Consider the following 57,429-nt stretch of genomic DNA (forward strand, 5'->3'; position numbering starts at 1 on the left):
CGCCTCGTGTTGATGAATATGCTCGATCGGGAATACTGGGAAAAGATTGAGCTGGAATACGACGAAGGGGGGACGACGATCCGCCGCAAGTACGGGCCGGAAGAAATCGAGTACAACTTGAAGACGGCGATTGAAGCGGCGATGCTTCTCGATGACGCCGAATTGGCAGAGCTTGTTAAGAAGCTGGAAGACGATCCTTCCGTCCGGGTTCGGACGGCGGCGCGTGCGGCGGCGGCGAAGCGCGGCATGGGACAGCGCGACGAGGAGACGGATCTTCTGGCCGATTGTTCGCGGGTCGAGTCGGCTGGACGAAGGGTTTGAGGACGGATCATGCCCACGAAGGAATTGGTGACAAAAGTCTGGATCGCTCCGGGGTGCATCGTCTGCGATGCCTGTGAGACGACTTGCCCTGAAGTGTTCCAAGTCCTGCACGACGAAGGCACCTGCATTATCCGGCCCGATGCCCTCAACGCGGAATTCACCAAGCCCCTGACCGATGCCATCATTCAGGCCGCGGCCGAGTGCCCGGTGGATGTCATCAAGTTCGACAAGGCGCCGTTTGAGGTTTCCGAAGCAGAGGCCGCCAAGCCTTCCGCGCCCGCGCCGGCTGCCGCGGCGGCCAGCCATGGCGAAGCGGTCCATGCCCCCGCAGCCGAGAAGGCGCCGAGCAAAAAACTGGCCGAGCCGCCGAAGCCCAAGACGGTGGATCCGGCGATTCAGGCCTTGCTGGCCGCGACGATGGTGCGCGGCGGTCATGCGGTGATTGATCGTGGCGTGAAGGGCATGCCCGAGCCGGTGAAACAGGCGTCGAAGATGTCGCCCGATGAATTGCCGCCCGACGGCAAGTACCAGCGCGTGCTGGAAAAGACCAAGCCCTCCAAATCCGAGGAACCGACCCGTCGAAACGTGCTGCTTTGGACGGCGTGGGGCACGTTTGGTCTGGCGGCCGGCGGCTTGCCGGCACTGGCATTCAATCGGTTCATGGCGCCGAACGTGCTGGAGCAGGAGGATCCGAAGGTCCGATGCGGGTCGCTTAGCAAGTATCTGTCGATGGCACCGGGCGACGTGAACGAAGACTACAAGCCGGTCAAGCCCAGCGGTTTCTGGATCATTCGCGAGGAAGATCGCATATCGGCGTTGTCAATCATCTGCACGCACCTGGGTTGCATCCCGTCGTGGCTGCCGAACGATCGGAAGTTCAAATGCCCGTGTCACGGGAGCGGGTTCAAGCCGAACGGCACGAACTTCGAAGGCCCGGCGCCGCGCCCGCTGGAGCGTTTCAAGATTTACCTTGACGGGGATGAAGTGATCGTGGATCGTTCCCGCAAGTTTTTGGCGATGGGGCCCAATGACACCGGCCCGTGGAACGATCCGGATGCGTCGATTCCGGTGTAACGTGAGGACCGGCGCGGGTGTGTCCGTGCCGGCGCAGCGAGTGGAACGGTAGGGTCGATGAGTTTATTCAACGCAGTCGGCGATTACATCCGCGGAAGCCAGATCTGGGGTTCGATTTTCCGCCACGGCGTGCCGAAGGATCGTCGCACGCGCGCCATGGCGATCCTTAGCAACGTCTTCCTCCACCTGCACCCGGTTGCGGTGCGCAAGAGCGGCATCCGTCTTTCGTTCACCTGGTGCATGGGCGGATTGACGTTCTTTTTGTTCCTCGCCGAGACGATCACCGGCATCCTGCTCATGTTCTACTACCGCCCGGTGGTGGAATATGCGTACGTCGATATTCAAGGCCTGCGGGCGCACGTCACGCTCGGCCTGCTTCGCGAGATTCACCGCTGGGGAGCGCACGCCATGGTCATCGCGATCTGGCTGCACATGCTTCGCGTCTTTCTGACCGGCAGCTACAAGCCGCCGCGTGAGTTCAACTGGGGCGTCGGCGTTGTGCTGCTCACGCTGACCCTGTTGTTGTCGTTCACCGGCTACCTGCTTCCGTGGGATCAACTGGCGATCTGGGCCATCACCGTCGGGTCGAACATGGCCCGCGCGACGCCGATCGCAGGGCATGAGGGGCCTGGCGCGGCGTTGCTCCAGATCGCCGGTGTGCCGTTCATTCACAGCGGATCCGATGCGCGCTTTCTTCTGCTGGGCGGCACGGTTGTCGGCCCCAACGCGCTGCTGCGGTTTTACATCCTGCACTGCATCTTCATCCCGTTCGTGGTGACGATCCTGATCGCCGTGCACTTCTGGCGCGTCCGCAAGGACGGCGGAATCTCGGGGCCGCTTTAATCTCTAACCAAGGATGACACGCGACGTGCTTAACGGGCTATTGAATACAGGTTGGGCGTTGATCGCCACCGGCGGGGCGGGCGGACTTCATGCTCCCAGCGCGATCGACCGCGTCAAGGGGATCATCGACGGGCTGTGCGATCCCAAGTATTTCGTGACGCTGACGACGCTCGCCCTGATCGTCGCCCTTCTGACGTATCGAATATGGACCAAGCCGCGCATCGCGCTGCTCTTGGCGGTTGGGTTTACGGCCTTTTACGGCGCCAGCGCGCTGGATCCTGACTTTTTCAGCATCATCAAGAAGCCGGACAACGTCCCGATCACGATGATGCTTTATTTCACAGGCTTCTGTACCTGGCTGGGGTTCCGTCAGGCCGCGTTGAACGACGAGCGCATGGAGCGAGGCCAGCCGCTGATCGAGAGCGGGGCCGATGACAAGGTGCTCGTCTGGCCCGATCTGGTTTACACCGAGCTGGTCTGCCTCATTCTATGCTCGGTGTTTTTGATCGTCTGGGCCATTGTCTTGAAGGCGCCGCTGGAGCCGCCCGCCAACCCGACGAACATTCCCAATCCATCCAAAGCGCCGTGGTATTTCCTGGGTCTCCAGGAATTGCTCGTTTACTTCGACCCGTGGATCGCCGGCGTGTTGCTGCCGGGCCTGATCATCGTCGGTCTGATCGCGCTGCCGTACATCGATAAGAACCCGCGCGGCAACGGGTACTACACCTTCAAAGAGCGGCGCTTCGTCATCTCGGTCTTCATGTTCGGCTTCATCATCATGTGGATCGTGCTGATCGTGCTGGGTACGTTCCTCCGGGGGCCGAACTGGAACCTGTTCGGACCTTACGAGACGTGGGATCCGCACCGCCCGGCCGCGTTGCTGAACGTCAACGTGTCGGACATCTTCTGGGTGGTCATACCCGAGAAGACCGGCTGGTGGACGCCGGGGCTGCCGACGAAGGGTCTGTTGTTCATTCCGGCCTACCTGATTCGGGAGGCGCCGGGGCTGATTCTGCTGGGGGGTTATTTCTGTGTGTTGCCGGTGTTGCTTGCCAAGACGGTCTGGAAGCGGTTGTACGCCCAGATCGGACTGATGCGATACGTGGTGTTCTGGGTGCTGATGAGTTGGATGTTCATCGTGCCCATCAAGATGCTTCTGCGATGGGCAATGAACATGAAGTACTTTGTTGCCATCACGGAATGGTTCCTGAACGTTTGATTTCCCGCGTTCCAACCGGAGTCGATAGTCGCTCATGCCTGTACCGACGGAAACACTTTACAACACGAAACGGATGAACGTGCTGTTCGCCGTTGTGTCGTTTGTCGCCCTGGTGACGACCGGCTGGATGCTGTGGCACGATTTCAATCGGCCCTGGCGACACATCCAGAAGGACTATTTCAATCTCCGTTCGGCCCTGGCGCACTTTGAAGCGTTGAAATACGAAAATCCCGAAGAACAGGAAAGGCACCGCGCGCTGGTTGAGGCGGTCCGCGCCGCCGAGGCTTCGCTGGCCACGCCGGAGAACCAAGCGCGCGAGCGCGACTTGACTTCCAGGGAAACGACGCTGGCGGGGCGGTTGCAGGCTGCGGCCCTGGAGTATGGCAACCTGAATGCCGAGTTGCAGGTCATGCTCTTCAACGTCGAGGAGCACAAGACGCTTCACGGACCGGAGTCGCCCAAGACCCTCTCTGCGATCAGGGCCTACGAGGCGCGCAAGATCCGCACCGCCGAGATCAAGGCCGAGCAGGAGAAGATCGAGGACGAGCTTCGTGCGATCCGCGATGAATTGAAGGCCTTCTACAAGTCGCGCACCGAGGCCCGGAAGGCCTTGGCGGCCTACGAGAAGGGCCGCGACGATGCGGAGCGGTTGGACCGCCTGTACGGCCCCGGCGTTGTCCGATTCGCCCTGAATATCCCCGGACTGGATTCCTTCCCCGCGAAGGACACGCCGGGCCGTCAGGAAGTGCGACAGGTTTTCAGCAAGGGCGTTCGATTTAATTATAACTTTGTCGATTCTTACGTGACCGACCGGTGCATCACCTGTCACGTCGGGATCGACGATCCCACCTTGACGCCCGAAGGCTACGTGAAGCGCACCGAAGCGGCGCTGGCGGCAACGCGCGTGCAGGCGATCCTAAGGGAGGAAAACGAAAAACTTGCTCGGGAGCTTGTGCGTCGTTTGGCCGACGTGGATGTCAGTGAATACGCCGCGGGTGACCGGCCGAAGGATGCCGAGAGCGTCCGCCGATACGTCAGTCGCTTTGTGGATGCAGCCAATATTTATCTTGAAGAGCTTCAACGTCCGTCGTTGAAACTCGATGCGCTCCTTGCCGGTCTGGGCGAGGCCGCCGAATTGACGCGCGGCCGCGTGCAGGACGCGGTGGAAGCCCAGTTCCGTGCGATCCTCGCCGTCGTGCCGCCGACCGGCGCCGACGGCAAGACGCGAATCGCGTTTGAAGCCATGAGTCCCGAGCAGAAGACTGCGTATTTCAGCAGCCTGACGGCGGCAATGAACCTGTATCTGCAACACGAAGGCCGTCCAGCGGTGGATTTGAAAAGCGAGCTGCGCGCGCACCCGCGGCTGGATTTGTACCTGTCACCGGACTCGCCACACCCGATGAAGACCATGGGTTGCACGGTCTGTCACGAAGGCAGCGGGCAGGAGACGGATTTTGTATTCGCGGCTCACACGCCGACCAGCAAGAAGCAGAAGGAAGAGTGGGCGAAGAAATACTACGTCAAGGAACTCGGCGTACCGCTGGCCACGTTTCACCTCGTGGAGGAATTCTGGGAGCGCCCGATGCTGCTGCCGGATCAGTATTCCGCCAGTTGCCGCAAGTGCCATGACCAGACGTTTGATCTCGAACGCAGCAAGACGTTCAAGGTCGAGGCGGCCGAGCGCGTCGTCGAAGGTCGCGAGATGTTCACGGCCGTCGGCTGCATCAACTGTCACAACGTCGAGGGGCTGACGGACAGCCGCAAGGTCGGACCGGACCTGGCGCACGTGGGTGAGAAGTTGACGCCCGGCTTCATGGAGAAGTGGATCGCGTACCCGGCCGACTTCCGCCCGTCCACGCGCATGCCGCACTTCTTTCGGCAGGAGAACAATCTTCCCTCCAGCGCCAACGAGTTCGACCCGGATCCGGTGTTGCGGTCCGAGGTCGAGATACAGGCGATGGTGCATTACTTGAATGTGTTCTCGCGACCGTACGACGCATTGCCGACCCCCGCGGGCATGACGGGCAACGCCGCGCGAGGCGAGGAATTGTTTACATCCATCGGTTGCCTGGCGTGTCACGTGAACCTGGCGGCAAAGAACCCTCTGGATGAGGCCGGGCGCACCTTCGCCGAGAGTTGGATCGTCACCGATCTGAAGATGGCGCAGGGCTTGAGTGACGAAGAGGCCAAGAAGCGGTTCGATGCGATGTCGCCGAACGATCGCGCGCGTTATGCGTCGGACACCTTCACACGACAACGGCGCGAAGCGGCCCGGCATGCGGCACAAGCGGAAGAACTGGCAGCGGATAGAGAAGGCCGCGACCCCGACCCGCGTCGCATGTACATCCCGCCGGAGTTCACGCGTCTTGCGCCGGAGCTTTCGGGCTTCGGCACGAAGATGATCCCCGTGGCCGGCGATGCCGCCCAGACGCAGCGTGCGGTGCAGTGGCTTTACAATTGGTTGCGCGAACCGCGTCACTATTCGTCCTACACGAAAATGCCGCGGCTGTTCCGAGAGAACATTTACTGGGCCGACCATCCGGAGGAGCAGAAGAATAAGACCAACCAGGACATTCTGGACGTTGCCGCCTATTTGCTTAGTCTGCGCAACGACGAGTTCAAGCCCGACGCCTTCCCGGAGACCTCGCGCCATGCCGAATTGCGGAATGAACTCATACTGTCGCTCCTGACGGGGCAGAACACCGAGAGCGTGTCGCGGCAGATACTCTCCGACGAGCCGGTCACGCCGTCCGATCCCTATGGTCGACTGACGGCCGCAATCGTCTCTCAAACGGCCGTATCGTTTGGTGGGGGCGATACCGGCAAGCAGGTCGCCGTTGAGATGATTGCGTCGCGCTCGCCGACGCTCGCCGATCGCCAAAAGCTGTACCTCGGCATGAAGATGATCAGCCATTACGGTTGTTATTCGTGTCACAACATCGTGGGCTTCGAAGACGCGACGCGTCCCGGCACGGACCTGACGCTTTGGGCGCAGAAATTCATGAGCCAATTGGATTTTGCGTTCTTCAGTCCGCCGTTTGAGCATGAGATCGAGAAGCAGCCGGAAGTTTTCGGCAAGCTTTATCGGGAGGACAAAGAGTTCGAGCACCTTTCGCGCGATGGCGGCAACGAGGACCTGCACATCCTGCACAATCACGGCTCGTTCGCCTATCACAAGATGCGCAACCCGCGTATCTGGGACCGCGAGAAGATCAAGAAGCCCTACGAGAAGCTGAAGATGCCGAACTTCTTCTTCTCCCCGGATGAAGCGAAGAACCTCGTGGCGTTTCTGTTGAGCATGAAAGATCGCAACGTCGCGCCGGAGCTTCGTATTCCGTACGACCAATCTCCCGCCGGGCGCATTGCGCGCGGCCGCGCGCTGGTGCGCGAGTTGAATTGCATCGGCTGCCACACGATTGAGAGCAACGTGGAAGCAACGATTCACCAGTATTACTCCAGCGACACGTCGCTTTCCGACACCGACCCGCGCGGGATGCGCTTCCAGCCGCCGCTGCTCTGGGGCGAAGGGGCCAAGGTGCAGTTCGACTGGCTGTTCGGTTTTTTGAACAACGTGGAGATGCTTCGCCCGTGGCTCAAGGTGCGCATGCCCAGCTTCCATCTGACGAAGGAGCAGGCGACGATCCTCGTGGAGTATTTCGCTGCCCTGTCACAGTACGAGTCCGCCGTGCTGAAGCGCGAGCTGGACAAGGTGGTGCGCCATTTGCAAACCGTTCACAACAGCGGCGGCGGATCCTCGAGCGGCGCGACCAATGCCTGGTTCATGGATCCCAAGTTTGCCGACCAGGCGGCCTTTCTTTCGAAGTACGGGGTCAATCAAAAGCAGGTGCGTGCCAATCAGTTGACACCACCGGATTCAAACGATGCGAACGAGATCGCTGATTCACTTTCTCCGGCGTTTGAGCGCCTGGTGGCGCGCGGTCAGTTCCTTGCGGGCTTGTTCGACGTGAAGTACCCCTTTGCTGATCCGGAGACGCACCACGTCGACGACAAGCGGTTCAAGGATGGCGAGGAGTTCCTTTATAACCAGAAATGCCTGGCTTGCCATGTGGCGGGGGATCCGTCCGTGCCCGGCACGACGCTGGACATCAAAGCGCCGAACTTCGCGCTGACCTACAAGCGGCTTCGATATGACTGGGTCATCAAGTGGCTTCAGGATCCGCAGGCGATTCAGCCCGGCGCGAACATGCCGCAGATCTTCCAGGGCGGCAGCGCCTTCGCCGGTTTACCGGATGATCAGCGTACAGAGAGCGAAAGAACGTACGGCAAGACCGTCGAGGAACAATCGACTTTGCTGGTCGATTTCCTGTTTAACCTCGGCGCGCGTGGTTATACCGCCGTCCAGCCGGGAGGCACCACGCCGCCCGCGCCGGCCGAGCAGCCAAGCGGTGAGTTTGATTTTGACGGCGGCGGCGAGACGACGAGCAAGCCTGCCGAAGAAGGATTTGACTTTTAATGGATTTCGTCGGTGCGCAGTTTCCCACACGGATGGCCGAGAACGTGTGGCCGGGAAGGGGTCGCATTGGAGTAGTTGGATCTCGTCAAACAGGGGCTATCATTGCGGAAAAACGCCTGTCTACTACAATGCCGGACGGAGCGTAACTTCACCGTTGCGATGGGGATACGTAGGTTTCCCGCGGCGGTGGGCCGTGCCGTGCATGAGGAGTTGCAACCATGAAAAAGTATATGCTGCTGGGGCTGGTGTGTGGCGTCGCGGTCGCGTTGACGACTGTCCGCGCGCAGGCGGACAACGAGAAAGGGACGGCCGTCATCAAGGGCAAGGTCGTGTATGACGGGGCGGCACCGGCGACGAAGGGACTGCCACCGATGAGCGCGGATCCGGTTTGCGCCAAGGCGCATACCAAGCCGCAGCCCGACCAGGGCACAATTGTTTACGCAAAGCAGGGCAATACGATCCCGTATGCGTTTGTCTATGTGAAGAGCGGGCTGAAGGGCAAGTACGACGCGCCGAAGGATCCGGTCGTGCTGGATCAGAAGGGCTGCATGTATCACCCGCACGTGTTCGGCATGGTCGCCGGCCAGCCGATTGAGATCAAGAACAGCGATCCGACGAACCACAACATCCACTCGCAGCCGAAGAAGAACACCGAGTTCAACTTTGCACAGGCCAATGCCGGCATGGTGAAGAAGCTCGAGGGCAAGGACACGTTCACGAAGCCGGAGATCATGATCAAAATCAAGTGCGACGTGCACGCGTGGATGTCGAGCTATTGCGGCGTCGTCTCGAATCCGTTTTTCGCGGTGACCAAGTCGCACGAAGACACCCAGACCGAATCGGAGCGCGGCACGTTCGAGATTAAGGAACTGCCGGCCGGCGATTACGAACTGGAAGCCTGGCATGAGAACTTTGGCAGCACGACCGTCAAGGTCAGTGTCAAAGACGGCGAGACCAAGGAGGTCGAGATCAAGTTGAGCGGCAAGCGCGGCGAGGTGCCGGCCGCCCGCGAAGTGATTCTCTCCTCGGCTGCCGACAAGGTTGAGAAGCTGTAAGACAGGTTTGTGGATGAACGGACCGTGGCGGGGTTGATGTCCAGCCTCGCCACGAATTCATCGGGTGGAGGCGTGCATCCGGCATTCGCACCGAGCGCGAACGGAGTCGCCCAGTCCATCCCCGCAGGGAGACGCGATGTACGGATTGCTTGCGCAGGTGAATTACGGCAACTGGCTTCCCCCGCAGTTGACCCATCACGGCGGCGGGGTCGATGTCCTGATTGACACGCTGCACGTGTTCATGCTTCTGATCTTCGTTCCGTGGGCGCTTTTCTTTGCCTACTGCCTGCTGAAGTACCGCTCGCGCAGCGGGCACTCCGCCACGTATACGCCGATCAAGGCCAAGCTGTCTAAATACGCCGAGATTGCGGTAGCAGGTTTCGAAGTGGTCCTGCTCGTGGGCTTCTCCTACCCCGTCTGGGCGGAGTACAAAAACGCGCCGCCCGCGCCCGACAAACGAACGGAAATCCGCGTGATCGGTGAGCAGTTCCAGTGGGACTTCCATTACCCCGGACCCGACGGCAAGTTCGGCCGCACCAACGCGAAGCTCATTTCGGCAAGCAACACGATCGGCCTGGATGACAGCGACCCTGCCGCCGCAGACGACATCGTTCGCGTCAATGAGTTTTACCTTCCCACTGGTCGAGACATTTATCTACGTCTGACGTCCAAGGATGTGATTCACAGTTTCGACATCCCGACGATGCGGGTGAAGCAGGACGTGATCCCCGGCATGGAGATTCCCATCTGGTTCAAGGTGAACGAGGGCGTCACGTCCGACAAGCTCCGCGAACAGATGACGCGCCGCGTGCCGATCACCGCGGCCAACTGGTACAAACTGCGGCACCTCGTCGCATCGGAAGATCACAAGAGCAAGTCCGGCGAGGTCGTCCTCGCGAAGGGCGCCGACCTGGGCCTGACGCATCAGGCAGGAACCGAGACCATCGAAAAACTGGCCAAGGCCGGCGTTACCGAACTGGTGCTTCAGCCGCGTGAGCCGCTCGAGGTGATTTGTGCGCAGCTCTGCGGCAACAGCCATTTCAAGATGAAGGCCATGATCAAGGCACAAACATCCGACGAGTTCGACGCCTGGGTCGCCGAGGCCTCCAAGAAGGTCGAATTCACAACTGATTTTTAGCCAATCAAGGACTTGCAGACCATGGCAACTAGCGCTCACGCATCCGCCCCGGCCCGTCCGCACGGCAAGCCGCATGTCCCGGGCGAGCCGCACGGCGGCCACCATCACGGTCACCACGAACACGACCTGCCCTTCTGGCGGAAGTACATCTTCTCCGTGGACCACAAGGTCATCGGCGTGCAGTACGCCGTCACCGCGCTCGTGTTTCTCTTTTTCGGCTTCAGCCTCATGATGGCGATGCGCTGGCAGCTCGCCTATCCCGGCCAGCCGATCCCGATCATCGGCAAGTTTCTTAGCAGCGCGATCGCTGACAACGGCGTTCTTTCCGGCGACGGCTACAACGCCTTCGGTGCCATGCACGGCACGATCATGGTGTTTCTCGCCATCGTGCCACTGGGCGTCGGCGGGTTCGGAAACTACGTGCTGCCGCTGCAAATCGGCGCGCCCGACATGGCCTTCCCTCGGCTGAACATGGCCAGCTACTGGGTCTATCTTCCCGGCGGCATCATCATGCTCGCCAGCTTTTTCATGAAGGGGGGCGCCGCCGCCAACGGCTGGACGTCCTACGCGCCGCTCTCGGTCATCGCCATCAACGGGCAGACGGTCTGGCTGCTCGGCATGGTGTTCCTCATCACGTCCTCGCTGCTCGGCTCGGTGAACTTCATCGTGACGACGGTCCAGTTGCGGGCGAAGGGCTTGAGTTTCATGCGCCTGCCGTTCTTTGTCTGGGCGCAGCTGGTCACGTCGTTCCTGCTGCTGCTCGCTTTTCCGCCGCTGGAAGCCGCAGCCGTCCTGCAACTGATGGATCGCGTGGCCGGCACGAGCTTTTTCATGCCCGAGGGCCTGGTCGTCAGCGGCGTCGTGCAGAACCAGATCGCCGGCGGCGGCAGCCCGCTGCTTTGGCAGCACCTGTTCTGGTTCCTGGCGCACCCGGAGGTGTACGTGCTGATCCTCCCCGCGCTGGGTATCGTCTCCGAAGTCATAGCCAACAACACGCGCAAGCCGCTCTGGGGCTATCGGTCGCTTGTCTATTCGGCCATGTTCCTGGGCTTCATGTCGTTCATCGTGTGGGCGCACCACATGTTCATGACCGGCATGGGCACGACCTTGAGCACGTTCTTCCAGGCGACGACGATGATCATCTCCGTGCCGTCCGTCGTCATTTTGACTTGTCTGATATTGAGTTTGTACGGTGCGGCGATTCGCTTCACGGTGCCGATGCTCTTTGCGCTGGCCTTCCTGCCGATGTTCGCCATTGGCGGATTGACCGGCCTGCCGCTGGGATTGACCGCGTCGGACATTCACCTGCATGACACGTATTACGTCATTGGACACTTCCATTACGTCGTCGCGCCGGGAACGATCTTTGCCATGTTCGCCGGCATTTACTACTGGTTCCCGAAGGTGACCGGTCGACGGATGAACGATTTCCTCGGCAAGCTGCACTTCTGGCCCAGCTTCCTTTTTATGAACGTGGTCTTCATGCCCATGTTCTTCCAGGGCATGGCCGGCCTGCTTCGCCGGCAATACGACCAGACGGAGCAATTACACGGCTCGCTGGCACACGGCCTGACGACGATGTCATCGTGGGGCGCGTGGATGCTGGGGCTGGCGCAATTGCCGTTCATCATTAATTTCTTCTGGAGCATGGTCGCCGGGAAGAAGGTGGGGGCGAATCCGTGGGAGGCGACCACGCTCGAGTGGGCTGCGCCTTCGCCGCCGCCGCACGGCAATTTCGAATCGGTGCCGGTCGTTCACTGCGGCCCGTATGAGTACAGCGTTCCCGGCAAGAAAAACGACTACTGTCCACAACACGTGGCGCTGGAGGCTTGAACTTGTCCGCAGTCGCGATTCCTCATGACATGGATGCCCATCCCGTTACCGGGATGTACAACGGCAAGTTCGGCCTGTGGCTGTTTCTCGCCAGCGAAGTGATGCTGTTCGGAGCGTTGTTCAGCAGCTACGTCCTGCTGCGTGTCGGCGCGCCCGAGGGCACGTGGCCGCACCGGGGCGATGAGATCCTCAACGTCTGGCTGGCGTGTTTTAACACGGTCGTGCTGATTACGTCTTCGGTAACGATGGTGCTTTCGTGGGCGCAGCTCAAGATGCACAATCTGTCCAAAGGCCTGACGTGGCTGACGGTGACGTTCCTGCTGGCGGGCACGTTTCTCGTCGTGAAGTACTTTGAATACAAGGACAAGTTCCACCATCACATGGTCGTGACGGTGGAGCCGGTGGAGGTTCACGGTGAGGGCATCACGCGCGTCACCGGCCACATCACCGAAGAGACCGAAGACCACGTGAAGATTTCACCCGACGCCAAGAAGGGCGAACACGGCGTGGCTGCGGCGCACGCCGAGGCGATCACCATTCCGCGATCCAACATCGTGCGCGTGACGAACTTCGGCCCTCGGCACAGCAACTTCCTCGGCATTTACTTCACCCTGACCGGCCTGCACGGGTTGCACATTGTCGGCGGCATGGTGGTGATTCTGTATTTCATTGTCCGCGGAAAGAGCCAATGGCAGTGGAACGCCGAGAAATTCACCAACCGAATTGAATGCACCGGTCTGTATTGGCACTTTGTCGACTTGGTCTGGATCTTCCTCTTCCCGGTTCTATACCTGCTTTAGGAGTGCCCCATGAGCGGCTCGTCCGTAGAAGAAATCCAAAAACACGTTCGCGTGTACCTCGGCGTGTTCCTCGCGCTGCTGGTGCTGACGGGCGTGACCGTCGGGGTGGCCGAGCTTCACTTTCTGACGACGACGCAGGCGATCATCGTCGCGCTGGTCGTCGCTTCGGTGAAGGCGTCGCTCGTGGCGTGCTATTTCATGCACCTGATCTCCGAGCGCGGCATGATCTTCTGGATTATTGGCATCTGCGCGCTGTTTTTTGTGGCGCTGCTGTTGCTGCCCGTGATTACCGAGGCCGGCAACGTGAGGGTGAGGTAGCCATGTCGCTGACGGCGTTTCATGTGTTTTTCATCATCGCATGCCTCGTGCTCGGCCTGGGCGTCGGCGTGTGGGGCGTGCGCGATTACTCGTCGACCGGTGAGCAAACCTCGTTGTATCTCGCTGCCGGCTCGTTTTGCGGCGCAGTGCTTCTGGCGGTGTACGGAAGCTGGTTCCTGCGAAAGATCCGCCGAATGACAACGGCGTGAGGCATTGGGTGGGTGCGTTCGATGAAGCGTTTCACGGCCATGCTTAGCGGCATCCTGATCGCCTGCTCGGCGAATGAGGCGATGGCCTGCGCCGTCTGCCAGGGCAATCGCGATTCGCAACTGGTCAAGGGCGCCGAGTCCGGTGTGTTGACACTTGTCTTTGTGACCTACGGGCTGCTCATCGGCATGGCCGGCATCTGCACGATGTGGGCCTTGCGCGCTCGCCGGCTTCGTATACAGGAGTTGTCACAGAACGATCACGCGGGGGGCGCCGCATCATGACGCACGCCCCGGCTCAAACAGCCTCTCCATCCGCCGCGACGTTTCGCCGCGGCCTGCATCGCTATTGCGTCCTGCTCGCGCTGTGCGTCCTCGGCCTGATCGCCGCAGGCGGCATGGTCACCAGCACCGGCAGCGGCCTGTCCGTGCCCGATTGGCCGACCAGCTACGGTTACAACATGTTCACCTTTCCGCCCTCGAAGTGGACCGGCGGGATTTTCTACGAACACACGCACCGCCTGATTGCTTCGACGGTCGGCCTGCTCACGATCGGGCTGGCGATCTGGATGCACCGGTGTGAAGCGCGTCGCTGGGTTCGGCGGCTGTCGTATTTCGCGCTCGCGCTGGTCATCGTGCAGGGCATCCTCGGCGGCCTCACGGTGAAGTTCCTCCTGCCGACGCCGATCTCGGTGTTTCATGGCTGCCTCGCGCAAGCGTTTCTGTGCGTCATCACGGCACTGTCGGTATTCACCTCGCGCCGATGGCTTGAGGACGATGCGAGCAAGGTGACGACGGGTCGTTTGGTCCGGGTGAACACGTCGCCCTCCTGGCCGCTTCCGCGATTGACTGTCGTGTGCGTCGCGGTGGTGTTCTTTCAGCTTGTGATCGGGGCGATCATGCGCCATACACAGAGCGGGCTGGCTGTTCCCGACTTTCCGCTCGCCTACGGTCGCGTGCTGCCCTCACTGGATGACGCCAGCATCGCTGCTTACAACGAAACGCGCATCTGGAATTACCAGTTACCGGCCGTTACGAAATCACAGATCGTTTGGAACCTGTCTCATCGGGTCGGCGCGTTGCTTGTGACGTTGCTGCTGACTGCGGCCTCCGTCATCGCTTGGCGCCGCCACCGTGGCGTTGTTCCGCTCGTTCGGCCGGCAATCGCGATGCCCCTATTGTTGTTGGTTCAAGTTGCGCTGGGCGCGATGACGATCTGGTCAGGCCGCCATCCACTGCTGGCCACGGCACATGTGGCGGTTGGTGCCGCGACGCTGGCGACGACTTTGATCCTGATGCTATGGAGCCGCCGATTGCTGCAAGTTGTGCCGCATTGCATCGCGCGGCGCAATGAACCATTGCGCACGTCGGTTGCCGTCGCAGGGGTGCGTTCATGAAAAAGGTGCTCAAGCATCCCGACCATTCCGGCGGGGGGTCGGCGGCGGCCGTGCCGGTGGATGCGTCGCTGGGCTCGCTGCTTCGCCGGCGCGCGGCGGACTTCTGCGAATTGGCGAAGCTTCGCATCAGCATCCTGGTGCTGCTGGTGACGGCAATCGGTTACTGCGTGGCGGGGGACTCACCGATTGACTCGGTCCGCCTGCTTCACACGCTGCTCGGCACCGGCTTGGTCGCGATCGCCGCGAACACTTTGAACCAGGTCTGGGAGCGGCGTTACGACGCGATGATGCATCGCACGCGCAATCGGCCGATCCCCAGCGGACGACTCTCGGCGTTGGAAGGATTCATCTTCGGCGTGTGGTGCTGCGTTGCAGGGACGGTCTATCTCTGGCTCCTTGCATCGCCGCTCGCGGCCGCACTGGCCGCGGTCACGTTTTTATTATATGTCTTTGTCTACACACCGCTCAAGCGCCGTACCGTGCACAACACGCTAATTGGTGCGGTGCCGGGCGCTTTGCCTCCGGTCATTGGTTACGCCGCCGCGACCGGGCGCATTGATGCACTGGCCGTGATGCTGTTCGGCATCGTGTTCGTCTGGCAGTTGCCGCATTTCTTCGCCATTGCCTGGATGTATCGTGAGGATTACGCAAGGGGCGGATTCCGCATGTTGTCCGTGGTCGATCCGACCGGTCGCGCCACGCGCCGTCAGACCCTTGCTTACACGGTGTTGTTGATCGCCGTCAGCCTTGCGCCCGCGCTGGCCGGGTTCGCCGGCTCGGCGTTTTCAATCGGCGCTGCCGCGCTGGGCGCGGCGCTGCTGGCCGTGGCGAAGCAAATGGCCGATCAATTGTCAGCCGTTACCGCGCGGCGGATGTTGTTGGCGACAGTAGTCTATCTCCCGGCAGTCATGCTGCTGCTCCTGATGTACCGAACGACGTGATTCCGGCTGTTCAGGTTGAAAACCTGTCCTTTCGATACGGCGAGCGCGAGGCGCTGGCCGGCGTGTCGCTGACGGTTCAACCCGGTGAATGCTTCGGATTGCTCGGCCCCAACGGCAGCGGAAAAAGCACGCTTTTTCGAATCCTCTCGACGCTGCTGCCCCCTCGGAGCGGCCGTGCATCGGTCTGCGGACACGATGTCGCAACCGATCGAGCCCTCGTTCGCAGACAGATCGGCGTCGTCTTCCAGTCGCCGAGCCTGGATTTGCATTTGACGGGTCGTGAGAATCTTCGCTGTGCGGGCCGATTGTATGGAATGAGCAGATCGCAACTGGAATCTCGCATCGACGCGTGCATGGAGTGGTTCGGTGTGCGCGATCGTGCCGGCGATCTCGTCAAATCGCTCTCGGGCGGACTTCGGCGGCGCGTGGAAATCGCGAAGTGCCTCCTGCATGCGCCGGCCGTCTTGCTGCTCGATGAACCCAGCACGGGTCTGGATCCATCGGCGCGGCGCGAGATGTGGCCTTACCTCGATCGGGTTCGAGAGCAAAGCGGGACAGCGGTGGTGCTGACGACGCACCATCTTGATGAAGGTGATCGGTGCGACCGTCTCGCGATTCTCGATCGCGGTCGAATCGTGGCGCTGGGATCGCCGCGTGAGCTGAAGCAGCGCGTCGGCAACGTCTGCATCACCATCGATGCCGACGACGCGGCGCAGCTGGGAAGTGCTCTTCGCGAGCGGCTCCAGATCAAGCCGATCATCATCGGTCATTGTCTCCGGATCGAGTGTGCCGATGGAGCTGCGATCCTCGGCGAGATTGCGCGGGTCTGCGGCGGCAGCGCGCGCTCGATCACCCTTGGTCCGGCGACGTTGGAGGATGTGTTCATTCACGAAACCGGTCGTCCGTTTCAGCGAGAAGCGACCGAGCCGGAGTTGGCACATGGTTGACGCAACGGCGATGCACAGAGAGTCGTTTCTGCTCGCCTGGGTCGCGCTGTGGCGGCGGGAAGTAATTCGATTTCTGCGCCAGCGCAGCCGTGTGATCGGCGCACTGGGGACGCCGCTGGTCTTCTGGATTATCCTCGGTGCGGGCCTGGGCCGGAGCCTGTCCGTCCCGGGTGTCGATTCGATGACGTATCTGGAGTTTTCGTTTCCTGCGGCCTTGCTGACGATTCTCATGTTCACGGCAATCTTTTCGACTTTCTCCATCATTGAGGATCGCCAGGCGGGCTTCATGCAGGGGGTCATCGTGTCGCCTGCGCCCCGCCATGCCATCGCACTTGGCAAAGTTTCCGGCGGCGTCACGCTGGCGGTGGGGCAGGCTGCCCTGTTTCTCGCGCTGGCTCCGATGGCTGGGATCGCGCTCAATGCGCCGCGCGTCGTCCTGACGCTGGCAGCGTTGACGCTCGTGGCGTTCGCGCTGACGAGCTTCGGCGCGTGGCTGGCTTGGCGCATGGAATCGACGCAAGGCTTCCATGCCGTGATGAATCTGTTGCTCATGCCCATGCTCGTGCTGTCGGGCGGATTCTTCCCCGCCGGCGGTTCAGCGACCTGGCTGCGCGCGACCATGGCGGCCAATCCGTTGAGTTATTGCGTCGGATTGTTACGAGCGAGTCTGTATCTGGGCAGCGACGCACCGCACGCCGCGCCGCCCGGCGGTATCAGCATGTCCCTGGCGATTTGCGCTGCTTTTGCGGCTATCATGTTTCACCTGTTTACGCGGGCCGTGTCCCGCGATTCCGCCGCGGCCGTGACTTGACGAGCAACTTGGCCATGAACTCCGATACGACAACGCCGACGCCGATGCAATCCGTCCACGACACGCCGCCCTCGCGTCGGTTCTGGCTGTTGATGGCGATTTCATTGATTGGCGTCGGGGCCGTGGCGTATCTCCAGTTCACACGCGTCGATCGCGCCCGGCGCGGCATGGGGTTGGCGCTGGGCGAGCCGTCGCGCCTGCCGATCCTGGCCGAACTGCCCGAATTCACACTGATTGAACGGAGCGGTCATCCGCTTTCGCTGAAGGATCTTCGCGGCAAGGTCTGGGTGGCTGATTTCATCTTCACCTATTGCGGCGGGCCGTGCCCGATCATGACCCATCGCATGCGCCAATTGCAGGATATCCTTCTGCGCGATCGCATGGAAAAAGTGATGTGCGTCTCCATCAGCGTCGATCCGCAACGCGACACGCCGGCCGTGCTTCGCGACTACGCCGCCAAACACAGCGCTTCCCCGACGCGATGGCAATTCCTCACCGGTGATGAGAAAGCCATACGCAGCCTTGCGCTGGATGGCTTCAAGCTGGCCGTCGAAGAAGGGACGTCGGGCGAAGGTCCGTTGCATTCCTCACGATTCGTGTTGATCGATCGAGCCGGTCGCATTCGCGGTTATTATCGCGCGCTGTCGGCCGAAGAGGAGGATGATCTGGTGCACGTCGATCCCGATGCTGGGATGCCGAAGGATGAATTGAATCGCCTGCTTGCCGACATTCAATCGTTGATTCGTGAGGGGGGCCGGTGAGCATTCATGTCTTGCCGCATGTCAACGCGTCGTTGAACGCGCTGGCGACGATTCTGCTGATCACCGGGTTCGTGTTGATTCGCCGCAAGCGCATCGCCGCCCATAGCGTCTGCATGATCGCGACGTTTTGCACGAGCGTGCTCTTTCTCGTCTGCTATCTGACGTATCACACCGCGCGGCAGGCGAAGGAGGGCGTCGGGCATACGAAGTTCGCAGGGGAGGGCGCGGCCGCGACGGTCTATTACGGGATGCTCATATCGCACGTCGTGCTGGCGGCCGCGGTGCCCGTCCTGGCGATCATCACGCTGCGACGTGGATTGCGCGGCGATGTGGAGCGGCATCGTCGCATCGCGCGCTGGACTTTTCCGATCTGGCTCTACGTGTCGATTACCGGCGTGCTTGTTTACCTGATGCTTTACCACTGGTACGCGCCCGGAGCGGCTTCCGTGTGACGTTCGCGGCACGTTTCCTGGAGACGCCGCGTTGACTCGCGGGCTTTCCCGTTTTCGTTCGAGAGGTCTTGTCGCGCGCGCGGGCGTCGAATGAAAAGGCTGACGGACAGACATCGGCCAGGGTGCATTGCTCGCAGTCCGGTTTGCGGGCGGCGCACACCTTGCGGCCGTGCCAGATCAGTGCGTGGCCGACAAAGGTCCACTCCTTGCGCGGCAGAACCTCCATCAAGTCCTGCTCGATTTTCACGGCGTCCTTGTCATCGCGCGATCGCCAGGAGAGGCCAAGCCGGTGAGCCAATCGTCCGATGTGCGTATCGACGACGACGCCTTCGTTTTTCTTGAACCACGTGCCGAGAAGGACGTTGGCGGTTTTTCGCGCGACGCCCGGCAGCGTCAGCAACTCGTCCATCGTTGCCGGCACTTCCCCTGCGAATCGCTCGCAGATCACGCGGGCCGCGCCGATGATGTTCTTCGCTTTGTTGCGGAAGAATCCTGTCGAGCGAATAATCGCTTCGACATCGGCCTGGTTCGCGGCGGCCAGGTCACGCGCCGTCGGATAGCGCGCAAACAGCACCGGTGTCACCATGTTGACACGTTCATCGGTGCATTGCGCGGAGAGGATCGTTGCAATGAGGAGTTTCAGCGCGCTGTCATGCTCCAGCGCGCAGTCCGCTTCGGGGTACAACTTGTGCAGGCGGTGGGTGATTTCCGTCGCGCGCTTCTTTCGGGCCTGCGGCGATTCCTTGATTCTGGGCGATTTCATGTTTGTGGTTCCCGGCCGCCCCGGAACGCGGCGATTTCCAGTGTTAGCGCGAGCACGAGCATCAGGTTCGCCTGTGCCAGCCGCACCGCCGTTGCGTGGTAGGAATCAAACGCAGCTTTGACCCTTGCATCCGCATCGGCGCCGGCCACGTCGCCCTGCATGGATTCAATGCGTGGCGTCATGACGCCGGCGTTGTACGCCAGAATTCCACACGCTGCGATCACCAGCCCCGCCCGGATTCCATCGCGCCGCCGTCGCGTTCGACGCAATAACCGGCTCATCGCCCACGCGGCTACGGTTGCGGCGCACACGATCTGCACGACGTCGAACCGCTTGAAGTTCGTCGCCATCACGCGCCCGGCGACCGCGTTGGGCCGTTCAACGTCCGTCGTGCGAATCACCGAAAACGTTGTTTGGGCCACGATGGCCATCAGGATCATGCCACCCAGCCAGATTCCCGCCGCCGCACACGCCAATGCCTGGAACCACCGATTCATGCCTGCGGCTCCACCCACGACGCCGATCCATCGCCCCAGAGGTCTTTCTTCCAGATGGGCACATCCACTTTGACTGCGTCGACGATCCAACGGCAGCCCTCGAAGGACTCCGGGCGATGCACCGACCACGTCGCCACGAGAATCGACGCTTCGCCCAGCTCGACACGCCCAAGCCGGTGGACCATCACAGCCTCGATCAGCTCAAACTTTGCGATCGCACGCTGGCGCACGGCTTTCATCTGTTCGATGGCCATTTCCTCGTACGCCGAGTATTCCAGCGCCGCGAGCGATTGACCTTCGCGCTCCTCGGGCCGCACGATTCCGACGAACAGGCACGCCGCGCCGGCACCGCCGGGTGCGTGGTCCGAAAGAATCGCCGCACCATCCAGCGGCCCATGAACCAAGCGCACTGGCTCGCGCGGAGCGCCGCCCGAGACGGGTGGAATGACCGCGATTTCATCGCCGTCTTTCAGGATGTGATCCAATGCAACGTATTGACGATTCACGGCGAGGCGCAGGCCGACCGCCTGCCCAAGCATGGGGAACTGCGCCGCAAGTCTGCCGGCAAGCGAGCCGACGGTTTCGCCAGGGGTCAGGACCATGGACTCGGCGTCCCGGTCGGTCAGGGTGCGTGCCGGTCCAAAGAATCGAACGGTGACGGTAGCCATGCCGGATGTTTACCATGCGCGGCGAGCGGCGTCCAGTTTCGGACCGCGTTGTACCTCGCGCCAATGCTAGGTCGCGGACGAGTCGAGCGCAATGCGATCCGCATGAGACCGAAGCCATCGCACCTTGCGCAACATGACCCCCAGAAATGCAAAAGCATCCAGCCCGGCGAACGTTCCGGTCTTCAAGATCGGCGGAATCGCTTGCGCGATCAGCGCTTCCTGCATGAGGTAGGGGGTGGCTTTCAATTCGGCTTGCGACAGGACGTTGATCTCGTCGTACCCCGAGAGAAACCGCCGCGCTCGATCGTCATCCGCGCGATCCACCCAGGTCGTTAAATCCCGACCGCCAGTAATCAGCGAAAACTGAAGGCAGCCGTTCGCCACGTCGGTGACGCGCGGCCGAATCCGCGCCGCGTCGTAATCGATCACCGCCACCACATGTCCATCGCGAAAGATCATGTTCCCGGGATGCCAATCGGAATGGACGATCTGCAATTCCCACTGGTTCAGTCCCAGATCGTTTACAAATTGCGCCGCCGAGGCGTAGGCCTGGCTCAACTCCAGAATCGTGCGCGTGACTTCCGGCCCGCGGCCTTTTGCCGTGGGTGACTTCATCACAATTTCTTCGACACGGCTGAACGCGTCATAGACCGTCTTCGCATCGTGGTAATGCCCGCGCGGCGGCTCGTACTGCGATTCGAATTCGTGAACCAGCTTGTGATACAGGCCCAGGATTTTTCCGGCTTCGTAGGTCGAGCCGGGCTGGCCGTCATAGGGTCCGCCCTCGATGAATTCGAAAACCTCATAAATGGACTCGCCCACCTTCAGCATCGACACGTTATCCTTGCGCGTGCCGATGAGATGCGGCAGGGGGAAGTTCTTGCTCGCCAGGTAGGCCTGCAATTCGTGCGAAAAGGCAACACGGTACAGGTCCTTTTCTGCCCGCGGGCGGCGTTTGAGCAGGTATCGCCCGCGATCGGTGTGCACCACGGCCTTGGCCGCCGCGTGCGAACCGCGCGGAAAATCCGTCACGTTCAGCACGATGCCCAGATCGTAATTGCTAAGGACGACGGCCAATTCCTGCGAACTGAACGTCTCGCGTGGATGCGCCATCACCGCTCCAACCCGGTTGCACCGCCCACAGTCAACCCCGCACTAGTTTACGCTGAATCGCGGCGCGGCGTCAGCATCGGCCCGCGGATTTGACGCCGCGCGCCACACCCCGGATATTGACATGGTTGCGGATGCGATGTCCGCTGCTCGATGCCAGGATACGGGTGCGCATGATGTCAAAACCGATTATCGGCCTGATTGGGGGTACGGGGCTGGGCAAAGCGCTGGAGGCCGACGTGCGTGGCGAGGCGATTCACCTGGAAACTCCTTTCGGCAAGCCGAGCGGACCGATTGTTCGGGGGCAGTGGGAGGGAGCCGAGATCGCCTTCCTCGCGCGACACGGCCCCGGGCATGTTTTTTCGCCGACGGCAGTTCCCTATCGCGCCAATCTTTACGCGCTCAAGTCCGTCGGCGTTACGCACATCATCGCGAGCGGGGCGACTGGCAGCCTGCGCGAGGAAATCCGCCCGCGCGATCTGGTCGTCGTCGATCAGGTCATCGACCGCACGAGTCGCCGCGCGTCGACATTTTTCGATCAACCGGGACTTGTGTCGCACGTCGATTTCTCCGAACCGTTCTGCCCGCGGCTGCGCAAGGTGATTCTTGAATCCGCCAACGACGCCGATGTCACGGTGCATGACGGCGGCACGTATGTCTGCATGGAGGGGCCGGCGTTCTCGACCGTCGCCGAAAGCCGCATGCACCGGTCGTGGGGCGGCGACCTCATCGGCATGACCTGCATGCCCGAGGCGAAGCTCGCGCGCGAAGCGGAGATGTGCTACGCCCTGATCGCGCTGCCGACCGACTACGACTGCTGGCGGCCGCACGATCCGAACGTGAGCAAGACGGCGCTGATCCAGGAGATACTGCACAATGTCGAAGAAGCGACGGCGCGATGCATCGCATTGATCCGATCCGCACTCGGCGCGATGGCGCACCGCAGCGTGCCGCCGTGCGAATGCCACAACGCGCTGGAATCCTCCATCTGGACTCACCGCGAAAGCATTCCCAAGGCCACGCGAGACCGATTGGGAATCCTTATCAGCAAGTACATCAAGTAATCTAATGGGCGAACCATCCCCATCACCGTCGCGCAGCGAAGCGATCTCCCCATCCGGCAATTCGCAGCCGCGTACGACCGCGCAGCGGTTGCTGCTTTTCGTCGGCTCACTGGCGTATGTGGGATTCGTGCCGATTGCTTCGGGCACGGTTGCCGTTGCCGTCGTGGGGATTCCGCTCTATCTGCTGCTGGTTGGCGCACTGAAACTCGCGTGGGCGCCGTATGTGGGTTTCGTGGGGGTGTTCACGCTCGTGTCCGTCTGGGTGGCCGGCGCGACGGACCGCATCCTGAACGAACAGGACAGCAAGCGAAACGTGATTGATGAATTGCCGGGTTACCTGATCGCGCTGGTCGGTCTGCCTGTGTCGTGGCAGCTCATCGTCGCGGCGTTCCTTCTCGAACGAGCGATCGACATCGCCAAGGTCTGGCCGGCGAGCTGGGTTGAGCGGCGCGTGCCGGGCGGCTGGGGCGTGGTGCTGGACGACGTGGTGGCGGGTCTTTATACGCTGGCGATTCTCCACGCGGGAGCGCGGTGGGCGCCCGGCTGGCTGGGCCTGGCATGAAAAAACCCGTGCCGCACCAATGGCACGACACGGGTCATTTCAAAAGCTGGCGTGCTCCGTCGCAATGCCGTTCGAAGGCGTTGTCTCTTGAACCCCTTGCAAAAGGGGGGAGTCTTGCGGGCCGCCCAGGCCGCTTCGTCAAATACGATGCAGCGAAGTTCGCCCGGTGCAGGCCAAGGTCGCGCGACCCCCAGTGTTCAAGCATATCGGTTCAAGGAAACGGTGCCTCCGTTCTCGAACATGACAGAAACACAAACCATGCTGATACACTCATAGCACAGTCACGGAGGAAATGCAACTGCGTCGTGACGATTCGCGCAAAAATTCGCGCCGCGCAAATCGGTCACAAACAAGAATTCGCGCCGACCTCGCTTGAGGTATTAACAACACGAGTTTGGGGATCGCCCGATCAGCCGCCCTTCTTCGCGCTGGGGCCGGTCTCGAAGATCGACTGCGTGCGAAGAATGCGCCACTCGCCGGGGAAGGCGTGATACGCGTGAATGTGCAGCTCGGTCGCGCGCGTCTCGTAATCAATGAAGCTGAACGGCTCGAGGCCATTGCTCGCCCATTGCTCGTACGGGACGTACAGCCCCTTCTGCTTGGCGTAGCGAACCAGATCGCGGTACGTTGTGCGGAAGATGTGTTCCGTCATCTCTTCGACCTGGCTGCTGAAAATGTACCGCATGTTGTCGTTGAAGCGGTACTGAAAATCGCGCTCGCCGCGGAAGCGGAACTGCGTGACGAGATTGCGCTCGGTCAGCAGATCATTGGGCGGGGAGGTCAACTCCGTCACCATCGTGCCGTTGCTCTGCAACGTGACGAGGTGGCTCAAGCCGACGATCCAGATGTCCGCCTGGAAGTTCCCGTACTTGATGTGCTTGTCCAGGTAAATGTGGAAAAGCTCGGGATGGAGCGCCCGGCGATACAGGTAGAAGTTCAGATCGGTGCTGCGTTGTTTCGTGAGGCCAAGTTCCAAGGGCGTCTCCCTAGGGCTATGTGTGGGCGATCCATGATGTTAGCAACCAGACGAATCATGGTTGACACCATTATATCCGTGTGAAATACGCTTTCGCAACGAAAATGTTCGACGAAATGAGCCTCTCTAACCTTCGCTCAAGAATGGATTTGCCTTGCCATGCATTCCGGAGCCGATGCCGAAGTTAAAGCAACTGCCCGCTGGACGAATTGAACGATTTTTTTGAGCAGGCGAAGCCGGATTCCCGATCTCTGCATGAACCGTAGAACAAACCGCCAAACCCGCTTACAACGTCGTTTCGATGGCGTTGCCGCTACCCTAGAATGCCCCTGAAGGGGCCAGAATCAATCCATGCTCTACCAGCCACCACTGCCGCCGCGATACGCCGCTTATTCGCAGGACGAACTGCGACGTCGCATTGCCGAACGCAAGGCGGAATTTGGGCGTCGGATCGTGATTCTCGGGCATCATTATCAACAAGATGATGTGATTGAGTTCGCCGACTTCACTGGCGACAGTTTCAAGCTTTCGCAACTGGCTGCCGCGCAGAAGGATGCGGAGTTTGTCATCTTCTGCGGCGTGCATTTCATGGCCGAATCGGCTGACATCCTGACTGACGAGCGGGTGAAGGTGATCCTGCCCGATCTGTCTGCCGGATGCAGCATGGCGGACATGGCAGGTATTGAACAGGTCGAGGAGGCGTGGGATTGGCTTACCGGCGTGGCTGACGCCACGATCATCCCCATCACATATGTCAATTCTTCGGCCGCCGTGAAGGGTTTCGTCGGCGGCCACGGGGGGGCCTGCTGCACGAGTTCGAACGCGCGGGCCGTGCTCGAATGGGCGTTGGCGGGATCGACGCCGTCTGCACCGAACGTGAATCGAAAAGTGATTTTCCTGCCGGATCAGCATCTGGGTCGGAACACAGCCTATGACATGGGCTGGCCGCTCGAGAGCATGGTGGTGTATGACCCGAAGCAGGCGCAGGGGGGGCTGACGGCCGAGCAGGTTCGCGCGGCGACGTTCCTTCTATGGAAGGGCCATTGCAGCGTGCATCAGTTGTTCACGGCGAAACAGGTGGAGGATATCCGCGCTGCGGATCCTGCATACAACGTGATCGTGCATCCGGAGTGCGATTGGTCGGTGGTGCAGAAGGCCGACATGGCGGGCAGCACAGAGTTCATTCTGAAGACGATCGACGCCGCGCCGGCCGGCAGCAAGTGGGCCGTGGGGACGGAGGTGCATCTGGTGCATCGACTGGCGAAGCGCTATGAAGGCGTGAAGACGGTGCGACTGCTGGCGGGAATTCAATGCCTGTGTACGACGATGTATCGGATTGACTTGAAGCATTTGTTGTTCGCGCTGGATGAGCTGGCGGTTGGGCGGGTGACGAATCAGATCCGCGTTGATTCGGAGACCCGCACGCTGGCGCGGCTGGCGCTGGATCGGATGCTGTCGCTGGTGGGCACGGGCAACGCGAAGGCAGCGGCAACGGTGGATTAGGAATGGGTCGCGCGGTTCGAGCCGTGCCAGTCATGGACCGGGAATCCCGTTCCATAATGAACGCAGTAATTCGGCAGTTGTCGAGGTGCGCCGCAATCCGCCGCATGATTGGGCCGGATTGGAAAATCGGAGAACCCACTCCCTGACGGTCGCGGCTCGGCCATGCGCGGCACTACGCCGGCGACTCTCTCCAATTTCGAATCTTCACGGCCGGGACGCCGGACCAGTATTCGTTCGGCCCGATGATGGTGTAGGGGGCGACGATGGAGCCGGCGGCGACGATGGCGCCTTTCTTGATGTGCGCGCCGCCGAAGACGATGGAGTTCGCGCCGACCAGCACGTCATCCTCAATGACGGTCTTGCGGATCGCGACCATGTCGGGCACCTGGATGTGACCGGCGAGTGTGGCGTTGGAACCGATGACCACGTTCTTGCCAATTTCGACGAAGGACGGATCGAGGCAGAGTGGATCGGTCACGTTCGTCGATTTTGTCTTCGGCCCGAACAGCGGGATGAAGATCCATCGCAAGGGCGGAATCGCCGAGAAGTGATACACGAGAAACGCGGGGAAGGGGGCTTCGTACCGCGCTTTAGTCAGGACACCGAGGAAGCAGGCATAGATCAGTTGCCGCGCACGGGGGTCGGTCATTTTCAGGGGGCGATTGGTGGGATAGACGCCGGTGCGCGGCGTGGGGACCAGCACGCGCAGGAGGATCAACTCCGCCACGTAGATCATGTTGAACAGCACGATCCAGTTGGAGAGCGTCATGGCCCATTGCCAGGCTTCGCCCAGGGGCGCACCGATGATCGGGAACGACCGCCACAGCCCGAATCGCGAGAAGATCGCACAAGTAAAGGCCAGCGAGGTGGACCAGATCAACAGGCGGATCATCATGTCGAGAATCAGGAAGAACTGAAGTCCGACGTTCATGTTCATGGGCGGCGACTGGTCGGCGACGGCCGACGGTGCGGATGGGGCGGCACTCACAGGCAAATCTCCCGGTGATAGGCAAAGAAACGTAACCGGCCGCGCGTGCGGCCGATGAGCGGGAGCATGATGATCGACGCGGCGGGGCGTTGGCAAGCGAGTGACCAAACGTCAGGAATCGCAAGGAAGAGTGCGTATCAGGCCGATCCGGCGCGGCGGGCGATCCGGCGCAGGAGGGCGGTGGCTTCGCGCTGGGGCCGCTGGGAGTTGGCCTGTAGCCAGCGGACGGCGTGATCGGCGATGTCGGGGTCGAACTGCTCGCCGCGGCCGTCGAGGAGTTGGGCGATGGTGCGTTCGACGGGGAAGGCGGCCTTGTAGGTGCGCGGTGAAGCCATGGCGTCGATGGCGTCGGCGACGTGGAGGATGCGTGCGCCCAAAGGAATCTCAAGACCGCGAAGCCCGGCGGGATACCCGCGACCGTTGTACCACTCGTGGTGATGCAGGACGAGCGGCCGGACGCGGTTCAGGAAGCTGACCGGTTTGAGGATGGCAGCGCCGATGGCGGCATGCTCTTTCATGAGGCTGTACTCGACATCGGTGAGCGGGCCGGGCTTGGTGAGGATGGAGTCGGGCAGACCGATTTTGCCAACATCATGAAGCATGGCGGCGATCTTGACGAGTTCGCGGTCCTTGTCGGAGAGGCCGATCGCCACGGCCAGCGCCTCGGCATAACTTGAGACGTTCAGCGAGTGATGGCGCGTATAGGGATCTTTGGCCTCGACGGCGCTGACCAGCGCCATGATACTGTCCACATGAGCGTGTTGGAGGCGTCGTTGGAGGCGCGTCACGCGGCGCGTGAGAAGGCGAATGACCTGGGAGGCGTCCTCGGTGCCGGTCTGATTGATTTCGGTGGCGAGGCGCGGTGATCCTGGCAGGATGGCTGGGCGCCTCCGGCGAGAGGGGGCAACAAGAGCGGAGTCAGCACCCAGTAAGGTCATCGGTTATCCTGTCGCACGTTAGCGGCTTCCCACGGGCGCGTCGCACAGGGCGACGGCGAGTCCCAGATCGGATTGAGCGCAGTATGGCCTTTAGCAAGCGAATGGGGCGAACGTCCGGTGCGATAAGCGGGTCGGACCGCCCCGAAACGCGGCAAAATAAATACTTTTGTATATATATTGGTTTGGGGTCGGCCAGCGCGGCCGAAAAGCGGGGATAAACCGGCTTGGGCAGGCGAAGGCGACGGATTCTCGGTCTGAACAGCGGCACCAGCGCCGACGGCGTGGACGCGGTGGTCTGCGAAGTATCGGGCCGCGGCGCCGGGATGAAGGTCCGACTTCTGGGGCATCTTCATCGGGCGTACCGGCCCATGCTGCGTCAGCGGTTGCTGGCCGCGATGGCTCCAGCGGGCACGCAAACAGAGGAATTGTGCCTGCTGCATCGCGAAATCGGACTTGCATTTGGGGAGGCGGCGCGGGCGCTGTTGCGGCGGATGGGGCTTCGCCAGATCGATCTGGTCGGCTCACACGGTCAGACGATTTGCCATCTGCCGTCGGGAAGCGCTGTTGCACGTGGCGGGCCGAGCGCAACGCTTCAGATCGGCGATGCCGCGACGATTGCGCAAGAGTTGGGCGCGCCGGTGGTGAGCGACTTTCGTTCGGCGGACATCGCGGCAGGAGGGCAGGGGGCGCCGCTGGTGCCGTGGACCGACTGGGTGCTTTTTCATGATCCGCGGCGCACGCGCCTTGTTCAGAACATCGGCGGCATTGCAAATCTGACGTACTTGCCGGCGGGGCGCGGGCCGGATCACGTGGTCGCCTTCGACACCGGGCCGGGCATGATGGTCATCGACGCGCTGGTGCGGCATTTTTCTCGCGATCGCAAGTCGTTCGACGCCGGCGGCCGCATGGCAGCAACCGGCCGAATAGACGCAAAGCTGGCACTCGAGATGACGCCGCACAAGGAGTTGATTCGCATTCCGCCTCGTAGTTTCGGTCGCGAGGAGTTCGGCGAAGCTTACGTTGAACAGCTCTTGAAAAAGAATGCGCGGCGGCGGCTGCGCCCGGCTGATTGGATCGCCACGGCCACGGATGCCACCGCCGCGACCATCTGGTTGAGCTGCATCCTGCACCTGCCATTCAAGCGGCATGGGCCGCGTGTGGATGAAATCATCCTGTGCGGCGGCGGAGCGCGTAACGCGACACTGGTCAATATGCTGAAGCGCTATCTTTCGCTGGATGACCGGCTGGCCGGCGCACGGGTCTGCGATATCTCGGAATATGGCATCTCCGACGCGGCCAAGGAGAGCGTATCGTTCGCCATGCTGGCAGCCGCGCGGGTGGACGGCGTTCCCGCGAACCTGCGGCGCGTGACCGGGGCAAGTCGGCGCGTGCTGCTGGGGCAGGTGTATGAACCGGGGGCCGTACGATGAAGCGCAGCGATCGTACTCGTCGCGCGAAGCCGATTCGACGTGGAACGAGGGGCCTTGGCGCCGCGAAGCATCAGCGCCGCGGCCACCTGCTGACCGAACAGCGCAACAGACGATCGATGAATCTTGACGCGTTAACCCTCTCCGATGCATTCGAGGTGATGAACGCCGAAGACGCGCAAGTTCCGCGTGCCGTCGCGAAAGCGAAGCGCGAAATTGTCCGTGCAATTGAGATGGTGTCCGCCGCCTGGCAGCACGGCGGCCGGCTGATTTACATCGGCGCGGGAACAAGCGGGCGGCTGGGCGTTCTGGATGCGTCGGAGTGTCCGCCAACGTTTCGCAGCGATCCGCGAATGGTTCGCGGCATCATCGCCGGCGGAAAGAAGGCGCTCTGGCGAAGCGTGGAGGGCGCCGAAGACGAGGCGAGTGCAGCGGTTGCGGCGATTCGAGACATGAAACTGACCCGGCACGACGTGCTGATGGGCATCGCGACCGGGGGCACGACGCCGTATGTGCATGCGGCGCTGGCCGAGGCGCGGCGGCGCGGCGCGAAGACGATTTTCTTCGCCTGCGTGCCGCGGCAACAGGTTCGCGCGACGTGCGACGTGGACATCCGCGTGCTTGTCGGTCCGGAAGTGCTGACTGGCTCGACGCGTTTGAAGGCCGGGACGGCGACCAAGCTGGTGTTGAACATGATCACGACGCTGTCGATGGTTCGGCTCGGCAAGACGTTCGGCAACCTGATGGTCGATTTGAACAGCTATGCGTGTCGCAAACTGGTGGATCGCGCGACACGCGTCGTCAGCGAAGTGACGGGGCATTCATACTCCTCGTCAGGCCGGCTGCTTCGCGCGGCGCGCGGAAGCGCGAAGACGGCGATCGTGATGGGCCTGTGCGGCCTGCCCCGCGACGCGGCGGAACAATTGCTGCGACGGCACGGCGGCCGGGTACGAGGGGTCATCCAGTCGGCGGGCACAGGATCGCGCCGTGCGCGAACTGCGAGGGCGCGATCGCGCGCTTGAAAGTGCCGCCGGTTCATCGACAATGGCGGCCATGCAAGAGAAGCCACCTACGACCTGCGATCTGACGATCCGCGTGCGCTACGCCGAGAGCGATCCGATGGGCTACCTTCATCACTCGAAGTACTTCGAGTATTTCGAGATGGGGCGGACGGAGTTGCTGCGGCAGGCGGGTTTTCGCTATCGCGATCTGGAGTCGGCGGGGGTGTTGTTCGCGGTCGCGCGGATCGAGTGCCGTTTCAAGGCCCCGGCGTACTACGATGACGAGCTGACGCTGACGACGAAGATTGAGCGGATGACGCGAGCGCGGATCGATCACTCCTACTTGTTGAAGCGCGATGGCGTGGTGCTCTGTGAGGCCAATTCGGTGCTTGCATGCATCGATCGATCGGGCAAATTGATCCCGATCCCCGACGAAATCTTCATTCACTCCGAACCTTGAATCGAACGGCGGTCTCTGCGTGATCTGGGTTTTTGTCACGATCGGCATGCTCGCGTTCGCCAGTGCGATTCACGGTGCGATGACTGCCGCCACGGAAGACGGACGCGATTCCGTCGGACGGCTGATGCACAGTATTGCGGCGCTGTTGCTGATCGGCGCGTGGGCAACAGGACACGCGACGAGCATCGGCTGGGGCTGCCTGGCGGTGGCTGCGGCGATGGAGATCGGCCTGCGTGCCCGCGCGCGCGAGATCGAGCGCAGGATCGCGTCGCAACAGGCCGCGCGCGGTGCGAATCCGGCGATTCAAGACGGATCCGACCCCATGCCGGGCGATGAGGGGGCGATCCGATCTGCAACCGTGAAGGAGCGCCGCGCAACATCGATCGCCGAGGACGGCTCCGAGTTCAGCGAGAATTCATCCGAGCGCGAAATACCCGGGGCGGTCTCGGCGTCTGCGCCGCCGTTTGTGACGGTCGCACTCCTTCGCGAGGCGCATCAGGTGACGGGTGACATTTTCGTGGCATCGGTGCGCCGATCGGGCCGGCGCGATGCGCAGCTCACATCCGCGGGAACCACAGCGACGTGGCAAGCCCGAATCGGGGAATTCACGATCGAGGGGATGAGTCAGCGGTCGGCATGGGACGGCGCCGCGCTGGCCGAGGCAGCCGCGCAGACCTTCGACTGGCCTGATGCATTGCAGGCGTGCCGCGAACACGCCGGTCATGTTCGACTCGTGACCCGCGCTCCGGCGGGCGCTTCGCGAACCGAACTGGTAGCGGTACACCGTCTGGCTCACGCGGCTATCGCCGAGTTCGCTCCGGTCTGTGGGGTGTTGTGGGAGGGGGCGCGGCTGTTGCGACCGGTCGCAAGAGGGACTGCGCAAGGGGCAAGCCGCGAGGACACCGTGCGGCACATGCCCAGGGGCCAGGAGTCGGCGCGAGAGGCCGTACACGATGCCATGGAGACCTGCATCAACTTTCGCGTGACGCCGCTAGAGGGCAGCGAGCCGCAGGCCGTCGCTTCCGACACCGTCGGCCTGCACGCCTTCGGCCTGCCGGACCTCGAGATCGTCACGCCGGGTGAGCCGGATGAGCGCATCGCACGGGTGCTCTATCACCTCGCGGAGGAGTTTTTTGCTCGCGGTTGTGACTGGCAGGACGGTGACGAGCGCACGATCGGTTCGTACGGCCGATGGCGGTGTGAACGAAGGCGGAGCACGCTTGCTCCGGGGCGAGAGATTCTGGCGCTAAGTCCGAAGGAATGCTGACTGGGCCTGCTCGGACTCGAACCGAGAACCCGGAGATTATGAGTCCCCTGCTCTAACCATTGAGCTACAGGCCCGACCGCGCTACGGCTTGGTCCGCGGCGACCCGGCGGATGATAAGGGCTGGTCAGCCCGCGGACCAAACAGGAAAGCAGAACTCTCCTGCTGTAACAGTTTCGTAAGCCCGCCCGGTGTTCGGGCATAGGCTGACAGGGGCCGCGCCGACGGATCGTCGTAGTTGGGATACGATGCACTCCCTGCCGAGTAATTAAACGGCAACGCGACATTCCCCAACAGGAGGCAGGCGTGACCCAACTGGACATCAAGCACATCGGACCCATGATCAAGGCGGCCAGCGAACCCTTCGCACGGCTGCGCGCGGCCATGCATCAGGTGATCGTCGGGCAGGAATCGCTGATCGACCATCTCCTGGTCGGGCTGCTCGCCAACGGCCACATGCTGCTCGAAGGCGTGCCCGGCTTGGCGAAGACGCTCTCGGTGACATGCCTCGCGCGGGGCATCCAGACGGGATTTTCGCGTATTCAATTCACGCCCGATCTGCTCCCGGCTGACGTGATCGGTACGCTGATTTACCAGCCGCAGCAGGGGACGTTTACGGTCAAGAAGGGGCCGATCTTCTCGAACATCATCCTCGCGGATGAGATCAATCGCGCGCCCGCAAAGGTGCAAAGCGCGCTGCTGGAGGCAATGCAGGAGCGTCAGGTCACAATCGGAGACGAGACGTTCGCGTTGCCGGAGCCGTTTCTCGTGCTGGCGACGCAGAATCCGATCGAACAGGAAGGGACCTACCCGCTGCCCGAGGCGCAGGTCGACCGGTTCATGTTCAAGGTGACGGTGACGTATCCCAGTCGCGAACAGGAGCGGCAGATTCTGGATCGCATGGCGACAACCTCGCCGGACTGGTCGATCGAGCCGGTCATGCAGCCGGGTGACATCATCAAGGCGCGCCAGGCGGTGGACGAAATTTACATTGATGACAAAATCAAGGATTACGTGGTGAGCCTCGTGATCGCGACGCGCGATCCCTCGTCGTATGGGTTGAACATCAAGCACCTGATCCAATACGGTGCATCGCCGCGCGCGACGATCATGCTGACGCTGGGGGCCAAGGCGCGGGCGTTCCTGGCGGGGCGGGGCTTCGTCACGCCGCAGGATGTGAAAGACGTCGCTCCGGGAATCCTCCGCCATCGCGTCATCATTACGTATGAAGCGGAGGCGGAAGAGATGACCAGCGACGCGATCATCAAGCAGATCCTGGATCACGTTCCTGTTCCATGACGCCCAACGAACTATTGAAGAAGATCCGCCGGATTCACATCCGGACGATGCACATGGCCGACGACGTGTTCGCCGGGCAGTACCACAGCGCCTTCAAGGGTCAGGGCATGGAGTTCGAGGAGGTGCGCGAATACCAGCCCGGCGACGAGATACGAAGCATCGACTGGAACGTCACGGCGCGGCAGGGGCGACCCTTCATCAAGCGGTTTCGTGAAGAACGCGAGCTGACGGTGATGCTGCTGGTCGATGTGAGCGCATCGCAGGAGTTCGGCAGCCGCGATCAGCTTAAGCGTGAACTGGCGGCGGAGATCGGGGCAACGCTGGCGTTCAGCGCGATCAAGAACAACGACAAAGTCGGGCTGATTGGTTTTTCGGATCGCATCGAGCGTTACATCAAGCCGGACAAGGGCACGCGGCATGTGCTGTGGGTCATCCGCGAATTGCTGGCGCTGGAGCCGCAAGGCCGCGGGACGGACCTCGCGGGAGCGCTGGATTACATGAATCGCGTGTTGCGCCGGCGAAGCGTCGTGTTCGTGGTAAGCGACTTTCTTGCAGGGCCGTTTGAGAAGCCCTTGCGTGCGGCGCGGCGGCGTCACGATGTCATCTCCATCGCCGTCAGCGATGAGCGCGAGCGCGAATGGCCCAAGACGCGATTCGTGGAGCTGGTCGACAGCGAGACGGGACAGTGGGTCACAGTGGACGCGTCGAGCCGGTCGTTTCGCGAAGAGATTCGACGACGCGCCGAAACGGCCATTGCGGCACGACGAGAGTTGTTCAAGCGGATGCGCGCCGACTGCATCGAATTACAGACCGGCCAGTCCATCGCCGAACCGTTGACGCGATTCTTTCGAGCACGGGAGGCGCGGCTGTGAAGAGACGGCGACGCGAATTCGTTCTTGCGATGGTGGCCGCCGTCGTGCTGGAGTTTGTCGGCGATGCGGCGATGCTGCGCGGCGTTTCTTCGTCCCATGCCAACGAGCCGGTTTCGTCCCAACCCGCCCCGCAGCCGATTCGGCGCGAGAAGAGGGAAGGCCCTGTGCTGTTGCGCGTCGAACTGGATCGAGACCGGACGGATCTTCTGACTTCGATTCGGCTCACCATAAGCGTAGATGCCGAGCGCGGCGTGAAGATCTCCATGCCCGAGGCGAAGGGCGTGCTGGGCGACTTCGTGGTGAAGCAGTCGGGGGACATCCAGCGAACTGAAACGGCCGACGGCGTGCGCGCGGTTGTGGAGCAAGTGCTGGAACCGGTCGTGCCGGGCACCGCCGTCACGGGACCGATCTCGGTTGAATACGAGGATGCCCGCGAACGGCTGGACGGCTCGACGGGCAAGTCGCGCGGCACGGCAACGATAGACCCGATCGCAGTGATTGTCGAAGGGCAATTGGCCGACGCGAAGGGGCCGGTGTCGTTGGCGTGGGCGGGGTTGCCACCGATCTGGTGGTGGGTCATCGGTGTGATTGTGGGGACAGCGGCCGTGGCGCTGGCGGCGCGGCGTTTTGCGCGACGGCGCGGTCCGCAAGCGATTGTCACCGAGCGCGAGGAGCGAATCGTGCCCGCGCATATCTGGGCACTGGGTGAGTTGGATCGCCTGATCGCGGAGCGGCTGGTGCCGCGTGGCTTGGTGCAGGAGTTTTACTACCGAATCAACGCGCTGCTGCGGGAGTACATTGAGCGTCGCTTCGGCATCACGGCGGGCGAGCAGACCAGCGAGGAGTTCATCCGCTCGCTGCGTGATTCGAAATATCTCCAGGCCGTTCACAAGACCGTGCTTCAGCAATTCGTGGACGCGTGCGACCCGGTGAAATACGCGCGGCACACGCCCGGTGACGCCGACGTGAAATGGGTGGAAGACACGGCACGACGGGTTATTGTCGAAACGGCCGATGTGGGCGGGAACGGCGAGCTACTCAAAGCCCCCGTGGCGGCGCAGGCTGCTATCCCTCGGCATGGATCACGGAGGGCCGGGCCGTGATTCAACTGGCAAACTCGTGGCTCTTGGGCCTGGCGCTGTTCGTGCCGGTGGTCTGGTGGGCGTACCGTCGGCGCCGGGGTCGCGCGATGGTGCAATTCTCCGACGTGTCGGTGCTCGTGCAGGCGGGGGCTGCGCGGCGCGCACGCTGGCGCGCGACGTTGCCGTTGCTTCGCACGCTGACGGTGCTGTTGCTGGTGTTGTCGGTGGCACGACCGCAAAAAGCGGATGAGCAAACGCGCGTTCAGACGGAAGGCATCGCGATCCAACTGGTGGTTGATCGGTCGGGAAGCATGCGCGAGCCGTTTGGTGAGCGAAACGGACGGCGCATCTCGCGTTTAGAGGTCGTGAAGGACGTGGTGCGGGAGTTCGTTGAGGGAAACAAGACGGGACTGGCCGGTCGGCGCGATGATCTGATCGGCCTGATTGTTTTTGCGCGCTATCCTGACACGGAATGCCCGCTGACGCGCGATCATCAGCATGTCATTCGGGCCTTGGGCGAAGTGCAGCCGCCCGCCACGCGCGACGAGGACGGCACGGCCATCGGCGACGCGCTGCTGCTGGCGGTCGAGCGGATCCGCAACATAGAGCGGCGGTTTCAGAAATCGGACGATTACAAAGTCAAGAGCCGGGTGATTGTGCTGCTGACCGACGGCGAACAGAACGCCGGCAAATATGAGCCGGAAAAGGCGGCGCAAGCGGCGGCGGCGCTCGGCGTAAAGGTGTACACGATCGGCGCCATGGCCGATTACGTCGAACAACAAAGCCTGTTCGGGCAGACGATGCGGATTCCGGTCCAGATCAACGACGAGCCTCTGAAGAAGGTGGCGGAGCTGACCGGTGGCCGGTATTTCCGTGCTCGAGATGAACAAGCCCTGGCGCAGGTGTATGCCGAGATAGACAAATTGGAGCGTAGCGCGATCGACGAGACCCGGTATTACCTGATGACGGAACTGTCGTACAACTGGCTGACGTGGGGCACCTTGCAGTTGCCGCCGCCGCTGTTGCTGGCGATGGTGTTGCTGGCTCTGGAAGTCGTTCTGGCGCAGACACGCCTGCGCACGATCCCCTGAATCGCGAATCACTCGACATGGATGATTTCAAACTGGACAACGTCAGGCAATTGCAGTGGCTGCTGCTCGTTGGCGTCTGCGCCGCGGTGTTCGCGTATGGCATTGCGATGAAAACGGCATCGCTGCGGGCGTTTGTCTCCGCGCGGCTCGCGCCGGTGCTGGCGCCGCACGTAAGCCAATCGCGGCAGATCGTTCGCGCGGGGATGGTGCTTGGAGCGATGATTCTAATGATCGTGGGGCTGACGGGCCCGCGCTGGGGAACTTACTATGACGACGTTCAGCAGCGCCGGCTGGATCTGGTGATTTGTCTTGATGTGTCGCGCAGCATGTTGGCCGAAGACGCCGGCATGTCGCGATTGGATCGAGCCAAGGACGACATTCGCCGGTTGATGGATCAGATCGGCGGCGGGATGGTCGGCCTCGTCGCGTTCGCCGGCCGTGCGGAGCTGGTCTGTCCGTTGACGGACGATTACGAATACTACCGTTTGGCGCTGGACGACGTGGGGATCCACAGCGTCTCCGTCGGCGGGACGAACATCGGCGAGGCGATTCGCGCGGCGGTTAAGACATTCGGAGATTCGTCGCCGCGGCAGCGCGCGATCATCTTGATGACCGACGGCGAAGATCACGGCGAACTGGCCGTCGTCGAGGCGAAGCGCGCGCGCGAGGCGGGTATCGCGGTCCATGCCGTGGGAATCGGCGACGACGACAAGGGGGCCTTGATCCCCATCGACCGCAACGGTCAGCGGACCTATCTCAAGTATGAAGACGAGCAGGTTTGGTCGAAGCTGAATCCGGTGCGGTTGAAGGAGATCGTCGCGGCGGGCGGCGGCGAATATCAGCCAAGCCGTCAGGTAACACCTCGCCAGCGCACGCTGGAATGGCTTTACACGGAGCGGCTCGCGCCGAAAGAGGAACGAACGAACGAAGACCGCAAAGTGGCCCGTCAATATGCACGATCGCACTGGTTCTCGGCGCTGGCGCTGGCGCTGTTGCTGATGGAGTGCGTGGTGTCCGAGCGGCGAGGCGGAGCGAGCCGGCGTAACGCGAAAGCCGAAGGGGCACGGGAATGACTCATCAACGATCGGTTGTTCGAAATCGCCGTTGCATCGCATGCCGCGCTGCCGTGCTGGTCGTGATGGTGCTGGCCGGATTCCAATCCAGCGTCGAAGCAGACGAAGCCGCGCGGAAGGCGTACGACGCCGTGAAAGAGGGGAACCAGCTGCTCGCCGAGGAGAAATTTGTTGAGGCGTTGAAGGCATACGACAGGGCAGCCGCGCTCTCGCCGGATTCGCCGCAGGTGGCCTACAACCGCGGATTGGCGCTGTATCGCCTCGGCAAATTCGAAGCCGCGCGCAAGGCGTTTCAGGATGCAATCAAGCCGAGCCACCCCGAGATCGAGGCGCGAGCCAAATACAACCTCGGGCGCACGGCCCATGCCGAAGCGATGGAACATGCGAGCGAGCCGAAGCAGGCGATTGAGGATCTCTCGCGCGCGATCAATTTCTATCAGGACGCCCTGCGACTTGATCCCAAACAAACCGATCCCGACGCCCAGAAAAACCTTTCGCTGGCCGAGCGCCTCCGCGCGTACTTCCAGAAACGCCTCGAGCAGCAGCAGCCTCCGCAACCGCAGCCATCGTCCCAACCTTCCAGCCAGCCGCAGGATCCGCAACCGCAGCCGACAACGTCGCGTTCGCAGACCAGCCAGCCCGCATCGCAGCCGACGTCGGGAAAGTCAGAATCAGCGGACGAACCTGAAAAAAACGAGCAGGAATCGCAGGAAGGAAGCGAGGGGCAGGAGCAGAATCAGGATGGGGAGCAGGACGATTCAGAGTCGCAGAAGGGTAGCGATCAGAAAGAATCAGAGTCCCAGAAGCAGCCTAGCGCGGATAGGCAAGACGGTTCCGATCAGGCATCGGGTCAGCAGGACGAAACGCAGAAGGAGCAGAAGTCGTCGGCCAATCCGGAGCAGAAGACGGACCGCGACGATAGACTACGCGAGGAAGAGATTCAGCCGATGCTTCAAGAGGCGCGCGACGCGGAAAAGGCACGACGCGAGGCGCGGCGGATGAAGATGATGCGCCAGCGCGGGCGCACGGCGGTTCCCAAGGATTGGTGATGCGGCGATCAGCTTTCTTCATCAGAATGTTCGCGCTGATCACAGCGATTCCCGCCGCGTGGGGGACGACGCCGGTCCGCGCGCAGGAAATCAGCGCGAGCATCAACACGACGCAGGCGCTGATGGGGGAGACGCTGATTGTTCAGGTGCAGGTCAAGAACCCCAAGCAGGCCTCCGCTCCCGAAGCGCCGAAGACGGACGACTTCGAAATTCAAATGTCCGGCGCCGGGCCGCAGCAATCCAGCTCCACTTATATCATCAACAACAAACGATGGACCGATGTGACGTACACCTACACCTTCACCGCACGGCCAAAACGGGCGGGCCGGCTGGTGTTGCCGCCGTTTCGCTTTCGCGAGGGTGGGGCGGTCTTCGCGACCGAACCGATCACGGTACAGGTCAGCCGGCACATCGGCGGTGAGTTGTTGCTGGCGGAAGTGCAGTCGCGTCTGACGCGTGCCTACGTCGGCCAGCCGGTCGACCTGACGCTGGAGGTGTGGGTCAAGCAATACGAGCGGGACGGATTTCGCCTCGACGTGAGCGACATGTGGACGCTGCTGATGCGCAATCAGCAGCTCAACTCGCTCGGCGTGTTCGAGAAAGTAGCAACGCCCAAATGGAAGCCCGGCCAGCGCACCGACGAAGCCGGCAAGACGCACGAGTACTTCGTGTACCTGCTGGAGACAACGGTCTACCCAGAGCGGCCCGGGCCGTTCGACTTCGGCAGCATCGCGCTGGGGATGAATTATCCCATCACATTGCGGCGCGATGTCTTCGGGCGAATCTCCATCGATCGCGATCGCGTGGTGCAGGTGACGGCAAAGACGCCGAGCCTGGAAATCCTCCCGGTCCCAACTCAAGGTCGGCCCGCGGACTTCAACGGGGCCATCGGCCGATTCACCGTCACGGCGACGGCCAAACCAACGGAAGTAGCCGTCGGCGATCCGATCACGTTGACCTTGGCAATCCGCGGCAGCGGCACGCCATTGGAACGACTGAGTGCGCCAAAATTGGCAAACGTCAGTGAATTGACGAAGGACTTCGACGTGCCCCTGGAGTCCCCCGCTGGTGAAGTCGAAGGCGATCGCAAGCTGTTCTCCGTCACCCTTCGCCCGCTGCGCGAAGACGTGACGCAGATTCCGTCGCTCCCGTTGAGCTACTTCGACCCGGACACCGAGAAGTTCGCCACGGCAAGAACCAAGGCACTCCCCATCCGCGTCAAGCCCGCCGAAAAGCTCGCGCTGCCGACGCAGCTCGGCTCACCCGGCGACGCGCGCCCCATGATCGCCCAGCCGACCGAGGCCACCGAAGGTCTGATCGCCAATTTCACCAATCCAGCCGATGTCCTTGTAAACCAGAGCCTCTCCGTCGGACCGGCAGGATGGAGTCTTCTAACGGCATGTCCTCTTGCATACGTGGCGGCATGGCTGGCGACGCGCCGCTTACGGCGTCTGGCGAGCGACGACAAAGTTCGGCGCTCATCCCAAGCGTATGGTACGGCCAAACGCAGACTGGCGTCAGGTGCGAACGACGACCCGGCCTCGCTGCGAACGGCTTTGTCGGCTTACATTGCCGACAAGTTCAGAAGCGATGGCACGGGCCTGACCCGCGCCGAGGCGGTGGCGTTGCTTCGGGCGCGCGGCGTCAAAGACGAGCTTGTCTCGGAGGTGGATCGACTGTTGGAAGCCCTCGAAACGGCGGAGTACGGCGGTGGACTGGCGGCACAGGACGCCAAGGACATCGGGCCCATGCGGGTTCGCGCGATCATTGATACGTTGGAAACGGTACGCGTGCGATGAAGCGATTGAGCTTGGTAATTGTGGCCGTTCTGATGAGCGTGTTGCCCGCGCGGGCGCCGGCGCAAGCACGGACGTCGCCGCCGGAGACTCCCGTTGAACGCGCCGCCCTGACCAACGAGAGCCTTTTCGAAGCAGCCCTGCGAAGCTACGAACAGGGCATCGCGCAAGGCGGCGGCACCAATCCGCAATCGCGCCGGCTTCTCGAAGAGGCTCTCGAAGGATTCGTGGAGTTGACGCGCCGCGGCATTCGCAACGGCCGGCTCTACTTCAACATCGGCAACGCGCACATGCAGTTGGGCGAGCTGGGCGAGGCGATTCTCAACTACCGAATTGCGCTGCAATTGGCCCGCGGCGAACCGGCGATCCTTCACAACCTCGATGCCGCTCGCAAACTGCGCCGCATGACGTTTGCCCGGCCGACCGTCAGCGTCGTGCGCGACACGCTTTTCGCCTGGCACGATCACACGTCTCCCGCTTCACGCCTGCGCGTCGCCCTGGGAGCCTACGGCTGCTTCTGGCTGTTGCTGCTGATTGGTTTGCGCACAGGGCGGCGACCTGCGCTGGTCTGGTCCTGCCTCTTCACGGGCCTCATCGCGCTGGCCGCCGGCGGCAGCGTGGCCTACGAACAGATCACCACCGCGCAAGGCCGCGAAGGCGTCATCATGCAATCGGAAGTCGTGCTGCGCAAGGGAAACGGCCAGTACTACGATCCCGCGCTCATCCAGCCGCTTCCGGAGGGCGTGGAATTTCGCGTGTTAGCGTCGCGTGAAGATGTATCCGGCGCGACGTGGTACCAGATTGAACTGCCGGACGGCAAGGAGGGCTGGCTCCCGGCCGATGCGGTTCGCCTGATTGGACTCGATTCACCGAGCGGGTAGGATGTATCGGAGACGCACGCGAACGCGCGTGTTCCGCATTCGCCGTGCCCGGCACGGAAGCGGTGGGGCGATTGATTTGAGGATTTCCCATGGCCACGCAGCCAGCAAGCAAACCATCCGGGCCGCTTTCCGGTGTGCTGGGGTTGATTGTCTTCATCGTACTTCTCGGGACGGCCGGATTCTTGAGCTATCGCACGCTGACCTCGGCCGAGCCGGCCGCGCCCCGATCCATCGACCGCGATTTTGTCTGCTCCGAGACAGGCAAACATTTTCGATATGCCTTGCAGATAGGGGAGTCGTGGCCGATCCCGTCGCCTTTTTCAAAAAAGCAAACAGGCTATCCCGCCGAACGCTGCTACTGGACGCGCGAGGGAAAGCGCAAGTCCGAACCCACCTACATCATTCTCAACGAGATGTTGAACAAACCCGGCGACACCATCTGTCCCGACTGTGGCCGAATCGTGATTGGCCACAACCCCGAGCCGCCCATGAGCGTGCCGCTCGCCGATGCGCCAACGTCGCAGTCAGCGCCCCCAACCGCCGCGTCGCCGGCGTCGCAAACGGCCCCGGTCGGTTCCCAACCCGCCAAGCCTTGACTCAAGACCGGGCTTATGCATCGCAATACATGGTGAATTGCACGGCGCACCGCCTGTGCTCGACGCCGATGGGGGATTGTCCCTACACTTTCCCTCCGCGCGGTGTGTTGATCGCAGCATGATGAATCGCCGAAGGCGGGAGGAGTGGCTCGGCGGGGAGCGCGGCGATTACCACGAAGGAGCTTGCAGCACCAATGGAATTCTGGCTGTGGGGTGGATTTGTCGCGTTCGTACTCATTATGCTCGCCCTGGACTTGGGTGTGCTGAATCGCAAGGCCCATGTTGTCAACACGCGGGAGGCGCTGATCTGGGCGGGGTTCTGTGTCTTTCTCGCGCTGATGTTCAATGTCTTTCTGTACTTCGCCTACGACCGCAACTGGTTCGACATCGCCACGCGCGGCGGCACGCTCTCGGGCAAGGCGGCCGCGATGCAGTTCTTCACCGGATGGCTGATCGAACAATCGTTGAGCCTCGACAACATTTTTGTCATCGCGCTGATTTTTCAATACTTCTCGGTGCCGCGCATTCACCAGCACCGCACGCTCTTCTGGGGCATCATCGGCGCGCTCGCCATGCGCATGGCGATGATCCTCGCCGGGGCGGCGCTCATCCAGCGATTCACCTGGACCATCTATGTGTTCGGGGTTCTGCTATTATATACAGCTGTAAAGATGTACCGCTCGCAGGACGAGGCCGTCGAGCCGAATCGCAACCCGCTGGTGAAGCTGGCGCGAAAGCTGTACCCCGTCACGGACGAATTCCACGGCGAGAAGTTCTTCGTACGCGTGGATGGCCGCCGGGCGATCACGCCGCTCTTTCTCGTCCTGCTGGTGATTGAGAGCACCGACCTGCTGTTCGCGGTGGATTCCATCCCGGCGATCTTCGCGATCACCAAGGACCCCTTCATTGTGTTCACGTCCAATGTTTTCGCGATTCTGAACCTGCGGTCGCTCTATTTCGTATTAGCCAGTATGCTGGAGAAGTTCAAGTATCTCAAGCCGAGTCTTGTCTTCGTGCTGGCATACGTCGGCGTCAAGATGCTGGTGTCGCATCACTATCACATTCCGACGGCGTTCTCGCTGGCCGTCATCATCGGCATCCTCGCGGTCGGCATCCTCGCGTCGGTGATCAGCAGCCAGCGCGAGAAGAGCCGGAGCGCCTGATATGCTATTCAAGACCGCCAGACGACTGGTCATCATCATCGTCGGCTTCACGGTCGTGTTGATCGGCATAGCGCTGATCGTCCTGCCGGGGCCGGCGTTCCTGGTGATTCCCGCGGGCCTGGCGATTCTGGGTACGGAGTTTCTCTGGGCGAAACGGTTGATGAACCGCATCAAGCGCAAGACCGGGGCCGTGCTGGGGAAGTTCGAGACCGTTGTCTTCTGCCCGAACTGCGAGGCCGATCTGGTTGGCAAGCAACTCAAACCCGGCCATGTCTGCCCGGAATGCGACGCGCCGATATCGTCCGATACGGCTGACCGGGCCAATGCCGAGCAGGCCCGTCGAACGTCAAAGAACTGAATCGTCTTCTCGCTTCTGCGCGGCCGGGGCGGCGGCGGGGGAGGGGCGCCAGGCTCGCAATACTTCGTCCGGAATAGGAAATCGGTAGGCTTCGGGCTGCTCCACCCAGGGCGGCAGGGCGGGGCGGGGCAGGGGGTGATCTTCCAGCCGATGCTTCAACGTGCTGGCGCGGCGTCGGCCGGGGTAGGACTTGTGCGCCCAAAGCCTCCAGCACATGTCGATGACTTCATCGCGCAGCCTGACGACATCACGATTGCGACAGCAGTCAAAATAAACCCTCCCCGATCCGCATGGACACGGCGCTTCCGGTGCGATCCGCCCCAGGCGGAGATAGTGCTCGGCCAGAATCCGGTCGCGCTGCCGGACCCGCGCGGCCCGATTGACCAGCATGAGGCCAACCATCGCCGCTGTGCCGAACGCAACAAGCATCAGAACCAGGAACAGCGCTGGCATTGCATCGTCTGATGCCACGAATCATTCTCCTGCCGAGCGCCACGCCGCTCCGCGTCACTCTCGCGCGGGCCACGGGTACGCGACGACGCTGCGATGGCCGTCGCGATCCACGGCGCGAATGCCGAAGACGTAGTGGTCTTTGGATAGTTCGTGTGTGTAGCTTGAAACCAGACCGACCGGTCGAGACGCCTCCCACGTCGGAGCGCTGGTTCTGCGCCAGACCACTTCGTATCCGGCCAGGTCCGGCTCTTTGCCGAGATCCCATGCGAGCGTCGTCGTGTTTTCGAGTTTGGCCGTGATGACCCGCGCATTGGCGGGCGGCGCCGGCGCGAGGGCCAGCGATGCCAGCGCTGCGGCGTTTACACGAGCGACGCGCGTCAGGTAGGCGAAGTCCACGTGTTCCACGACATCGCCATACGAGCGGCCGCCCTCGGTGCGCACGTTCTGATGCTGCCGGTCGTAGTTTTCCTGCATCTCGGTGATGCGGATCGCCGGGTATCCCTGTTCGCTGAAGGCCGTGTGATCGCCGCCGCGAAGGAAGCGATCTTTGCGATACACCAGCATCGTCTCGAATGCGGGCATGTAACGGCACGCGGTCTCTTCGAAATATCGCGCCAGCTGTCGCGCGGGGGAATCGCTTTCCGCACCGATGGCGATGCGAATCTTGCGGTCTTCCTCCGATTCCTGCGCCGGTATGCCCTCGCTGAAGACCCGCACACGCCGATCATCCCGAACGCCCAGCGTGTTGATCGAGTTGCCGACGATGTCGTTCGTGATCATGCCCGCGATGTTCGCATTCCGCAGGCGGTACTGCTTCGCCAGAAACCGTGAACCGACGAGGCCTTGTTCCTCGCCGGCAACGCAGGCAAATACGAGCGTCGCGTCGAACGCATGACGCGACATGACCCGCGCCAGCTCCATCACCACCGCGACGCCGCTGGCATCGTCGTTCGCTCCCGGCGCGTCGGACGCGGCGTCCTTCGGGTCGCTGGGGATCGAGTCGTAGTGTCCGCTGATCAGATAGATGCGGTCTTTCGAAGCAGGATCCGCACCCGGCAGCGTCGCCAGAATGTTCACGACTTCCACGTCTCGAAAGACGCGGTTGCCGTCGGCCTTGGCGGTGAAGGATTGGGCCTCGACGCTTAATCGCCCGCCGGACTGGGCGGCGATCTTGTCCATTTCGGCTTTGATCCAGCGCCGCGCCGCGCCGATGCCACGGAATTCACTTTGGGTCTCGCTCAACGTGTGCCGCGTGCCAAAGGACGCGAGCTTCTCCACGGTCGCGCGGAGGCGGTCCTGCGATATTTCAGCGACGATCTGTCGCACCTGCGGATGGCCGCCCGGCGCGCAGCCGACGACAACCAATAGCGGCGCGCACAAGAACGGCAACAATGCTCCGGATATACGATTACGTTTCCTTGCCAAGCAGTTCGAGCGCATAGCGGTGTGCGGATTCCCGGGTGGACAGCTCGCCGTTGAGTTGAGCATAGTACACTTGATCAAGCACTTTCTTGTAAATGGGGCCGCGCGGCACGTTCAGCCGCGCCAGGTCGTCGCCGGTCAGCAGAGGTCTGGGCGCGACATCCTGCTGGGGAATGGCGCGGATGCGAGCCCGAATTCGCCGGTACGGTGCCAACGATTGCTCCGTGGCTCGGAGCCGTGCTGCGAACATCGAAACAAGATCGCCGAATGCTTCGTGCGCCATGAGCAGCTTCAAGTCCGCCAGCGTCAGCCGGCCAGGTTCATTCAGCGCATTCTGCTTTTCGTGCACCCACGTGACCGTTCGCCGCGTTTGATTGCTGCATCGAAGCGCATCGCAAGACTCGCCGACCTTCGCGCGCGACATGGCGTGGAGTACGACTGCGAGACAGAGATCGGCGCTGCTTCGTACCGGCAATTCGCCCAGCCAATCTTCGATCAGGTTTTCGTGACCGCGCAGGGCCTGCGCTTGCGGCCACAGATGAAACAAGACCCCGCTGCGATGAAGCAACGAGAACGCCTTCGCCCGGCGGGGATGCTCGAACATGGCGATCAGCTCGGTCCAGATGCGTTCGGGGCTGATTCGCGCGATCGCCGGAGCATGTTCGCGCATCGCTGCCCACGTCCCACGCTCGATCTCAAAATCAAGCCGGGCCGCGAATCGTATCGCGCGGAGCAAACGAAGATGGTCCTCGGCAAACCGGCGATCCGGTGATCCAATCGCACGAATCACGCGACGCTTCAGGTCGTTCTGCCCGTCGACGTGGTCGATGACGCATCGCGCGATCGGATCATAAAACATGCCGTTGATCGTGAAATCGCGCCGCGCCGCATCGTGCCGCGCGTCGGTGAATCGCACGGCGGCAGGGCGGCGGCCGTCGGCGTAGTCCCCGTCGGTGCGAAAGGTCGCCGTCTCGATGGCGTACGGCCCGATTCGAACCAGGACGACGCCGAACTTCGCGCCGACTTGCTGCGTCCGCCGGAACAGACGGATGACCTCGCGCGGCTCTGCCGAGGTGGCCACGTCGTAGTCGTCGGGCCGTTTGCCCAGCAGCATGTCGCGCACGCAGCCGCCGGCGAAGTAGGCGACATGGCCCGCCGTTTGCAAGGCGCGGACGACCCGCAGCGCCGCGCCGCGGGGCGTGAGCGTCTGTCGTTCGGCAGGTGAAAGTGGCCGAGCAGGGCGGGAGGACATGGCATCAATGCGGGCGGCTTACGCTCCCTCAACAGCAAATGGTCGGTACAAGGTGATGGTCATCGTACCGTAAGAGCGAGCTTCGTGGGCATGCCAACGGCCGGCCATTCGCGGCGGTGCGGAAAAGCGAATATCGTGCCGCCAGACCAGGGTCGAATCGGCTTCGATCGGCACCTGGTCTCCAAGCCGCTCGAACACTCGGACAATCGGCGCGCCGGCCTCGACTTTCTCACTCAACGGATAGGGCGGATCAACGAAGATGAGACCATACGCGCTGTTTGGCTGCGGCGGTCGGGCCAGGAGCGTCTCGGCAGCCGTGGGGACAACGGTCGCGCCGTTGATTTTCAGCGCCTGGAGATTTTCACGCAGGCATTGAAGCGCAGCCGGATCGCGTTCTACGAATGTCACCGAAGCGGCTCCGCGCGAAACCGCTTCGATTCCCAGCGACCCTGCGCCGCTATACAGGTCAAGCACGTGCAATGCCGGCAACTGCCCGGGCATCGCCAACCGCGCCCCCAGCCAGTCGAACAACGCGACTTTGACCCGATCAAGGATCGGCCTCGTCGCCAGTCCCGGCGGCGCAACAAGCGGCCGGCCACGATGTATCCCAGCGATGACGCGCATGCTCGGAGAGTATATCGCCTTGGCTGCGGCGGAGGCACGGCGCGAGTCGGTTTGACCCGTGCCCGAAGCGTTCATAGAATCGAGCCGTAGCGTGGCGTTGATCCAGTATTCATTATCCAACCGGCTCCCCGCATGGCCATTCAATCCGTCAAGGGCACGCGCGATCTTTATCCCGAACTGCTCGCGCCGATTCGCCGCATCTTTGATGTCTGGCGAAGCGTTTCGATCCGGCACGGCTTCCTCGAGTATGAGGGGCCGACGCTGGAGATGCTCGAGCTTTATCGGGAAAAGAGCGGCGACGAACTGGTCGGGCAGCTCTTTCGACTGACCGATGCCGGCGGGCGCGAGTTGGCGCTGCGACCCGAAATGACGCCGACGCTGGCGCGAATGGTCGCCGCGCGGATCAACGCACTGCCCAAGCCGATCAAGTGGTTCAGTATTCCCACGCTCTTTCGCGGCGAGAATGTGCAGCGCGGGCGGCTGCGAGAATTCTACCAGTGGAACATCGACGTGATCGGCGCGGCGGAACCAGCGGCCGATGCCGAATGCATCCTCGTTGGCATCGAAGCGCTGCGCGAACTGGGCCTGACCGCCAGTGATTTCTGCGTCCACATCAGCAATCGGCGATTAGTCTCCGCGATGCTGGAAGCCGTGAAGATTCCGAAGGAGGTCCACGGCCGCGCTTTCGCCCTGATGGACAAGGCGTCCTCCATGCCGGAGGCGGATTTCGCAAAAGTTTGGGACGCGGCCTTTTCGGAGCAATTGGCGGCGGACCGACTGCGCGCGGTGATGAGCGTGCCAGATCCGGTGCTGCTTAAGAGCGAACTCGGCCCGGCGGTGGGGGGAGGCGAGCTGGAAGACGCGATCCTGCAAACGGCCACGGTGCTATCCAACCTCAACGACTTCGGTGTCGGGGAGTATTGCCGGTTCGATATGCACATTGTTCGCGGGCTGGCGTATTACACCGGGCCGGTTTTTGAATTCTACGATCGTTCGCAGAACGAGCGGGCCATCTGCGGCGGGGGGCGCTACGATGATTTGCTCGGTAAGCTCGGCAAGTCGTGCGAGCCGGCGGTCGGCTTCGGCATGGGTGACGTCGTTCTGTCACTCCTGCTGGAGGAGCGCGGTTTGTCGAAGCCGCAACGCGCCGAGCAGGTTGTGTTTGTGGCCGATGCCGACCCCGCTTGCCGCGCGCACGTTTATCACATCGTGGCGGCGATCCGCCGGTGCGGCATTCCCGCGGATTTCGTTTACACGCACCAGCCCCTGCACAAACAAATGAAGACCGCCGACAAACGCGGCGCGACCACGGCGATCATCCTGGGCGATGAAAGCGGCGATGGGGGGGCGACGGTGCAGATCAAGGATATGAAGAAGGGGACGCAGCGCTCCGTCTCGATGGAAGCCCTCTTGCAGGACCCGCGCCGCGCACTGGAGGGCGCCCCGTGACCCCGCGTCGTAGCCATTACGAAATGGCGTTCGAGAGTTACCTCAATCAGCGCGGCACGGCGTACGTCGCGGTGGAGGATGTCAAGCATCTCGCCGGGAAAGGGCGGACCGGGGCGAAGGCGTTTGATTACATCATTTATCCGCCGGGCAGCGGGCCTTGCCTCGTCGATGTCAAAGGCCGCAAGATCGCCTCGCGCAAGGCCGCCGAGGATTGCCGCACCAACAACTGGGTCACGCGCGGCGACCTGGACGGCCTGGCCCTCTGGCAGGAGGCGTTTGGGCCCGATTGCAAAGCGATGTTCGTCTTCGCCTTCTGGCTGGCGGGACTGCCGCAGGAGACGCAACTGGTCATCAACGGATCGCCGCTGTTCAACTTCGCGGGACGTCGCTACAGCTTCTGGCTCGCGCCGCTGACGGAATACGCGGCGCAGGTGAAGGTACGTTCCATGCGATGGGATACCGTCAGCGTGCCGCGTGAACAGTTCGCGACGTTGAGCAAGCCCCTTGAGAAATGCTGGCTGGCCGCGCCATGTTGAAACCCGATGTTGCGGGGCAGGCTCATGGCGATACAATTCCAGCATGGCGCAACGGCGAATCAGCAAGACGGCGAGGCGGTGGCATCTGTTAGCTTGGACGATGGTCCTTTTGCTGGCGGTCACGACGGCATTCGCGCAGACCGATGATCCGGCAATCAAACCGATCAACGTGGACAAGCTCCCCGCGTCTCGACCGCTCGTCGAGTATGCACTGGCGGGAGCGTTCCTGATCGGCGCGCTGGCCATCGCCTTCAAGCCGAGCAAGCGAACGCCGCAGGAACAATAGACCCGAACAACAACCGGCCCTCAATCTGAACGGGGTGACATAAATGACAAAACGCGCGATCATCGTGCTGCTGGTGGGGGTCAACCTGCTGCTGTTGGCAACGCTGATTTTGTCTACGCCGCCAGGCTCACAGGCGTACGCCCAGGCCGCACCGCTGGCACAGAACTACCTCATGGTGGCAGGGCAGATTCGCCGCGGCCAGGACGCTCTGTACGTCATCGATCTCGCCTCGCGGCGGCTGCATGTGTTTGTTACCAGTCGTGCACAGAATGACCGCAAGGTGTTCCACGCCGGCGTGCGGGATCTTCAGCGCGAATTTCGCGGGGCGGTTGGCAAATAAACGAATTGTGTTCCATTGGCAGCGCGCCGACGACGCCGCCTAAGTTTGAATTCAGAGGATTGAACTCCATGAACGACAGCAAGAACCTTGCGATTGGCGTCTTGTCGATCACCGGCGTCGTCCTGCTGGCGGCCGTGATCCTTGCCACATCGGGCGTACAGAATCCGGTCCAAGCCGTCGGCATGCTCGACCGCGGCGGGGATTACATCATGGTCACCGCACAGTTCAGCGAGAACGACGAGATCGTGTACATCACCGACGCCGCCGCCCAAATCACCAACGTGTACAACTACGACACGACCCGACGGGAACTGATTCTCTGGGATCAGATCGACCTCAAGCGAGTGCTGGGCGCAGCTCGGCCGTAGGCGAAGCCACTCGATCAGACGAGTACGTCAAGAATCTTTCGCATACAACTGCTCATTTGCCCCCCCTGTTTGACGTCCCATAATGACTGTTATGTTGCGTTCAATGGTGGGGCGGCTAGTGTACTGACACAGCGATGAATCCAGCTTCAAACCTGCCATTTTCCTCCAGGCCGAACCGCCCAAGTGCCACATCCGGCCTTGATGGAACGGATGCCGAATATCGCGTGTTACCCGCCGAGGCGGGATATGACCTCTGGGCCGAGATTTATGACGAAGAAGACAACCCCCTGATCCAGTTGGAACAGCCCCGCGTCATCGCCCAGATGGGTGACGTTCGCGGGCTGACCATTGCGGACGTCGGTTGCGGGACCGGTCGGCATACGCAATGGCTGGTGGCGGCCGGGGCGAGTGTGATCGGATTGGATTTCTCGCGTGGCATGCTGGAAAGGGCGCGGGCCAAGCCGGGCTGTGCAAACGTGGATTTTCGGCAGCATGACCTGTCGGCCCCCCTTCCATTCACGGACAGCGAAATCGACCGGATTGTCTGTGGCCTGGTGCTGGAGCACGTTTCGGAATTGGGTTTCGTGTTTGCGGAGTTTCGCCGTGTGCTGCGTCCGGGCGGTTTCGCCGTGGTCTCGAATCTGCATCCAGCGATGATGCTCCGGGGAGTGTCGGCGCGGTTCACCGATCCGCGGACGGGCGTTCAGACTCGGCCGCGCAGTTGTACGCACACGATCAGCGACTACGTGAACGCGGCGTTGCAGGCGGGCCTGGCGTTGGATCATTTGAGCGAGCACGCGGTCGATGCGGCGCTGGCGGCGCGTTCGCCGCGATCGGAGAAGTACCTGGGCTGGCCCCTGCTGCTGCTGATGCGAGCGGCGCGGCCGATTGAATAACTTTTACTAATAGCTATTATATGAATACAATTGACATAAGACGAAAGACTATAGTCTTACTTATGGCGGGAGGGTTGGGCTGCGCGCCGCGGCCGGGCGCCGCGCCGACGCCATCCCAAACTGCCCCCACGCCCCACGCCGCCGGCCGCTTCGACCAGCTTTACGATCGCACAACCCGACGATTCGTACACGCGGACTTTTACAAACCCGATCCATCGCACGAAGCCGATCCCCTGTTTCCGCTTGCTCCGCTTATTGTGATCGAGCGAACCAATTCCAACCCCGGCGCAGCCGACTGGTCGGGCGGGAACCTGCCCCCCCTGGTGCTGCATACCGCGGAGGCCGAGATCCATTTCGGCCCTGTGCTTAGGCGCCAGATCCTCTTTCAACGACAACCTTTTCTCGCCCAGCACCGAACCAACGCCTCCACAACGACCGAGATGCTCATCAGGCCGCCGGTGGTTCGATTTACCCTGACAGAGCTTGGTGCTCCGATGATCGCCGAAATCCTGCCAGCATCATCAGGAGAATCGGCCGGGCCGCTGGTGGTTTTTGTGAGCCGAACTCTGGAAGACGCGGCCCGGCGGCAATACGGGTCGCCGCTCCCCCACCGCCGCTACGCATGCGAACCGCCGATTGAATCCGTACCCGAAATTGTCGTAGCCGGTGTATTTGAGGATCCGCCGGTCGTGTCCGGCCCCTACTTGTACTTTGCCGAGGATCAGCAAACGCTGACCAAGGTGATCTGTCGCTGCTCGCCTTCGCAAGTCGGCGATTTCACCGCCAACCAGTACTACCAATTATCGCCGCTGACAAACGCTGCACACCTTGATGGCGTGTTTTCATTCACCGATCCCTCGCCGCTCACCGAGATACTCCGCCTGCCCGACGCATTGCCCTAATACGACTCATGCCGTCGCGGGGTCGCGTCCTTCCGGATCAAGCCCGAAGGTGCGAATGGCGTCTTCGACGGCTTTCGCATCGATCGTACCTCGCGCCACCAGTTGATGCAGCGCGGCCACCACGATCGACTCGGCATCCACCTCAAAATGCCGCCGCAGGTCTTCTCTCGCCTCGCTGCGGCCGAATCCATCGGTGCCCAGCGGACAGAACCCCGCCGGCGCCCATCTCGCCACTTGCTCCGCCACGGTCTTGACGTAATCACTGGCCGCCACGATGGGCGCCGGATCCGATGCCATTTGCTGCTCGAAATAGCCTCGCCGCGGCTTGGCCGATGGATGTAGTCGATTCCACCGCTCCGCCGAAAGCGCGTCTCGCCGCAGTTGCAGGTAACTCGTCACGCTCCACACATCCGCCACGACCTTGTACCGCTCCGCGAGGATCGCCTGCGCCCGGATGACTTCGTTCAGGATCGCTCCGCTGCCCAACAGATGCACGTGCGGCCAGTTTCGTTTACGTTCGCCGCGCTGGTAGAGGTACATGCCGCGAAGAATACCCTCTTCGCAGCCTCCGGGCATCGCCGGCATCACGTACGGCTCGTTGCCAATGGTGATGTAATAAAACACGTCTTCCTGTTTCTCATACATTCGGCGAATGCCGTCACGGATGATGACCGCCAGCTCGTACGCGAACGCCGGGTCATACGTCACGATGTTCGGCACCGTACTCGCAAGCAGGTGGCTGTTGCCATCCTGATGCTGCAAACCCTCGCCGGCAAGCGTTGTGCGACCGGCCGTCGCGCCCATGAGAAACCCGCGACCACGCATGTCGGCATGCGCCCAGATGCTGTCGCCCACACGCTGGAATCCGAACATCGAATAAAAAACGAAAAATGGAATCGTGTTGACGCCGTGCGTGACGTACGCGGTGCCCGCGGCGCTGAACGATGCCAGCGAGCCGGCCTCGGTGATGCCTTCCTGAAGTATCTGTCCGTTGGTCTCCTCACGGTAATACATCAACTGCTTGCGATCGACCGGCTCGTACTTCTGTCCGAAGTGCGCGTAGATGGCGTACTTTTGAAACAGCGCGTCCATGCCGAACGTGCGCGACTCGTCAGGCACGATCGGCACGATCAGCCGCCCCACCTTTTTGTCTTCCAGCAGCCGTGCCAGGATGCGCACAAACGCCATCGTGGTTGAGACTTCGCGCCCCCCGCTGCCGCTGTAGAACTCGTTGAAGCATTTCTCGGACGGTTCCTCGAGCGGATGTGCCCGCACGACCCGCCGCGGGATGTAGCCGCCGAGCTTGGCGCGCTGATCACGAAGGTATTGCAGCTCAGGGCTGTTTTCCGGTGGGCGATAGAACGGCGCGTCTTTCAGATCTTTGTCCGAGACGGGGATCTCAAACCGGTCTCGGAAAACCCGCAGCTCTTCTTCGTTCAGCTTCTTCTGCTGGTGTGTGATGTTTTTGCCTTCGCCTGCCTCACCCAAACCGTAGCCCTTGATCGTCCGTGCGAGGATGACGGTCGGTTTGCCGTTCGGGCGCACGGCCCGGTCATAGGCGGCATAGACTTTCTCCGGGTCGTGCCCGCCGAGCCGCAGCTTTTGCAACTGCTTGTCTGAAAGATGCTCAACGAGTTGGAGCAATTTGGGATGCGTGCCGAAAAACTTTTCACGAATGTACGCACCCGTTTCGGTGCTGTACCGCTGCCACTCGCCATCCACGGTCCGCGCCATCAGCGCGGGCAGCAAATGGTCGGTGTCGGCCTCGAACAGCGGATCCCAGTCGTCGCCCCATAGCACTTTGATAACGTTCCACCCGGCGCCGCGAAAAGCGGCCTCCAGTTCCTGCACGATGCTGCCGTTGCCGCGAACCGGACCGTCCAGCCGTTGCAGGTTGCAATTCACGACAAAGATGAGATTGTCCAGCCCCTCGCGCGAGGCCAGGGTGATCGCACCCATGCTTTCCGGCTCGTCCATTTCGCCGTCGCCAAGAAAGGCCCAGACGCGACAGTGTTCGGTCTGCGCCAGCCCGCGGTCCTGAAGGTAACGGTTGAAGCGTGCCTGGTAGATCGCCGAGAGCGGGCCGAGGCCCATCGAGACCGTCGGAAACTCCCAGAAATTCGGCATGAGCCAGGGGTGCGGATAACTGGACAGCCCGCCGCCGGGCTGAAGCTCGCGGCGGAAATTGTGCATCTGCTGCGCCGTCAGACGGCCCAGCAAATAGGCGCGTGCATAAATACCAGGCGATGCGTGCCCCTGAAAGTAGATCTGGTCACCGGATCGCTCCGGCGTGTTGGCTCGGAAGAAATGCTGAAAACCGACTTCCAGCAGCGTTGCCGCGCTGGCATACGTCGAAATGTGACCGCCGATTCCGCTGGAGCGACGGTTCGCACGAACAACGAGCGCCATGGCGTTCCATCGCAACAGGCTCTTGAGCCGCCGTTCGATCGCCCGGTCCCCGGGGTACTTCGGCTGCTGATCAACTGGAATCGTATTGACGTACGGTGTGTTCGCGCTGAAAGGAACCGGCATCCCCCGGGCGTAGGCGTAATCGCGCAGCACGGTCATCAGGTAACCCGCCCGGGTCTGCCCCTGATGAGCGATCACGGCGCGAAGCGAGTCGAGCCATTCCTGGGTTTCGACCGGGTCGGTGTCGAAGCGTTCAAAGTCATTCATCCAAGCAAGCCTTCCGGGGCGGGATTGGTCACTGCCTCCGCCGCAGCGGTGGATTGTATGAAAAAAACGGCGCGGCGGTAGCGTCCCGCCGGAGGGGAATCCGAAAATCGTTCTTTCGCTACGACGCATGGAATGACCGCGTCGATGAATACGGCATGCACGCTTCCGCCCCACCGCGCCCGACCCGAATCGACGTCGCACGACCCAGTCTTGTTCCGTCGCCGATTCGGGGCTTGAAGAGCGTCGAGCCGGTACCCAGCTTACGCTCCGTGGGGCACGTTTCACCGACCGAAGCGGCGCAACAATCCCGGCGCTGGCGGACGTCGTTCTGTTGCATGCTGCTCGGTGCGGTTGTGTTCGTCGTTCACGCTCCCACGTGGGGCGATTGGATCGCGCTGACGCCCGACAGCTTCATGTTCCTGACCGCTGCTCGCAGCCTCGCGCAAACGGGCGCGCTGCCGCCCGAACAGCCGCAATGCCCTCCGGGCTTCTTCTATGTGCTCGCGCCCTTTCTGCGATTCAGCGACACGCCGTGGCTCGCGATTCGCATCGCGGCGTCGCTTGCATCCGCCGCTGCGGCGATAATGACGTACGTATTAATCAAGCGGCGATTGAGCCGGATCGACGCGCTGTTCGCAGGTCTCGCCGTCGCCACCAGTGGGTGTCTCCTTCAACAATCAGTGAACCTGTTGTCGGAATTCGCTTACCTGCCGTTCTCGCTGCTCGCACTCTGGCTGATCCGCCGCATGAGCGATGCTCTGCTCGCACCCGGACCGTACTGGAGGCGGGCGGCTTGGGCCGGCGCGGCGACGGCGGCATGCCTGCTTGTGCGGTCGATCGGCATCGGACTGCTGATCGCCGGAGCGGTGATGTGTCTCCTGCATATTCGAAAGTCCCCACGAAAGGCGATGGCGGCTCTCCTGCTCTTCGCGGCGCCGACCGCCCTGTCGCTCGGCGCATGGGAACTTCGCCAAGCGGCCTATCCTCCGACGCGCCATTACACCGACATCTGGTCAAGGCCGCTTTCCAGAGAACGACTCGACGTCTCCGGGCTGCGGCTCCAGGCCGAGCGGCTGTTTCGCTACGGCCCCGCGCGGCTTGACGCGCTGAAGTCGCTCGTCGTTCCAGAGCACGTCGGCTGGCGATTTTTCCAGTCGCCGTGGAATCATCCTACGTCATGGGCCATCGGCGGCCTGTTGATCGTCTGGTGCGCGGTGCGACTGCTCAAGCGCCCCGCCGCGGAAGACGCATATTTTCTCATCACACTCGGAATAATCTCGGTTTGGCCCTATCAGGAGGGCATGCGGCTGGCCGCCCCGCTGCTGCCGATTGCCTGGTGCTACGTCGTTGAAATCGTGGCCGCCGTGAGGCAGAGAATACACCAGTCAGGGCGAATCCGCCTCGCACATGGCACGATGTTGGCGGCAATCGTGATTGTCGCGTCCGCCGCCGCGTTGGAACGTGTCCACCTTCAGAAGTCATTTGCGATCCTCGCGGCCAAATCCTCCGCACGACTTGAATCCGGGCGCAATCTCGCCATTTGGCTTGACTCGCGCGTGCTGCCGGGCGCCGGTCTGATTTGTGTGACCGATCAGCAAAGCGACGCCAAACTGACCGCCATCGCGGCGAATTATCTCGGCCGTCGGGCGATTGCACAGTTTCGAGACGTGGACGGTGCCGAAGCGCAGGCTGTTCTCCGCGAACTGAAGCGCAACGGGCCGCTGCTGGTGGAAAGCTCAATCTTGGAACTTCGGCTTTCTTCTCCAACCGTTGCCTTGCGCCCCTCCTCCACCGCCGCCACTTCGCAGGCAACTGATGGATTCATACTTCTGTCGCCTAATCAGATCGAACATTGGCCCGAAAAGCAATAGATGAGTTGACAGCTCTGGTTGCGGCTTCGCCGTGACGGGGATGCGCTCGCCATCCTGCTCATGGTGCTGCGCCGGCCGCGACGGCCACCGCAGACCACTGACTATTACAAGCTCTTTCACCCCTCTCCCTTTCATACAACTGTTTAAAAACCCCTCTCCCTTTCATGCAAGCTCTCTCTTTCAAAACCCCCTCTCCCTTTCAGGGAGAGGGTCGGGGTGAGGTGAATCCTTTCGTTTGAGCTACTTTCCCCTCACCCAACCTCTCCCCAGGGGAGAGGAGTTTGAAACCAGTTTGCTTCGTTGAAAACATCTTGACTTCGAGGCGTTGATTTTGTAAACGCCGTTCATGGCGAAGAACACCAATCTCCTGCTGAACGTCGCAACGCTGAGCATGAAGGTCGCCGGGCGGTGCCTGCTGCCGTACGGCCACCCGAAGAGTCCGCATAAGTTCACGCAGCGGCAACTGATGACCTGCCCGGTGCTGCGGGCTTATACCAAGACCACCTATCGCGGGGTGATTGAACTGCTCGAAGCCTCGGGCCAGCTTCGCCGCATTCTGTGCATGGAGCGGCTGCCGCACTACTCGACGCTCAAGAAGTTCGCTGATCGCACGGTGATTCCGGAGATTCCTGGATTCCTGCTGCAAGAGATTCTGCGTGAGGTGGGTGACCAGAGCGACGAAGTGGCGATGGATTCGACGGGTCTGGAGACCTCGTCGGCCAGCGCTCACTACGTCAGCCGCAGCGGGCGGCAGCGCCAGCAGTACGTGAAGGTGTCGGCGTCTGTGACCTGCAAGAGCATGCTGGCGGCGGGTCTGGTCGTCGGCTGGGGCCGGGCAACGACAAGGCTGAAGCGCGCTGGCTCCTGACGGAAACCGCCCAGAAGCTGCGCCCGAAGTATTTGTACGCGGATGCCGGCTACGATGCGGAGTGGGTTCATACGTACTGTCGTGAGACGTGGGGCGTGCGCAGTTACATCCCGCCGGCGGTGCATCGCCGCGATGGCGGCGTGAACGGTCGCTACCGATCGCAGATGACGCGGCTGCCGAAGCGGTATGGTCGTCGCTGGCATGTCGAGTCCTTCTTCAGCGGGCTCAAACGCACCATGGGATCGCACCTGAACGCCCGCACAGAACGCGGTCTGTTCACCGAAGCAGCGATCCGCGTCCTGGCCTACACCCTCCGGCGATAGCCGGGGGCAAATTCGCAGCAGATGTTGTCAACAGAGCAAAACCAGTTCTAGCCATTGTCCACTGGCCGCTGCCCTGCGGCCCTTTGCTCACG

At 62.0% G+C, this 57,429-nt stretch carries 58 protein-coding genes, 1 tRNA gene and 1 pseudogene (1 of these 60 running past the window's edge); 47 read left to right on the plus strand and 13 right to left on the minus strand.

From position 1 onward, the window contains the following. The 19 genes and pseudogenes from HRU71_00770 to HRU71_00860 form a co-directional block, all read left to right on the plus strand. Positions 1-321, plus strand: the 3' end of a protein-coding gene (locus HRU71_00770) for a HEAT repeat domain-containing protein (protein ID QOJ02110.1). The gene continues 804 nt to the left of window position 1, outside the view; only the last 321 of its 1,125 coding nucleotides appear in the window; its start codon lies off the left edge, out of view; it ends in the stop codon at positions 319-321. A gap of 9 nt (positions 322-330) precedes the next feature. Then, positions 331-555: pseudogene (locus tag HRU71_00775) on the plus strand (ferredoxin). A gap of 426 nt (positions 556-981) precedes the next feature. Next, positions 982-1,395, plus strand: a complete 414-nt coding sequence (locus tag HRU71_00780) for a ubiquinol-cytochrome c reductase iron-sulfur subunit (protein QOJ04877.1) — start codon at positions 982-984, stop codon at positions 1,393-1,395. A 57-nt stretch (positions 1,396-1,452) separates the two neighbouring features. Continuing rightward, complete coding sequence (locus HRU71_00785; protein ID QOJ02111.1) at positions 1,453-2,238, plus strand: cytochrome b N-terminal domain-containing protein; 786 nt, start codon at positions 1,453-1,455, stop codon at positions 2,236-2,238. A gap of 325 nt (positions 2,239-2,563) precedes the next feature. Continuing rightward, complete coding sequence (locus tag HRU71_00790; protein ID QOJ04878.1) at positions 2,564-3,457, plus strand: cytochrome C; 894 nt, start codon at positions 2,564-2,566, stop codon at positions 3,455-3,457. A gap of 34 nt (positions 3,458-3,491) precedes the next feature. Then, positions 3,492-7,931 (plus strand): c-type cytochrome, encoded by a 4,440-nt coding sequence (locus tag HRU71_00795; GenBank protein ID QOJ02112.1) that lies wholly within the window; start codon positions 3,492-3,494, stop codon positions 7,929-7,931. A 218-nt stretch (positions 7,932-8,149) separates the two neighbouring features. Further along, on the plus strand, positions 8,150-8,986 hold the full coding sequence (locus HRU71_00800) for a TonB-dependent receptor (GenBank protein QOJ02113.1): 837 nt from the start codon (positions 8,150-8,152) through the stop codon (positions 8,984-8,986). Positions 8,987-9,122: 136 nt separating this feature from the next. Further along, positions 9,123-10,124, plus strand: a complete 1,002-nt coding sequence (locus HRU71_00805) for a cytochrome c oxidase subunit II (GenBank protein QOJ02114.1) — start codon at positions 9,123-9,125, stop codon at positions 10,122-10,124. Between the two features lie 21 nt (positions 10,125-10,145). Then, positions 10,146-11,957: a cbb3-type cytochrome c oxidase subunit I gene (locus HRU71_00810; GenBank protein ID QOJ02115.1), complete on the plus strand. Its 1,812-nt coding sequence runs from the start codon at positions 10,146-10,148 to the stop codon at positions 11,955-11,957. A gap of 29 nt (positions 11,958-11,986) precedes the next feature. After that, entirely contained in the window at positions 11,987-12,757 is a 771-nt protein-coding gene (locus HRU71_00815; GenBank protein QOJ04879.1) for a cytochrome c oxidase subunit 3, read from the plus strand. Positions 12,758-12,766: 9 nt separating this feature from the next. Then, positions 12,767-13,075: a cytochrome C oxidase subunit IV family protein gene (locus HRU71_00820; GenBank protein ID QOJ02116.1), complete on the plus strand. Its 309-nt coding sequence runs from the start codon at positions 12,767-12,769 to the stop codon at positions 13,073-13,075. Positions 13,076-13,077: 2 nt separating this feature from the next. Then, positions 13,078-13,284 carry an LPXTG cell wall anchor domain-containing protein gene (locus HRU71_00825; protein ID QOJ02117.1) on the plus strand — a complete coding sequence of 69 codons (207 nt, stop codon included), beginning with the start codon at positions 13,078-13,080 and terminating at the stop codon, positions 13,282-13,284. A gap of 21 nt (positions 13,285-13,305) precedes the next feature. Next, on the plus strand, positions 13,306-13,566 hold the full coding sequence (locus tag HRU71_00830) for a hypothetical protein (protein QOJ02118.1): 261 nt from the start codon (positions 13,306-13,308) through the stop codon (positions 13,564-13,566). Beyond that, a complete protein-coding gene (locus HRU71_00835) occupies positions 13,563-14,678 on the plus strand; it encodes a COX15/CtaA family protein (GenBank protein ID QOJ02119.1) in 1,116 nt (371 codons plus the stop codon). The genes HRU71_00830 and HRU71_00835 overlap by 4 nt, the downstream gene beginning before the upstream one ends. Beyond that, positions 14,675-15,619, plus strand: coding sequence for a protoheme IX farnesyltransferase (cyoE, locus tag HRU71_00840; GenBank protein QOJ02120.1), 945 nt, complete (start codon positions 14,675-14,677; stop codon positions 15,617-15,619). The genes HRU71_00835 and cyoE overlap by 4 nt, the downstream gene beginning before the upstream one ends. Then, positions 15,616-16,566, plus strand: a complete 951-nt coding sequence (locus HRU71_00845; GenBank protein QOJ02121.1) for an ABC transporter ATP-binding protein — start codon at positions 15,616-15,618, stop codon at positions 16,564-16,566. Before cyoE ends, HRU71_00845 begins: the two co-directional genes overlap by 4 nt. Continuing rightward, the gene (locus HRU71_00850; protein ID QOJ02122.1) at positions 16,559-17,377 is read left to right on the plus strand and encodes an ABC transporter permease; all 819 of its coding nucleotides are present in this window, start codon (positions 16,559-16,561) and stop codon (positions 17,375-17,377) included. Before HRU71_00845 ends, HRU71_00850 begins: the two co-directional genes overlap by 8 nt. Before the next feature lie 14 nt (positions 17,378-17,391). Next, positions 17,392-18,138 carry an SCO family protein gene (locus tag HRU71_00855; protein QOJ02123.1) on the plus strand — a complete coding sequence of 249 codons (747 nt, stop codon included), beginning with the start codon at positions 17,392-17,394 and terminating at the stop codon, positions 18,136-18,138. Next, entirely contained in the window at positions 18,135-18,590 is a 456-nt protein-coding gene (locus HRU71_00860) for a DUF420 domain-containing protein (protein QOJ02124.1), read from the plus strand. Before HRU71_00855 ends, HRU71_00860 begins: the two co-directional genes overlap by 4 nt. Here HRU71_00860 and nth read toward each other — a convergent pair. From nth to HRU71_00880, 4 genes are all read right to left on the minus strand, one after another. Beyond that, a complete protein-coding gene (gene nth, locus HRU71_00865; GenBank protein QOJ02125.1) occupies positions 18,526-19,353 on the minus strand; it encodes an endonuclease III in 828 nt (275 codons plus the stop codon). The two genes, HRU71_00860 and nth, sit on opposite strands and share 65 nt — an antisense overlap. Continuing rightward, entirely contained in the window at positions 19,350-19,850 is a 501-nt protein-coding gene (locus HRU71_00870; protein ID QOJ02126.1) for a DUF4149 domain-containing protein, read from the minus strand. Before HRU71_00870 ends, nth begins: the two co-directional genes overlap by 4 nt. Then, positions 19,847-20,518, minus strand: coding sequence for a molybdenum cofactor biosynthesis protein MoaE (locus HRU71_00875; GenBank protein ID QOJ02127.1), 672 nt, complete (start codon positions 20,516-20,518; stop codon positions 19,847-19,849). Before HRU71_00875 ends, HRU71_00870 begins: the two co-directional genes overlap by 4 nt. 66 nt (positions 20,519-20,584) lie before the next feature. Continuing rightward, positions 20,585-21,631 (minus strand): phosphotransferase, encoded by a 1,047-nt coding sequence (locus HRU71_00880; GenBank protein QOJ02128.1) that lies wholly within the window; start codon positions 21,629-21,631, stop codon positions 20,585-20,587. A gap of 173 nt (positions 21,632-21,804) precedes the next feature. Between HRU71_00880 and mtnP the strand changes: the two genes are divergently transcribed. Further along, complete coding sequence (gene mtnP, locus HRU71_00885; protein QOJ04880.1) at positions 21,805-22,692, plus strand: S-methyl-5'-thioadenosine phosphorylase; 888 nt, start codon at positions 21,805-21,807, stop codon at positions 22,690-22,692. A 4-nt stretch (positions 22,693-22,696) separates the two neighbouring features. Then, a complete protein-coding gene (locus HRU71_00890; protein QOJ02129.1) occupies positions 22,697-23,254 on the plus strand; it encodes a phosphatidylglycerophosphatase A in 558 nt (185 codons plus the stop codon). 409 nt (positions 23,255-23,663) lie between these two features. Here the strand turns inward: HRU71_00890 and HRU71_00895 are convergent, their stop codons facing one another. After that, positions 23,664-24,230, minus strand: coding sequence for a DUF2617 family protein (locus tag HRU71_00895; protein QOJ02130.1), 567 nt, complete (start codon positions 24,228-24,230; stop codon positions 23,664-23,666). A 351-nt stretch (positions 24,231-24,581) separates the two neighbouring features. Here HRU71_00895 and nadA point away from each other — a divergent pair, with 351 nt between their 5' ends. Further along, a complete protein-coding gene (nadA, locus tag HRU71_00900; GenBank protein ID QOJ02131.1) occupies positions 24,582-25,733 on the plus strand; it encodes a quinolinate synthase NadA in 1,152 nt (383 codons plus the stop codon). A 172-nt stretch (positions 25,734-25,905) separates the two neighbouring features. On the opposite strand, the gene HRU71_00905 is transcribed toward nadA, so the two are convergent. Both HRU71_00905 and HRU71_00910 read right to left on the minus strand, forming a co-directional pair. Continuing rightward, positions 25,906-26,721: a hypothetical protein gene (locus HRU71_00905; GenBank protein ID QOJ02132.1), complete on the minus strand. Its 816-nt coding sequence runs from the start codon at positions 26,719-26,721 to the stop codon at positions 25,906-25,908. A 137-nt stretch (positions 26,722-26,858) separates the two neighbouring features. Next, positions 26,859-27,461: an HD-GYP domain-containing protein gene (locus HRU71_00910; protein ID QOJ02133.1), complete on the minus strand. Its 603-nt coding sequence runs from the start codon at positions 27,459-27,461 to the stop codon at positions 26,859-26,861. Positions 27,462-27,883: 422 nt separating this feature from the next. On the opposite strand from HRU71_00910, the gene HRU71_00915 reads away from it, so the two are divergent. Genes HRU71_00915 through HRU71_00930 form a run of 4 tightly spaced genes read left to right on the plus strand, consistent with a single transcriptional unit; the run spans position 27,884 to position 31,814 of the window. Next, entirely contained in the window at positions 27,884-29,089 is a 1,206-nt protein-coding gene (locus HRU71_00915) for an anhydro-N-acetylmuramic acid kinase (GenBank protein ID QOJ02134.1), read from the plus strand. Then, positions 29,086-30,108: an N-acetylmuramic acid 6-phosphate etherase gene (gene murQ / locus HRU71_00920; GenBank protein QOJ02135.1), complete on the plus strand. Its 1,023-nt coding sequence runs from the start codon at positions 29,086-29,088 to the stop codon at positions 30,106-30,108. Before HRU71_00915 ends, murQ begins: the two co-directional genes overlap by 4 nt. Before the next feature lie 31 nt (positions 30,109-30,139). After that, positions 30,140-30,547 (plus strand): acyl-CoA thioesterase, encoded by a 408-nt coding sequence (locus HRU71_00925; GenBank protein ID QOJ02136.1) that lies wholly within the window; start codon positions 30,140-30,142, stop codon positions 30,545-30,547. A gap of 19 nt (positions 30,548-30,566) precedes the next feature. Next, positions 30,567-31,814 (plus strand): DUF4261 domain-containing protein, encoded by a 1,248-nt coding sequence (locus tag HRU71_00930; GenBank protein ID QOJ02137.1) that lies wholly within the window; start codon positions 30,567-30,569, stop codon positions 31,812-31,814. A gap of 1 nt (position 31,815) precedes the next feature. On the opposite strand, the gene HRU71_00935 is transcribed toward HRU71_00930, so the two are convergent. Continuing rightward, a tRNA-Ile gene (locus HRU71_00935) sits at positions 31,816-31,888 on the minus strand. Between the two features lie 262 nt (positions 31,889-32,150). On the opposite strand from HRU71_00935, the gene HRU71_00940 reads away from it, so the two are divergent. The 11 genes from HRU71_00940 (at position 32,151) to HRU71_00990 (ending at position 43,071) form a co-directional block, all read left to right on the plus strand. Continuing rightward, on the plus strand, positions 32,151-33,110 hold the full coding sequence (locus tag HRU71_00940) for a MoxR family ATPase (protein QOJ04881.1): 960 nt from the start codon (positions 32,151-32,153) through the stop codon (positions 33,108-33,110). Next, entirely contained in the window at positions 33,107-33,982 is an 876-nt protein-coding gene (locus HRU71_00945; protein ID QOJ02138.1) for a DUF58 domain-containing protein, read from the plus strand. The genes HRU71_00940 and HRU71_00945 overlap by 4 nt, the downstream gene beginning before the upstream one ends. Next, positions 33,979-35,085 carry a hypothetical protein gene (locus HRU71_00950; GenBank protein QOJ02139.1) on the plus strand — a complete coding sequence of 369 codons (1,107 nt, stop codon included), beginning with the start codon at positions 33,979-33,981 and terminating at the stop codon, positions 35,083-35,085. Before HRU71_00945 ends, HRU71_00950 begins: the two co-directional genes overlap by 4 nt. Next, entirely contained in the window at positions 35,082-36,155 is a 1,074-nt protein-coding gene (locus HRU71_00955; GenBank protein ID QOJ02140.1) for a VWA domain-containing protein, read from the plus strand. Before HRU71_00950 ends, HRU71_00955 begins: the two co-directional genes overlap by 4 nt. A gap of 17 nt (positions 36,156-36,172) precedes the next feature. Next, positions 36,173-37,228: a VWA domain-containing protein gene (locus HRU71_00960; protein ID QOJ02141.1), complete on the plus strand. Its 1,056-nt coding sequence runs from the start codon at positions 36,173-36,175 to the stop codon at positions 37,226-37,228. After that, positions 37,225-38,277, plus strand: coding sequence for a tetratricopeptide repeat protein (locus tag HRU71_00965; protein QOJ02142.1), 1,053 nt, complete (start codon positions 37,225-37,227; stop codon positions 38,275-38,277). The genes HRU71_00960 and HRU71_00965 overlap by 4 nt, the downstream gene beginning before the upstream one ends. Continuing rightward, on the plus strand, positions 38,277-40,076 hold the full coding sequence (locus HRU71_00970; protein QOJ02143.1) for a protein BatD: 1,800 nt from the start codon (positions 38,277-38,279) through the stop codon (positions 40,074-40,076). The genes HRU71_00965 and HRU71_00970 overlap by 1 nt, the downstream gene beginning before the upstream one ends. Beyond that, entirely contained in the window at positions 40,073-40,954 is an 882-nt protein-coding gene (locus HRU71_00975; protein ID QOJ02144.1) for a hypothetical protein, read from the plus strand. Before HRU71_00970 ends, HRU71_00975 begins: the two co-directional genes overlap by 4 nt. 89 nt (positions 40,955-41,043) lie before the next feature. Further along, complete coding sequence (locus tag HRU71_00980) at positions 41,044-41,550, plus strand: hypothetical protein (protein ID QOJ02145.1); 507 nt, start codon at positions 41,044-41,046, stop codon at positions 41,548-41,550. 194 nt (positions 41,551-41,744) lie between these two features. Then, positions 41,745-42,713 (plus strand): TerC family protein, encoded by a 969-nt coding sequence (locus HRU71_00985; protein QOJ02146.1) that lies wholly within the window; start codon positions 41,745-41,747, stop codon positions 42,711-42,713. 1 nt (position 42,714) lies between these two features. Next, a complete protein-coding gene (locus HRU71_00990; GenBank protein QOJ02147.1) occupies positions 42,715-43,071 on the plus strand; it encodes a hypothetical protein in 357 nt (118 codons plus the stop codon). Here HRU71_00990 and HRU71_00995 read toward each other — a convergent pair. From HRU71_00995 to rsmD, 4 genes are read right to left on the minus strand one after another with little or no spacing between them, the layout of a single operon-like run. Further along, positions 43,060-43,542 (minus strand): SEC-C domain-containing protein, encoded by a 483-nt coding sequence (locus HRU71_00995; protein ID QOJ02148.1) that lies wholly within the window; start codon positions 43,540-43,542, stop codon positions 43,060-43,062. The two genes, HRU71_00990 and HRU71_00995, sit on opposite strands and share 12 nt — an antisense overlap. 36 nt (positions 43,543-43,578) lie before the next feature. Beyond that, positions 43,579-44,913, minus strand: a complete 1,335-nt coding sequence (locus tag HRU71_01000) for a M20/M25/M40 family metallo-hydrolase (protein ID QOJ02149.1) — start codon at positions 44,911-44,913, stop codon at positions 43,579-43,581. 19 nt (positions 44,914-44,932) lie between these two features. Next, on the minus strand, positions 44,933-46,198 hold the full coding sequence (locus HRU71_01005; GenBank protein QOJ02150.1) for a CCA tRNA nucleotidyltransferase: 1,266 nt from the start codon (positions 46,196-46,198) through the stop codon (positions 44,933-44,935). Between the two features lie 18 nt (positions 46,199-46,216). After that, on the minus strand, positions 46,217-46,822 hold the full coding sequence (gene rsmD / locus HRU71_01010) for a 16S rRNA (guanine(966)-N(2))-methyltransferase RsmD (protein ID QOJ02151.1): 606 nt from the start codon (positions 46,820-46,822) through the stop codon (positions 46,217-46,219). Between the two features lie 132 nt (positions 46,823-46,954). On the opposite strand from rsmD, the gene HRU71_01015 reads away from it, so the two are divergent. From HRU71_01015 to HRU71_01045, 7 genes are all read left to right on the plus strand, one after another. After that, a complete protein-coding gene (locus HRU71_01015) occupies positions 46,955-48,271 on the plus strand; it encodes a histidine--tRNA ligase (GenBank protein ID QOJ02152.1) in 1,317 nt (438 codons plus the stop codon). After that, entirely contained in the window at positions 48,268-48,807 is a 540-nt protein-coding gene (locus tag HRU71_01020; protein ID QOJ02153.1) for an HYExAFE family protein, read from the plus strand. The genes HRU71_01015 and HRU71_01020 overlap by 4 nt, the downstream gene beginning before the upstream one ends. Positions 48,808-48,850: 43 nt before the next feature. Continuing rightward, positions 48,851-49,093 carry a hypothetical protein gene (locus HRU71_01025; GenBank protein QOJ02154.1) on the plus strand — a complete coding sequence of 81 codons (243 nt, stop codon included), beginning with the start codon at positions 48,851-48,853 and terminating at the stop codon, positions 49,091-49,093. A gap of 43 nt (positions 49,094-49,136) precedes the next feature. Further along, positions 49,137-49,433 (plus strand): hypothetical protein, encoded by a 297-nt coding sequence (locus HRU71_01030; GenBank protein ID QOJ02155.1) that lies wholly within the window; start codon positions 49,137-49,139, stop codon positions 49,431-49,433. A gap of 68 nt (positions 49,434-49,501) precedes the next feature. Beyond that, on the plus strand, positions 49,502-49,801 hold the full coding sequence (locus tag HRU71_01035) for a hypothetical protein (GenBank protein QOJ02156.1): 300 nt from the start codon (positions 49,502-49,504) through the stop codon (positions 49,799-49,801). A 224-nt stretch (positions 49,802-50,025) separates the two neighbouring features. Continuing rightward, positions 50,026-50,697 carry a class I SAM-dependent methyltransferase gene (locus tag HRU71_01040; GenBank protein ID QOJ02157.1) on the plus strand — a complete coding sequence of 224 codons (672 nt, stop codon included), beginning with the start codon at positions 50,026-50,028 and terminating at the stop codon, positions 50,695-50,697. A 257-nt stretch (positions 50,698-50,954) separates the two neighbouring features. Continuing rightward, positions 50,955-51,599, plus strand: a complete 645-nt coding sequence (locus HRU71_01045) for a hypothetical protein (protein QOJ02158.1) — start codon at positions 50,955-50,957, stop codon at positions 51,597-51,599. A 6-nt stretch (positions 51,600-51,605) separates the two neighbouring features. On the opposite strand, the gene aceE is transcribed toward HRU71_01045, so the two are convergent. Then, the gene (gene aceE, locus HRU71_01050; protein QOJ02159.1) at positions 51,606-54,275 is read right to left on the minus strand and encodes a pyruvate dehydrogenase (acetyl-transferring), homodimeric type; all 2,670 of its coding nucleotides are present in this window, start codon (positions 54,273-54,275) and stop codon (positions 51,606-51,608) included. Between the two features lie 155 nt (positions 54,276-54,430). Here aceE and HRU71_01055 point away from each other — a divergent pair, with 155 nt between their 5' ends. From HRU71_01055 to HRU71_01065, 3 genes are all read left to right on the plus strand, one after another. Next, positions 54,431-56,146, plus strand: a complete 1,716-nt coding sequence (locus HRU71_01055; GenBank protein QOJ02160.1) for a glycosyltransferase family 39 protein — start codon at positions 54,431-54,433, stop codon at positions 56,144-56,146. 346 nt (positions 56,147-56,492) lie between these two features. Then, positions 56,493-57,014, plus strand: a complete 522-nt coding sequence (locus HRU71_01060; GenBank protein ID QOJ02161.1) for a hypothetical protein — start codon at positions 56,493-56,495, stop codon at positions 57,012-57,014. Beyond that, positions 56,936-57,337, plus strand: a complete 402-nt coding sequence (locus HRU71_01065) for a transposase (GenBank protein QOJ04882.1) — start codon at positions 56,936-56,938, stop codon at positions 57,335-57,337. Before HRU71_01060 ends, HRU71_01065 begins: the two co-directional genes overlap by 79 nt. The last annotated feature ends 92 nt before the right edge of the window (positions 57,338-57,429 follow it).

The sequence above is a fragment of the Planctomycetia bacterium genome, from assembly GCA_015200345.1.
In the GTDB taxonomy this organism is placed as follows: Bacteria; Planctomycetota; Phycisphaerae; order UBA1845; family UTPLA1; genus PLA3.

Excerpts from the sequence above, each read along its gene's own strand:
- HRU71_00945 (QOJ02138.1), top strand. The coding sequence starts at position 33,107 with ATGACGCCCAACGAACTATTGAAGAAGATCCGCCGGATTCACATCCGG.
- aceE (QOJ02159.1), bottom strand. The coding sequence starts at position 54,275 with ATGAATGACTTTGAACGCTTCGACACCGACCCGGTCGAAACCCAGGAA.
- HRU71_00795 (QOJ02112.1), top strand. The coding sequence starts at position 3,492 with ATGCCTGTACCGACGGAAACACTTTACAACACGAAACGGATGAACGTG.
- HRU71_00990 (QOJ02147.1), top strand. The coding sequence starts at position 42,715 with ATGCTATTCAAGACCGCCAGACGACTGGTCATCATCATCGTCGGCTTC.
- HRU71_00940 (QOJ04881.1), top strand. The coding sequence starts at position 32,151 with ATGATCAAGGCGGCCAGCGAACCCTTCGCACGGCTGCGCGCGGCCATG.
- HRU71_00855 (QOJ02123.1), top strand. The coding sequence starts at position 17,392 with ATGAACTCCGATACGACAACGCCGACGCCGATGCAATCCGTCCACGAC.
- HRU71_00890 (QOJ02129.1), top strand. The coding sequence starts at position 22,697 with ATGGGCGAACCATCCCCATCACCGTCGCGCAGCGAAGCGATCTCCCCA.
- HRU71_00815 (QOJ04879.1), top strand. The coding sequence starts at position 11,987 with ATGGATGCCCATCCCGTTACCGGGATGTACAACGGCAAGTTCGGCCTG.
- HRU71_00830 (QOJ02118.1), top strand. The coding sequence starts at position 13,306 with ATGAAGCGTTTCACGGCCATGCTTAGCGGCATCCTGATCGCCTGCTCG.
- HRU71_00925 (QOJ02136.1), top strand. The coding sequence starts at position 30,140 with ATGCAAGAGAAGCCACCTACGACCTGCGATCTGACGATCCGCGTGCGC.
- HRU71_00910 (QOJ02133.1), bottom strand. The coding sequence starts at position 27,461 with ATGGCGCTGGTCAGCGCCGTCGAGGCCAAAGATCCCTATACGCGCCAT.
- murQ (QOJ02135.1), top strand. The coding sequence starts at position 29,086 with ATGAAGCGCAGCGATCGTACTCGTCGCGCGAAGCCGATTCGACGTGGA.
- HRU71_00785 (QOJ02111.1), top strand. The coding sequence starts at position 1,453 with ATGAGTTTATTCAACGCAGTCGGCGATTACATCCGCGGAAGCCAGATC.
- HRU71_00985 (QOJ02146.1), top strand. The coding sequence starts at position 41,745 with ATGGAATTCTGGCTGTGGGGTGGATTTGTCGCGTTCGTACTCATTATG.
- HRU71_00805 (QOJ02114.1), top strand. The coding sequence starts at position 9,123 with ATGTACGGATTGCTTGCGCAGGTGAATTACGGCAACTGGCTTCCCCCG.
- HRU71_00810 (QOJ02115.1), top strand. The coding sequence starts at position 10,146 with ATGGCAACTAGCGCTCACGCATCCGCCCCGGCCCGTCCGCACGGCAAG.
- HRU71_00960 (QOJ02141.1), top strand. The coding sequence starts at position 36,173 with ATGGATGATTTCAAACTGGACAACGTCAGGCAATTGCAGTGGCTGCTG.
- mtnP (QOJ04880.1), top strand. The coding sequence starts at position 21,805 with ATGTCAAAACCGATTATCGGCCTGATTGGGGGTACGGGGCTGGGCAAA.
- HRU71_00825 (QOJ02117.1), top strand. The coding sequence starts at position 13,078 with ATGTCGCTGACGGCGTTTCATGTGTTTTTCATCATCGCATGCCTCGTG.
- HRU71_00800 (QOJ02113.1), top strand. The coding sequence starts at position 8,150 with ATGAAAAAGTATATGCTGCTGGGGCTGGTGTGTGGCGTCGCGGTCGCG.
- HRU71_00820 (QOJ02116.1), top strand. The coding sequence starts at position 12,767 with ATGAGCGGCTCGTCCGTAGAAGAAATCCAAAAACACGTTCGCGTGTAC.
- HRU71_00875 (QOJ02127.1), bottom strand. The coding sequence starts at position 20,518 with ATGGCTACCGTCACCGTTCGATTCTTTGGACCGGCACGCACCCTGACC.
- cyoE (QOJ02120.1), top strand. The coding sequence starts at position 14,675 with ATGAAAAAGGTGCTCAAGCATCCCGACCATTCCGGCGGGGGGTCGGCG.
- HRU71_00790 (QOJ04878.1), top strand. The coding sequence starts at position 2,564 with ATGATGCTTTATTTCACAGGCTTCTGTACCTGGCTGGGGTTCCGTCAG.
- HRU71_00870 (QOJ02126.1), bottom strand. The coding sequence starts at position 19,850 with ATGAATCGGTGGTTCCAGGCATTGGCGTGTGCGGCGGCGGGAATCTGG.
- HRU71_01015 (QOJ02152.1), top strand. The coding sequence starts at position 46,955 with ATGGCCATTCAATCCGTCAAGGGCACGCGCGATCTTTATCCCGAACTG.
- HRU71_00780 (QOJ04877.1), top strand. The coding sequence starts at position 982 with ATGGCGCCGAACGTGCTGGAGCAGGAGGATCCGAAGGTCCGATGCGGG.
- HRU71_00975 (QOJ02144.1), top strand. The coding sequence starts at position 40,073 with ATGAAGCGATTGAGCTTGGTAATTGTGGCCGTTCTGATGAGCGTGTTG.
- HRU71_00850 (QOJ02122.1), top strand. The coding sequence starts at position 16,559 with ATGGTTGACGCAACGGCGATGCACAGAGAGTCGTTTCTGCTCGCCTGG.
- HRU71_00835 (QOJ02119.1), top strand. The coding sequence starts at position 13,563 with ATGACGCACGCCCCGGCTCAAACAGCCTCTCCATCCGCCGCGACGTTT.
- HRU71_00980 (QOJ02145.1), top strand. The coding sequence starts at position 41,044 with ATGGCCACGCAGCCAGCAAGCAAACCATCCGGGCCGCTTTCCGGTGTG.
- HRU71_00880 (QOJ02128.1), bottom strand. The coding sequence starts at position 21,631 with ATGGCGCATCCACGCGAGACGTTCAGTTCGCAGGAATTGGCCGTCGTC.
- rsmD (QOJ02151.1), bottom strand. The coding sequence starts at position 46,822 with ATGCGCGTCATCGCTGGGATACATCGTGGCCGGCCGCTTGTTGCGCCG.
- HRU71_00970 (QOJ02143.1), top strand. The coding sequence starts at position 38,277 with ATGCGGCGATCAGCTTTCTTCATCAGAATGTTCGCGCTGATCACAGCG.
- HRU71_01005 (QOJ02150.1), bottom strand. The coding sequence starts at position 46,198 with ATGTCCTCCCGCCCTGCTCGGCCACTTTCACCTGCCGAACGACAGACG.
- HRU71_01035 (QOJ02156.1), top strand. The coding sequence starts at position 49,502 with ATGAACGACAGCAAGAACCTTGCGATTGGCGTCTTGTCGATCACCGGC.
- nadA (QOJ02131.1), top strand. The coding sequence starts at position 24,582 with ATGCTCTACCAGCCACCACTGCCGCCGCGATACGCCGCTTATTCGCAG.
- HRU71_01060 (QOJ02161.1), top strand. The coding sequence starts at position 56,493 with ATGGCGAAGAACACCAATCTCCTGCTGAACGTCGCAACGCTGAGCATG.
- HRU71_00965 (QOJ02142.1), top strand. The coding sequence starts at position 37,225 with ATGACTCATCAACGATCGGTTGTTCGAAATCGCCGTTGCATCGCATGC.
- HRU71_01055 (QOJ02160.1), top strand. The coding sequence starts at position 54,431 with ATGCACGCTTCCGCCCCACCGCGCCCGACCCGAATCGACGTCGCACGA.
- HRU71_01025 (QOJ02154.1), top strand. The coding sequence starts at position 48,851 with ATGGCGCAACGGCGAATCAGCAAGACGGCGAGGCGGTGGCATCTGTTA.
- nth (QOJ02125.1), bottom strand. The coding sequence starts at position 19,353 with ATGAAATCGCCCAGAATCAAGGAATCGCCGCAGGCCCGAAAGAAGCGC.
- HRU71_01030 (QOJ02155.1), top strand. The coding sequence starts at position 49,137 with ATGACAAAACGCGCGATCATCGTGCTGCTGGTGGGGGTCAACCTGCTG.